The organism is Kribbella sp. NPDC051137, from assembly GCF_040682535.1.
Classification (GTDB): Bacteria; Actinomycetota; Actinomycetes; order Propionibacteriales; family Kribbellaceae; genus Kribbella; species Kribbella karoonensis.
Genome location: NZ_JBFBBI010000005.1, coordinates 1 through 56,368, shown reverse-complemented (window position 1 = coordinate 56,368; position 56,368 = coordinate 1). Strand labels below are relative to the sequence as shown.

The 56,368-nt window shown below is 69.2% G+C and carries 50 protein-coding genes, 1 tRNA gene and 1 pseudogene (1 of these 52 cut by a window edge); 19 read left to right on the top strand and 33 right to left on the bottom strand.

Annotation, left to right across the window (positions count from 1 at the left end; translation table 11 throughout):
- The 5 genes from AB0M51_RS26245 to AB0M51_RS26225 all read right to left on the bottom strand — a co-directional run.
- Positions 1–2,021, bottom strand: partial view of a heavy metal translocating P-type ATPase gene (locus tag AB0M51_RS26245; RefSeq protein WP_363750892.1) — the 5' portion only. The gene continues 193 nt to the left of window position 1, outside the view; 2,021 of the gene's 2,214 nt are visible here — the first part of the coding sequence; its start codon is at positions 2,019–2,021; the stop codon falls past the left edge of the window.
- A complete protein-coding gene (locus tag AB0M51_RS26240) occupies positions 2,005–2,997 on the bottom strand; it encodes a hypothetical protein (protein WP_363750890.1) in 993 nt (330 codons plus the stop codon). Before AB0M51_RS26240 ends, AB0M51_RS26245 begins: the two co-directional genes overlap by 17 nt.
- Positions 2,994–3,215 carry a heavy-metal-associated domain-containing protein gene (locus tag AB0M51_RS26235; protein ID WP_344200027.1) on the bottom strand — a complete coding sequence of 74 codons (222 nt, stop codon included), beginning with the start codon at positions 3,213–3,215 and terminating at the stop codon, positions 2,994–2,996. Before AB0M51_RS26235 ends, AB0M51_RS26240 begins: the two co-directional genes overlap by 4 nt.
- A 55-nt stretch (positions 3,216–3,270) precedes the next feature.
- The gene (locus AB0M51_RS26230; RefSeq protein ID WP_344200717.1) at positions 3,271–3,552 is read right to left on the bottom strand and encodes a metal-sensitive transcriptional regulator; all 282 of its coding nucleotides are present in this window, start codon (positions 3,550–3,552) and stop codon (positions 3,271–3,273) included.
- 974 nt (positions 3,553–4,526) lie between these two features.
- Positions 4,527–6,932 (bottom strand): YfhO family protein, encoded by a 2,406-nt coding sequence (locus AB0M51_RS26225; protein ID WP_363750888.1) that lies wholly within the window; start codon positions 6,930–6,932, stop codon positions 4,527–4,529.
- Positions 6,933–7,118: 186 nt separating this feature from the next.
- On the opposite strand from AB0M51_RS26225, the gene AB0M51_RS26220 reads away from it, so the two are divergent.
- Entirely contained in the window at positions 7,119–8,069 is a 951-nt protein-coding gene (locus tag AB0M51_RS26220) for a glycosyltransferase family 2 protein (RefSeq protein ID WP_344200022.1), read from the top strand.
- A 59-nt stretch (positions 8,070–8,128) separates the two neighbouring features.
- On the opposite strand, the gene ugpC is transcribed toward AB0M51_RS26220, so the two are convergent.
- The gene (gene ugpC, locus AB0M51_RS26215) at positions 8,129–9,208 is read right to left on the bottom strand and encodes a sn-glycerol-3-phosphate ABC transporter ATP-binding protein UgpC (protein WP_363750885.1); all 1,080 of its coding nucleotides are present in this window, start codon (positions 9,206–9,208) and stop codon (positions 8,129–8,131) included.
- A 220-nt stretch (positions 9,209–9,428) separates the two neighbouring features.
- Here ugpC and AB0M51_RS26210 point away from each other — a divergent pair, with 220 nt between their 5' ends.
- The gene (locus AB0M51_RS26210) at positions 9,429–10,448 is read left to right on the top strand and encodes a LacI family DNA-binding transcriptional regulator (RefSeq protein WP_363750884.1); all 1,020 of its coding nucleotides are present in this window, start codon (positions 9,429–9,431) and stop codon (positions 10,446–10,448) included.
- Here the strand turns inward: AB0M51_RS26210 and AB0M51_RS26205 are convergent.
- The 3 genes from AB0M51_RS26205 to soxR form a co-directional block, all read right to left on the bottom strand.
- Positions 10,445–10,963, bottom strand: a complete 519-nt coding sequence (locus AB0M51_RS26205) for a hypothetical protein (protein WP_363750882.1) — start codon at positions 10,961–10,963, stop codon at positions 10,445–10,447. The two genes, AB0M51_RS26210 and AB0M51_RS26205, sit on opposite strands and share 4 nt — an antisense overlap.
- A 72-nt stretch (positions 10,964–11,035) precedes the next feature.
- Entirely contained in the window at positions 11,036–11,707 is a 672-nt protein-coding gene (snpA, locus tag AB0M51_RS26200) for a snapalysin (RefSeq protein ID WP_363750880.1), read from the bottom strand.
- A gap of 867 nt (positions 11,708–12,574) precedes the next feature.
- Entirely contained in the window at positions 12,575–13,051 is a 477-nt protein-coding gene (soxR, locus tag AB0M51_RS26195) for a redox-sensitive transcriptional activator SoxR (protein ID WP_344200006.1), read from the bottom strand.
- A 341-nt stretch (positions 13,052–13,392) separates the two neighbouring features.
- Here soxR and AB0M51_RS26190 point away from each other — a divergent pair, with 341 nt between their 5' ends.
- On the top strand, positions 13,393–15,504 hold the full coding sequence (locus tag AB0M51_RS26190; RefSeq protein WP_363750877.1) for a DEAD/DEAH box helicase: 2,112 nt from the start codon (positions 13,393–13,395) through the stop codon (positions 15,502–15,504).
- Between the two features lie 77 nt (positions 15,505–15,581).
- Here AB0M51_RS26190 and AB0M51_RS26185 read toward each other — a convergent pair whose 3' ends face one another.
- Positions 15,582–16,670 (bottom strand): aminotransferase class V-fold PLP-dependent enzyme, encoded by a 1,089-nt coding sequence (locus AB0M51_RS26185; protein ID WP_363750875.1) that lies wholly within the window; start codon positions 16,668–16,670, stop codon positions 15,582–15,584.
- Positions 16,671–16,786: 116 nt separating this feature from the next.
- Here AB0M51_RS26185 and AB0M51_RS26180 point away from each other — a divergent pair, with 116 nt between their 5' ends.
- Genes AB0M51_RS26180 through AB0M51_RS26165 form a run of 4 tightly spaced genes read left to right on the top strand, consistent with a single transcriptional unit; the run spans position 16,787 to position 23,083 of the window.
- Positions 16,787–19,939, top strand: coding sequence for a penicillin acylase family protein (locus AB0M51_RS26180; protein WP_363750873.1), 3,153 nt, complete (start codon positions 16,787–16,789; stop codon positions 19,937–19,939).
- A 15-nt stretch (positions 19,940–19,954) separates the two neighbouring features.
- Entirely contained in the window at positions 19,955–20,524 is a 570-nt protein-coding gene (locus tag AB0M51_RS26175; RefSeq protein ID WP_363750871.1) for a heavy metal-binding domain-containing protein, read from the top strand.
- Positions 20,514–21,863, top strand: coding sequence for a GH1 family beta-glucosidase (locus AB0M51_RS26170; protein ID WP_363750869.1), 1,350 nt, complete (start codon positions 20,514–20,516; stop codon positions 21,861–21,863). The genes AB0M51_RS26175 and AB0M51_RS26170 overlap by 11 nt, the downstream gene beginning before the upstream one ends.
- Complete coding sequence (locus AB0M51_RS26165; protein ID WP_344199993.1) at positions 21,860–23,083, top strand: MFS transporter; 1,224 nt, start codon at positions 21,860–21,862, stop codon at positions 23,081–23,083. The genes AB0M51_RS26170 and AB0M51_RS26165 overlap by 4 nt, the downstream gene beginning before the upstream one ends.
- On the opposite strand, the gene AB0M51_RS26160 is transcribed toward AB0M51_RS26165, so the two are convergent.
- Genes AB0M51_RS26160 through AB0M51_RS26135 form a run of 6 tightly spaced genes read right to left on the bottom strand, consistent with a single transcriptional unit; the run spans position 23,058 to position 27,334 of the window.
- The gene (locus tag AB0M51_RS26160) at positions 23,058–24,341 is read right to left on the bottom strand and encodes a crosslink repair DNA glycosylase YcaQ family protein (RefSeq protein ID WP_344199991.1); all 1,284 of its coding nucleotides are present in this window, start codon (positions 24,339–24,341) and stop codon (positions 23,058–23,060) included. The genes AB0M51_RS26165 and AB0M51_RS26160 overlap by 26 nt on opposite strands.
- Before the next feature lie 27 nt (positions 24,342–24,368).
- Positions 24,369–25,037, bottom strand: coding sequence for a dihydrofolate reductase family protein (locus tag AB0M51_RS26155; RefSeq protein WP_344199989.1), 669 nt, complete (start codon positions 25,035–25,037; stop codon positions 24,369–24,371).
- Positions 25,037–25,516: an SRPBCC family protein gene (locus tag AB0M51_RS26150; RefSeq protein ID WP_344199986.1), complete on the bottom strand. Its 480-nt coding sequence runs from the start codon at positions 25,514–25,516 to the stop codon at positions 25,037–25,039. Before AB0M51_RS26150 ends, AB0M51_RS26155 begins: the two co-directional genes overlap by 1 nt.
- On the bottom strand, positions 25,509–25,862 hold the full coding sequence (locus AB0M51_RS26145) for a metalloregulator ArsR/SmtB family transcription factor (protein ID WP_344199983.1): 354 nt from the start codon (positions 25,860–25,862) through the stop codon (positions 25,509–25,511). The genes AB0M51_RS26150 and AB0M51_RS26145 overlap by 8 nt, the downstream gene beginning before the upstream one ends.
- A 7-nt stretch (positions 25,863–25,869) precedes the next feature.
- A complete protein-coding gene (locus tag AB0M51_RS26140; protein WP_344199981.1) occupies positions 25,870–26,802 on the bottom strand; it encodes a hypothetical protein in 933 nt (310 codons plus the stop codon).
- Positions 26,792–27,334: a VC0807 family protein gene (locus AB0M51_RS26135; RefSeq protein ID WP_344199979.1), complete on the bottom strand. Its 543-nt coding sequence runs from the start codon at positions 27,332–27,334 to the stop codon at positions 26,792–26,794. Before AB0M51_RS26135 ends, AB0M51_RS26140 begins: the two co-directional genes overlap by 11 nt.
- 89 nt (positions 27,335–27,423) lie before the next feature.
- Between AB0M51_RS26135 and AB0M51_RS26130 the strand changes: the two genes are divergently transcribed.
- A complete protein-coding gene (locus AB0M51_RS26130) occupies positions 27,424–28,008 on the top strand; it encodes a TetR/AcrR family transcriptional regulator (RefSeq protein ID WP_344199976.1) in 585 nt (194 codons plus the stop codon).
- Here the strand turns inward: AB0M51_RS26130 and AB0M51_RS26125 are convergent.
- The 4 genes from AB0M51_RS26125 to AB0M51_RS26110 are packed head-to-tail and all read right to left on the bottom strand — an operon-like array spanning position 27,983 to position 31,452.
- Positions 27,983–28,426: a hypothetical protein gene (locus AB0M51_RS26125; protein WP_344199974.1), complete on the bottom strand. Its 444-nt coding sequence runs from the start codon at positions 28,424–28,426 to the stop codon at positions 27,983–27,985. The genes AB0M51_RS26130 and AB0M51_RS26125 overlap by 26 nt on opposite strands.
- 10 nt (positions 28,427–28,436) lie before the next feature.
- Positions 28,437–29,945 (bottom strand): tripartite tricarboxylate transporter permease, encoded by a 1,509-nt coding sequence (locus tag AB0M51_RS26120; protein WP_344199971.1) that lies wholly within the window; start codon positions 29,943–29,945, stop codon positions 28,437–28,439.
- Positions 29,945–30,457, bottom strand: a complete 513-nt coding sequence (locus tag AB0M51_RS26115) for a tripartite tricarboxylate transporter TctB family protein (RefSeq protein ID WP_344199968.1) — start codon at positions 30,455–30,457, stop codon at positions 29,945–29,947. The genes AB0M51_RS26120 and AB0M51_RS26115 overlap by 1 nt, the downstream gene beginning before the upstream one ends.
- The gene (locus AB0M51_RS26110) at positions 30,454–31,452 is read right to left on the bottom strand and encodes a tripartite tricarboxylate transporter substrate binding protein (RefSeq protein ID WP_344199965.1); all 999 of its coding nucleotides are present in this window, start codon (positions 31,450–31,452) and stop codon (positions 30,454–30,456) included. The genes AB0M51_RS26115 and AB0M51_RS26110 overlap by 4 nt, the downstream gene beginning before the upstream one ends.
- A gap of 181 nt (positions 31,453–31,633) precedes the next feature.
- On the opposite strand from AB0M51_RS26110, the gene AB0M51_RS26105 reads away from it, so the two are divergent.
- From AB0M51_RS26105 to AB0M51_RS26095, 3 genes and pseudogenes are all read left to right on the top strand, one after another.
- Entirely contained in the window at positions 31,634–33,286 is a 1,653-nt protein-coding gene (locus tag AB0M51_RS26105; protein ID WP_344199962.1) for an ATP-binding protein, read from the top strand.
- Entirely contained in the window at positions 33,283–33,948 is a 666-nt protein-coding gene (locus tag AB0M51_RS26100) for a response regulator (RefSeq protein WP_363750861.1), read from the top strand. Before AB0M51_RS26105 ends, AB0M51_RS26100 begins: the two co-directional genes overlap by 4 nt.
- Before the next feature lie 11 nt (positions 33,949–33,959).
- Positions 33,960–34,556: pseudogene (locus AB0M51_RS26095) on the top strand (pentapeptide repeat-containing protein); the annotation flags it as partial.
- 153 nt (positions 34,557–34,709) lie between these two features.
- Here AB0M51_RS26095 and AB0M51_RS26090 read toward each other — a convergent pair.
- The 3 genes from AB0M51_RS26090 to AB0M51_RS26080 are packed head-to-tail and all read right to left on the bottom strand — an operon-like array spanning position 34,710 to position 36,223.
- Positions 34,710–35,267, bottom strand: a complete 558-nt coding sequence (locus tag AB0M51_RS26090) for a DinB family protein (RefSeq protein WP_344199954.1) — start codon at positions 35,265–35,267, stop codon at positions 34,710–34,712.
- Positions 35,264–35,788: a gamma carbonic anhydrase family protein gene (locus tag AB0M51_RS26085; RefSeq protein ID WP_344199951.1), complete on the bottom strand. Its 525-nt coding sequence runs from the start codon at positions 35,786–35,788 to the stop codon at positions 35,264–35,266. Before AB0M51_RS26085 ends, AB0M51_RS26090 begins: the two co-directional genes overlap by 4 nt.
- A 9-nt stretch (positions 35,789–35,797) precedes the next feature.
- Positions 35,798–36,223: a T6SS immunity protein Tdi1 domain-containing protein gene (locus AB0M51_RS26080; RefSeq protein ID WP_344199949.1), complete on the bottom strand. Its 426-nt coding sequence runs from the start codon at positions 36,221–36,223 to the stop codon at positions 35,798–35,800.
- An 80-nt stretch (positions 36,224–36,303) separates the two neighbouring features.
- Here AB0M51_RS26080 and AB0M51_RS26075 point away from each other — a divergent pair, with 80 nt between their 5' ends.
- Entirely contained in the window at positions 36,304–36,666 is a 363-nt protein-coding gene (locus AB0M51_RS26075) for a cupin domain-containing protein (RefSeq protein WP_344199947.1), read from the top strand.
- Here the strand turns inward: AB0M51_RS26075 and AB0M51_RS26070 are convergent, their stop codons facing one another.
- Positions 36,667–37,254, bottom strand: coding sequence for a TetR/AcrR family transcriptional regulator (locus AB0M51_RS26070; protein WP_344199945.1), 588 nt, complete (start codon positions 37,252–37,254; stop codon positions 36,667–36,669). It lies immediately after the preceding gene.
- A gap of 106 nt (positions 37,255–37,360) precedes the next feature.
- Here AB0M51_RS26070 and AB0M51_RS26065 point away from each other — a divergent pair, with 106 nt between their 5' ends.
- Together AB0M51_RS26065 and AB0M51_RS26060 are read left to right on the top strand one after the other, a co-directional pair.
- Positions 37,361–38,740, top strand: a complete 1,380-nt coding sequence (locus AB0M51_RS26065) for an MFS transporter (RefSeq protein WP_344199943.1) — start codon at positions 37,361–37,363, stop codon at positions 38,738–38,740.
- A complete protein-coding gene (locus AB0M51_RS26060; protein ID WP_344199941.1) occupies positions 38,730–39,197 on the top strand; it encodes a GNAT family N-acetyltransferase in 468 nt (155 codons plus the stop codon). The genes AB0M51_RS26065 and AB0M51_RS26060 overlap by 11 nt, the downstream gene beginning before the upstream one ends.
- Here AB0M51_RS26060 and AB0M51_RS26055 read toward each other — a convergent pair.
- From AB0M51_RS26055 to AB0M51_RS26045, 3 genes are all read right to left on the bottom strand, one after another.
- Positions 39,182–39,991, bottom strand: a complete 810-nt coding sequence (locus AB0M51_RS26055) for an endonuclease/exonuclease/phosphatase family protein (protein ID WP_344199938.1) — start codon at positions 39,989–39,991, stop codon at positions 39,182–39,184. The genes AB0M51_RS26060 and AB0M51_RS26055 overlap by 16 nt on opposite strands.
- A 30-nt stretch (positions 39,992–40,021) precedes the next feature.
- Positions 40,022–41,341, bottom strand: coding sequence for an FAD-binding oxidoreductase (locus AB0M51_RS26050; RefSeq protein ID WP_344199935.1), 1,320 nt, complete (start codon positions 41,339–41,341; stop codon positions 40,022–40,024).
- A gap of 94 nt (positions 41,342–41,435) precedes the next feature.
- Complete coding sequence (locus AB0M51_RS26045; RefSeq protein WP_344199931.1) at positions 41,436–41,810, bottom strand: nuclear transport factor 2 family protein; 375 nt, start codon at positions 41,808–41,810, stop codon at positions 41,436–41,438.
- 31 nt (positions 41,811–41,841) lie between these two features.
- Here AB0M51_RS26045 and AB0M51_RS26040 point away from each other — a divergent pair, with 31 nt between their 5' ends.
- Positions 41,842–42,681 carry an MBL fold metallo-hydrolase gene (locus tag AB0M51_RS26040; RefSeq protein WP_344199928.1) on the top strand — a complete coding sequence of 280 codons (840 nt, stop codon included), beginning with the start codon at positions 41,842–41,844 and terminating at the stop codon, positions 42,679–42,681.
- Here AB0M51_RS26040 and AB0M51_RS26035 read toward each other — a convergent pair.
- From AB0M51_RS26035 to AB0M51_RS26020, 4 genes are all read right to left on the bottom strand, one after another.
- Positions 42,659–43,789 carry a serine hydrolase domain-containing protein gene (locus tag AB0M51_RS26035; protein WP_344199925.1) on the bottom strand — a complete coding sequence of 377 codons (1,131 nt, stop codon included), beginning with the start codon at positions 43,787–43,789 and terminating at the stop codon, positions 42,659–42,661. The genes AB0M51_RS26040 and AB0M51_RS26035 overlap by 23 nt on opposite strands.
- A gap of 42 nt (positions 43,790–43,831) precedes the next feature.
- On the bottom strand, positions 43,832–46,843 hold the full coding sequence (locus AB0M51_RS26030; protein WP_344199922.1) for a PQQ-dependent sugar dehydrogenase: 3,012 nt from the start codon (positions 46,841–46,843) through the stop codon (positions 43,832–43,834).
- A gap of 145 nt (positions 46,844–46,988) precedes the next feature.
- On the bottom strand, positions 46,989–47,810 hold the full coding sequence (locus tag AB0M51_RS26025; RefSeq protein ID WP_344199920.1) for a class I SAM-dependent methyltransferase: 822 nt from the start codon (positions 47,808–47,810) through the stop codon (positions 46,989–46,991).
- A gap of 51 nt (positions 47,811–47,861) precedes the next feature.
- Positions 47,862–50,714 (bottom strand): BTAD domain-containing putative transcriptional regulator, encoded by a 2,853-nt coding sequence (locus AB0M51_RS26020; RefSeq protein WP_344199918.1) that lies wholly within the window; start codon positions 50,712–50,714, stop codon positions 47,862–47,864.
- Between the two features lie 24 nt (positions 50,715–50,738).
- Between AB0M51_RS26020 and AB0M51_RS26015 the strand changes: the two genes are divergently transcribed.
- A complete protein-coding gene (locus AB0M51_RS26015) occupies positions 50,739–51,629 on the top strand; it encodes a GIY-YIG nuclease family protein (protein ID WP_344199916.1) in 891 nt (296 codons plus the stop codon).
- A 25-nt stretch (positions 51,630–51,654) separates the two neighbouring features.
- Entirely contained in the window at positions 51,655–52,383 is a 729-nt protein-coding gene (locus AB0M51_RS26010; RefSeq protein WP_344199913.1) for a hypothetical protein, read from the top strand.
- On the opposite strand, the gene AB0M51_RS26005 is transcribed toward AB0M51_RS26010, so the two are convergent.
- Positions 52,373–53,113 (bottom strand): RNA methyltransferase, encoded by a 741-nt coding sequence (locus AB0M51_RS26005; RefSeq protein ID WP_344199911.1) that lies wholly within the window; start codon positions 53,111–53,113, stop codon positions 52,373–52,375. The genes AB0M51_RS26010 and AB0M51_RS26005 overlap by 11 nt on opposite strands.
- Before the next feature lie 94 nt (positions 53,114–53,207).
- Between AB0M51_RS26005 and AB0M51_RS26000 the strand changes: the two genes are divergently transcribed.
- The gene (locus tag AB0M51_RS26000) at positions 53,208–54,470 is read left to right on the top strand and encodes an MFS transporter (protein ID WP_344199909.1); all 1,263 of its coding nucleotides are present in this window, start codon (positions 53,208–53,210) and stop codon (positions 54,468–54,470) included.
- On the opposite strand, the gene AB0M51_RS25995 is transcribed toward AB0M51_RS26000, so the two are convergent.
- Positions 54,400–55,599 carry an MFS transporter gene (locus AB0M51_RS25995; RefSeq protein WP_344199907.1) on the bottom strand — a complete coding sequence of 400 codons (1,200 nt, stop codon included), beginning with the start codon at positions 55,597–55,599 and terminating at the stop codon, positions 54,400–54,402. The two genes, AB0M51_RS26000 and AB0M51_RS25995, sit on opposite strands and share 71 nt — an antisense overlap.
- Before the next feature lie 36 nt (positions 55,600–55,635).
- Between AB0M51_RS25995 and AB0M51_RS25990 the strand changes: the two genes are divergently transcribed.
- A tRNA-Thr gene (locus AB0M51_RS25990) sits at positions 55,636–55,708 on the top strand.
- Positions 55,709–56,368 lie beyond the last annotated feature (660 nt).

Genomic DNA, 56,368 nt, shown 5'->3' with positions numbered 1-56,368 from the left:
ATGGCGTCCGCGGCCGCCCGCAGATCACCGCGGACCAGCGTCAGGTCGCTCGCCTCGATCGCGACGTCCGTCCCGGTGCCCATGCTGAGACCGAGGTCCGCCTGGGCCAGGGCGGCCGCGTCGTTGACGCCGTCACCGACCATCGCGACCACCCGCCCCTCGTCCTGCAGCTTCTTCACCGCGTCAACCTTGTCGGCCGGCAGTACCTCGGCGATCACGTCGTCGATCCCGACCTCGGCAGCCACCTTCGTCGCGACGGCCTCGTTGTCGCCGGTCAGCAGCACCGGCCGCAGTCCCAACGACTTGAGTTGGCGGATCGCCTCCACGGACGTCGGCTTCACGGTGTCCGCGACGACCAGCACAGCGCGTGCCGCCCCGTCCCATCCGACCGCGACCGCCGTACTGCCCTCGGCCTCGGCGTGTTCCTTCGCGTGCGCCAGTTCGGACGGCAGGTGCTGGCTCCACTCCTCCAGCAACCGCGTCCGTCCGACCAGTACGGCGTGCCCGTCGACAATTCCTTGCACACCGAGGCCCTCGACGTTCCCGAAATCCTCGACCTCGGGCAGCTTCCCTTCAAGAGCCGCCGCCCGGGCGACGGCCTGCGCGATCGGGTGCTCGCTGGAGTGCTCCAGCGCCCCGGCCAACCGCAGTACCTCGGACCGCTCCTGACCGGGAGCCAGCAGTACGTCGACCAGTTCCATCCGGCCCGTGGTGACGGTGCCCGTCTTGTCGAGTACGACGGTGTCGACCCGGCGGGTGGACTCCAGCACCTCCGGACCCTTGATCAGAATGCCCAGCTGCGCGCCCCGGCCCGTACCGACCATCAACGCGGTCGGCGTGGCCAGGCCCAACGCACACGGGCAGGCGATGATCAGTACGGCGACCGCGGCCGTGAACGCGACCTCCACCGGCGAACCGTTGCCCAGCCAGAACCCGAGGGTCGCCAGCGCGAGCCCGATCACGATCGGCACGAAGATCCCGGACACCTTGTCCGCGAGCCGTTGTACGGCGGCTTTCCCGTTCTGCGCGTCCTCGACCAGGCGGGCCATCTGGGCCAGCTGCGTATCCGCGCCGACCCGGGTCGCCCGCACCACCAACCGGCCGCCGGCATTGACGGTCGCGCCGACGACCGAGTCACCCTCGCCGACCTCGACCGGTACGGACTCGCCGGTCAGCATCGACGCGTCGATCGCACTGCTGCCGGTGACGATCACGCCGTCGGTCGCGACCTTCTCCCCGGGACGAACGACGAACTCGTCACCCACGACGAGCTGATCCGCCGGGATCCGGGTCTCGGCACCGTTCCGCAGTACGGCGACGTCCTTCGCGCCCAGCTCGAGCAGTGCCTTGAGCGCGGCGCCCGAGCGGCGCTTGGCCCGCGCCTCGAAGTACCGCCCGGCGAGGATGAACGTGGTCACGCCCGCCGCGACCTCGAGGTAGATCTCCTCGGCGCCGCCGCCCCGGGACGGGATCAGCGTGAACGGCATCTTCATCCCGGGTGCGCCGGCCGAGCCGAGGAACAGCGCGTACAGCGACCACAGGAACGCGCTCACCACCCCGAGCGAGATCAGCGTGTCCATCGTCGCGGCGCCGTGCCGCAGGTTCGTCCAGGCGGCCTTGTGGAACGGCCAGGCCGCCCAGGTCACCACCGGGAACGCCAGCGTCAGCGACGCCCACTGCCACGAGTCGAACTGCAGCGCCGGGATCATCCCGAACGCGATCACCGGAACCGCGAGCACGATGCTCGCGATCAGCCGATCCCGCAGGGGCTTCAGTTCGTCCGGTGCCTCGGCGGAGGGCTCGACGGCCGGCGACGGCAACGCCGCCGTGTACCCGGTCTGCTCGACCGTGGCGACCAGGTCGTCGGTGGAGATGTCCTCCGCGAAGGTCACCTTGGCCTTCTCGGTGGCGTAGTTCACCGTGGCGGTGACACCGTCCATCCGGTTCAGCTTCTTCTCGACCCGGGCGGCGCAGGAGGCGCACGTCATCCCGCCGATGATCAGCTCAACGGACTGGCTCATGCTCGTGTGCCTCCTCTTCTCCAGTGTGCGTCGGCGTCGGTAGAGCGGCCGGGGGAGCGATCGTCGTACCGGTCGAGTCCACCTTCACCGTGAACTCCGCGGTGTGAACGGCGCCTCCGTGCTGGAAGTCCAGAAACAGGCTGTATGTCCCCGCGGTCGGGAAGGTAGTCGCGAACCTGATCTCCGGACCACCCTTCGCACCCGGCTCGGCGTGCTCCGCCGGATGGTTGTGCAGGTAAGCCAGGTCACCCCCGCGCAACGACACCAGGTGCCCGAAGGCGCCCAGGTACGGCTGCAGGTCGTTCACCGGCTTGCCGTCCTTGCTGACCTTGAACGTCAGCTCGGACTCCTTGCCCGCGACGGGCGTGCCCGCCAGCGTCACGTCGTACCCGTCGAAGCTGTCCACGCTCGCCGGTTCGGCGACCGGGACCGGGACGTACATCCCGGTGACGTTGACGTCCGTACCGAGCGTGATCGTGCCGTCGTGCCCGGCCGGCTGGAAGTCGGCGTACAGCCGCCAGGTCCCGCCCGCGGTGAACGTGAACGGAATGCTCCACGTCCCGTCCGCGGCCATCGTCGGATGCACGTGATGGAACCCGGACAGGTCCCGCCGGACGACGATCAGGTGCAGGTCCTTCTCGTGGGTCTTCGTGTACTTCGTGACCGGCTTGCCGTCCGGTCCTTGGATCGTGAAGCGCAACTCCGTCTGCTGCTGCCCGGTGAACAACGTCTTCACCGGCGCGAACGTGTACCCCTGGTCGGACACCGCCAGCCCGGGCACCTGCCCGCCGGCGTCGTGCCCGCCATGTGAGCCTTGCTCCATTCCACCCATCTCCTCTCCGTGCGCGGGGGCCGCGGAGGTGTCGTCGGCCGCCGCGATCGGGCCGACCGCGGACCCGATGCCGAACGCCGCCCCGAAGGCGAGCGCGAGCGCACCGGCGAACGCGCCGAGCCGGAGCGCGGCGGCCCGGTTCACGACGCCGCCAGTTCGTAGCCCGCCTCGTCGACGGCTTCCCGTACGGCGGACTCGTCGAGCGCGGCCTCACTCGTCACGTGCACCGCGGAGGTACCACCCGCGACGAGATCGATCCGCACCTCCTGAACCCCGACGAGCTTGCTGATCTCCTCGGTCACCGCGGCAGTGCAGTGCCCACAGGTCATACCGGACACGGAGTAGGTGGTCGTGGTGCTCATATCAATGCTCCTTGCTCGAAACGGGTTGTGTAACAGGTGGAGGTTTGAGGTGGGTTCAACTGCGGACGAGCCGGGCGATGGCGTCGGAAGCTTCGCGAACCTTCTCGTCAGCCTCCGGCCCACCCCTCTGCGCGGCCTCGACCACACAGTGCGACAGGTGCTCGTCCAGCAACTCCAGCGAGAACGACTGCAACGCCTTCGTCGCCGCCGATACCTGAGTCAGGATGTCGATGCAGTACTTGTCTTCCTCGACCATCCGCTGCAGCCCGCGAACCTGCCCTTCGATCCGCCGCAACCGCTTCAGATGACGGTCCTTCTCACTGCTGTACCCGTGCACGTGCTCGTCGCTCATCTCCGGCCCTTCCTGCCCTCATCTACCCCTCGGGGGTATCTCCACGCCCACGAAGTTACCCCCTATGGGTATGGAAAGCAAGCTCTCTGAGTATACGGGTTGGGGGTATGTCGGCGGGGTGAGTGAAATGGCGCGTGACTGCGCGGAGGTGGTTCATCCCCCGCGTGCTCCGCGCGCTCCCACCCGCCCACCCGCTGGCGCCGGTTTTGTTGCCCGCTGCCGCGGGCGATTTGCGAGCTACCGCTCGCGGGTGACTGCTTGGGGGAGGTGGTGCGTGAGGCCGCACGCGGCGAGTGGTGGATGCGACGGGCCGCGGAGGCGGTGAGCAACGGACTGCTGGCGGGACGGGATGAGTGAGAGCCCGCGAGCGGCCGCGGTGAGTATGGAGGGAATGCGGACGGCCGCCCTGTGCCGCGCAGATGGACGCATCGTGAAGGCGACCTACGCCGCCGCCAGTTCTGGTCGGCAGGTCGCCTCTCACGCCGAGGCTTGATCATCATGCGACATCCCCTGGGGACCGTGAACACGTCATATCTTGTCGCCAGTCACCACGAGGTGTGCACAACCACGGCCGACATCCCCCTCACCAGCCGCGGACGGTTGCCAATGGCCTTGCTTGGCAGGCGCAGGAGACTTGTGGAGCGGCTTGCTGGCGACGGCGAGGCGGGCCTCCAACGTTCGACCCCTGGTGTACGGCGTGCCCTGAGGTGCAGCGCGTCGGACCGTTCAGCTACTCGCGAGCCAACAGGTCATCGTCGGCGAATTGAAGGACAAGAGTCCAGCCTGGCGGCGCACCCCTCCGCGAGGAGCGTTCACCCGCGAGCGGCAGCTCGCAAATCGCCCGCGGCAGCGGGCAACTGCCGGCGCCAGCCGGTGGGTGGGCGGGAGCGCGCGGAGTGGGTGCGGGAGGGAGCGGAGCGACCGGAGCGCCTGCGGAGCACGCGGGGGGCTGACTCACCTCAGCTGCTGCGTCGTCGGCGGCGTACGGCTCCGATTCCGGCGATTCCGAGGGTGAGTACGACGGCGGCCGCGGCGATGGCGAGGCCGCGGTGCAGGCCGGGTGGGGTGAAGGTGCACGCGACCTGGGTGGCGCCGTTCACGAGCGGTACCGCCATCAGGCCGCCGAAGTTGCTCGGGGTCTGTTCCTTCCCCCCGGCTTTGCAGGACCAGCCGTCGATCTTGGGTGCGCCGATGACCGCCCAGCCCTTGCTCCCCGCGGGCAGCGTCGCACGCAGCGAATGCCCGCCGACTTGCACGTCCGTCGCCCCGGTCGTGCGCAGTCTTCTCACGGCCTTGGCCAGTGCCGCCGAGTTGAAGCAGCCGATGGCGTTGCGCGGCGGGATCCCCTGCGGGTCCTCGCCGAAGTTGACCTCGACCAGCACGACCCCGGACTTCGGCACGGTACCCAGCTCGATCATCGCGCTGCTGGTGTTGATCCCAGGCCGCCGTGTGGAGCTCAGCTCGTGCCAATCCCCGCCGGCCAGCCGCGCCCGGCCGCCGACCCGCGGCATGAACAGGTACGCCGTACTCGTAGGAGCGCAAGCCGCGACCAACTTCACGTCACCGGTCGCGAAGCGTGTGCCCTTGTACTCCGGGACCTCGTACACCGTCGACCCGAGCAGCCGCTCCTGTGCGCCGTAGGCGTTCGGCGCGTCCGTGTCGGACGGCACGGCCGGATCGAGCCGCCGCCGTACCGTGACCAGCGGCGGCACCGCCGCCTTGGTGATGTGCGGGTCGCCGTCGATCAGCCGCATCCGGGCACCGACCGAGAAGATCGCGTCGGTGACCGGGTTGTCGAGCGTGTGCGTCGCCCGTCCGTACCCGGACCAGCCGAACCCGAGGCCGGTCAGCATCTGGCTCACCGAGGACGGCAGCAGACTGCTGTACAGGCCCGCGCCCTGACCGCCGAGCAGCATCGGGTCGTTCGGCGTCACCGCCGTCCCGGGCTCGGTCCGGTACTTCGGCCAGTCGCCGGCCTTGCGAAGTGCGTCGTACCGGGCTGTCTGCTTCTCGTTCCACGGGTCGGCCGACGAGGTGAGCAGCTTGGCCCGGTACTCGTCGGTGACGACGGCGCTCCAGGTCGCCTCGAGCGTCACGACCGCGAGCAGTACGGCGAACGCTGCCGCCACCGGCAGCCGTCGTGGGCCGGGCTTCCGGCGCAGCAGCCAAATGGTGCCGAACGCAACCAATGTGACTGCTCCGGAAACGCTCAGCGCCGTCAGCCAGTGCTCCTTCAGCAACGGGCTGCCGTCGGCCAGTACGGCGATCAGCGCAAGCAGCGCACCGCCGCCGAGCAGCGCGAGCGGCCCGGGCAGCCTGTGTGCGACCGAGATCCACGCGACCGCGACGAGCAGGCCGCAGAGCACGAACGCCTCCCGGTACTGGCTGCCGTTCGGGGTGTCGAACGCGTGCCAGAACTCCTGCGTCGGCGCCCACCGGAACGTCAACGCGACGCCGACGATCGTGATCACCCAGACGATCTTCGACCGCCACGGCACGAACTTGTTGAACGGCATCGTCAACGCCAGCAGCAGGGCGAGCGTGCCGACGTACAGGCTCGCCGTCTTGCCGACGCCCTCGGTCAGCGGCAGCAGCCGGGACAGGAACACGTCGACGGCCGACGGATGGAAGATCCCGGACGGGGACGGCGTTGCGGCGCGGTTGGTGAGGATGATCGGTAGCAGGATGGGCGCCACCAGAGCCATGCCGAGCGCGAACGACACGCCGTGCCGGACCAGCGACCGGAGCCGCAGCGACCAGCTGAGGTCGCTGCTCAGCAGCCGGGCGAGCAGGTAGATCCCACCCGCGAACGTTGCCATGTAGGCGGTGTAGAAGTTGGACAGCCAGAAGACGCCGACCACCAGCACGCTGAGCACCCGGTTCGTCCGGCGCAGTGACCATTCCGCGACCAGGAAGAACATCGGCAGGGCGATCAGGCCGTCCAGCCACATCGGGACGTAGGATCCGTCGTCGAGCGCCCAGCCGCAGACGCCGTACGAGATGCCCAGCATCGCGGCGACCCACCGGGGGCCGGGCCGCATCCTGAGCAGCGCGGCGGTCATCGCGGCGGCGGCGAGGCTGAGCTTGAGAGTGGTGATGACGAAGACGGCGAGATCGACCCGGTCTCGCGGGAACACGCCCGCCAGCAGGGACAATGGGCTGCCGAGATCGACGCCGAGGTCGGCCCAGAAGCCGACGCCGAACGCGCTCTGCCAGTTGAACAGCAGGTCGCCCTGGGCCTGGCCGTGCAGGACGTCCCAGAGGTGCGTGAAGAAGGGGACGTACTGCGTGCCAAGATCGTTGGTACTGCGGGACAGCGAACCGAAGGGATAGGTACCGCGGATGATTCCGGAGGCGACGAACACCGCCGCCACCCCGACAGCGGCGACGCCGGCAGGGAGTAATGCCGAACGCCCCCGTGGGGCCTGTTGTTCGACAGCGTCCTCGGAAACCACTGGCCGCCCCTTCGATCCGTTCGTTCGGCCGCCAAAGCTAGCGGGTAGTACTGGTCTGGACAGGAATCGCACCACGGCCGACGGGCAGGCACGACGATGCGCTTGAGTCTGGTGGTGCCGTGTTACAACGAGGTCGAGGTGATCTCCCGGTTCCATCAGGCACTGAGCCGGGAGCTCGCCGGGACCGGCCGTCCCTACGAGATCGTCTACGTCGACGACGGTAGTGCTGATGGGACGCTCGACGCCCTGGTCGGGTTGGCAGCCACCGACGAGTCGGTGAGATACCTCTCGTTCAGCCGGAACTTCGGCAAGGAGGCCGCGATGCTGGCCGGTCTCCGGTACGCGACCGGTGACGCCGTGGTGATCATGGACGCCGACCTGCAGCACCCGCCGGAGCTGATCGGCCGGATGCTCGAGGAGTACGGGCGCGGGTTCGACCAGGTGATCGCGCGCCGCAACCGGACCGGCGACCCGGCGACCCGGACGCTGTTCTCGCGGGCCTACTACTGGCTGATCAACAAGTGGGCCGACGTCGAGCTGATGGACGGTGTCGGCGACTTCCGGCTGCTGTCCCGGCGCGCGGTCGACGGGCTGCTCGAGCTGAACGAGTACAACCGGTTCTCGAAGGGCCTGTTCGCCTGGATCGGGTTCGAGTCGATCCTGTTCGAGTACGACAACGTGCAGCCGCCGGCGGACCGGAAGAGCCGGTGGACGTTCCGGCGGCTGCTCGAGTACGGCCTGGACGGGTTGCTCTCGTTCAACAACAAGCCGTTGCGGGCCGCGATCTACGTCGGCCTGCTGCTCACCGCGGTCGCCGCCGGGTACGCCGTGTGGGTACTGGTGGCGGCGATCCTGCACGGCGTCGACATGCCCGGGTACGTCACGCTGATCGCGGCGATCACCGGCCTCGGCGGGCTGCAGATGGTGATGCTCGGACTGATCGGCGAGTACATCGGCCGGATCTACTACGAGACCAAGAAGCGCCCGCACTACCTGCTCAAGCAGACCAACATGGACCCCGCGGAGCGCTTGGAACGGAGCAATTGAAACTGGCACCGGCCCCGGATGGACGAGCCACCCGAGGCCGGTAGGAGTACTGCTGAGGATCAGGCGGTGAGCCGCTCCTCGGTGGAGGTGGAGAACAGGTGCAGCTTCTCCGGCACCGCCGCCAGGCGGACCGTCGAGCCCTTCTCGACCTGCATGCGGGCGTCGATGCGGGCGACGATCTGCTGCGTCTCGCCGTCGTGCTCCGACGTGCCGTACAGGTACGCGTCGGCGCCGAGCTCCTCGACCACCGCGACCTTCACCGGCAGACCCTCGTCGGCGACCTTGAAGGCCTCCGGACGAACGCCGACGGTCAGGGTCTTGTCGCTCCCGGCCTTGGCGAGCACGTCGCGGGCGACCGGGATCGTGTAGTCACCGACCTGGGCGCCACCCTCGGCGATGTTGGCGGTGATCAGGTTCATCGCCGGCGAGCCGATGAAGCCCGCGACGAACTTGTTCTTCGGGTTGTCGTACAGGTTCAGCGGGGTGTCGACCTGCTGGAGCAGACCGTCCTTGAGGACCGCGACCCGGTCACCCATCGTCATGGCCTCGACCTGGTCGTGCGTGACGTACACGGTCGTGACACCGAGGCGCTGCTGCAGTTCGGCGATCTGCGTACGGGTCTGCACCCGCAGCTTGGCGTCGAGGTTCGACAGCGGCTCGTCCATCAGGAAGACCTGCGGGTTACGCACGATCGCGCGGCCCATGGCGACACGCTGACGCTGACCACCGGAGAGCGCCTTCGGCTTGCGGTCGAGGTACTCCTCCAGGCCGAGCAGCTTGGCGGCCTCGCCGACGCGCTTCGCCCGGTCCTCCTTGGAGACACCCTGCATCTTCAGCGCGAAGCCCATGTTGTCCGCGACCGACATGTGCGGGTAGAGCGCGTAGTTCTGGAACACCATCGCGATGTCCCGCTCCTTCGGCGGACGGTGCGTGACGTCGCGGTCGCCGATGTAGATGGAGCCCTCGTTGACCTCTTCGAGGCCGGCGAGCATCCGGAGCGAGGTGGACTTACCGCAACCCGACGGGCCGACGAGCACCATGAACTCGCCGTCCTCGATCTCGAGGTTGAGCTTGTCGACGGCGGGGGTGTCCGAACCGGGGTAGACCCGGGTTGCCGCCTTGAACGACACAGTAGCCATGACTGTACTTCCCTTCACCGGCAGGAACGTGCCGGACGATCCGAGTAAAGGTTCCCCCGGGCGGGGGAGTCCGCCTATCCTCGCCCGGCGCCACTCGTCCTGACAAGGTTTGTGCGGTGTGATGTGTCCATTCTGTTCACGGAGTGGACACCGGCACGCAGTCTGCAAGTTCTTGCAGGATCTTGCTGAAATGTCAGCCTCGCCTCTGTACAGTGCCCGCGTGAGCAGCAGAGCGCGGCTGGCGGACATCGCAGCCAAGGCGGGGGTCAGTGAGGCGACGGTGTCCCGGGTGCTGAACGGGAAGCCGGGGGTCGCGGAGGACACGAAACAGTCCGTGCTGACCGCACTCGACGTCCTCGGCTTCGAACGGCCGGCGCGGCTGCGGCGGCGGTCGGCAGGGCTGATCGGGCTGGTGATGCCGGAGCTGATGAACCCGATCTTCCCGGCGTTCGCGCAGGTGATCGAGTCGGCGCTGTCGCAGCGCGGGTACACCCCGGTGCTGTGCACGCAGTCCCCGTCCGGCGCGACCGAGGAGGAGTACGTCGAGATGCTGCTCGAGCGCGGCGTCTCCGGGATCATCTTCGTCTCCGGCCTGCACGCGGACACCGGCGCCGACCACGAGCGGTACCAGGCGCTGGTCGAGCGCCGGCTCCCGGTCGTCTTCGTGAACGGCTGGCTGCCGTCGGTGGAGGCGCCGTTCGTCTCGTCCGACGAGTACGCCGCGATGGAGCTGGCCGTCTCCCATCTCGTTGCCCTCGGCCACCGCCGGATCGGGTTCGCGTCCGGGCCGGAACGGTTCCTCGTCGTACAGCGGAAACTGGCCGGGTACCGTACGTCGATGAAGGCCCAGTTGGGGTTGTCCGACGAGGACCTCGGCCCGATGGTTGCCCTGAGCATGTTCGGCGTCGAGGGCGGCGAGGCGGCCGCCCGGCAGCTGCTCGACGGCGGCGTCACCGCGGTCGTCTGCGGCTCCGACATGATGGCCCTCGGCGCCATCCGGGCCGTCCGCCAGCGCGGCCTGTCCGTCCCCGGCGACATCTCGGTGGTCGGCTACGACGACGCCCCGATGATGGAGTTCACCGACCCCCCGATGACCACCATCCGCCAACCGGTCCAGGCAATGGGCCTGGCAGCCGTCCAATCGTTGCTGGAAGAGGTCCGCGGCCACGCGACCCCGCACACCGAATTCCTCTTCCGCCCCGAACTCGTGGTCCGCGGCTCCACCGGCCCGGCCCGCTAGAACTGCCAGTCGTCACACGCCTTCTGCTTGAAGTCGTCGACCGACTCGGTCCAGTTGTCCTCAGAAGCCAGGTCCTTCGACGGCACGAGGACCGTGCCGGGGTGGAGTTGCTTCAGGTCGCGTTCGCTGAACTCCAGATGCATGGCCGACCAACTGCTGTCTCGAGACCACCCGTAGATCGTGTACCGGGTCCCCGGTGCCCGGCCGACGAGCTCACCCGACACCGCCCAGCCGTTGCCGCCCGAGTCCAACGAGAACTGGGAGAACCCGGTCACCGGCCCGGACGCTTCCCAGCGCCCCATCGTCCGGTCCTGAGGCGGCTGCCGGTCGGCATCGGGATCCGGCAGGTAGAGCGTCGCGCCGTCGATGTGACCTTCACACATCTGTACGACGATCTGCGGGGCGCCGGTGGCGTCGACCGTCACGCCGATCACCCCGCCGGCGGGAACCCCGCAACCTGTCAGTTCCAGAGCGCCGGCAACTGCCGCCGCCGTGGCCCCCACCCATCTGCGCATGGTTCAGGGTAGGGGGCTCCGGCCCGGGGCCGTCCCCTGCCGGGCGGCTCCCGGGCCGGAGGTTCTCGGGGGTTACTTCGCGATGTGGAACGGGCTGATTGTGCTGGTGAAGCCGTTGGCCCAGAGGGAGTTGACCTTGGAGCGTTCGGTGGAGTCGGGGTACGGGTTGGTGCAGGACGGGCCCGGGCCGCCGCCGGACATCAGTTCGGAGCACGGGCCGGAGTAGTGGTCGGGGAGGCCGAGGACGTGGCCGGTCTCGTGGGCGACGATGCGGGTCTTGTCGTACTGCTCGGCCTGGGTGTAGTCGATGAATACGTATCCACTGCCGTGGCCGTCGGTCGACGCGTACGAGCCGCGCGAGTCGTTGCCCTCGGTGTAGTAGAAGTCGTAGTTGCTGCCCTCGGCGAGCTTCACGTTGCTCACCGACGAGTTCCAGATCTGCGTACTGGAGGCGATCTGCGAAGCGAACGTCGGTGCGTCGACGGCGTACGTGACCGTCACCGCGGTCACCTTCTGGCCCTTGGCGGCCTGCTTGGCCATCTTGGCGCGGGCGGATTTCATCACGGCGTCGTAGAACGCCTTGGTGGCGGCCTCGTCCTGGGGCGAGCCGACGTACGCCGCACGGGAGGCGGCGGTGGACACGTTCGTAGGCGCGGCAGTCGAGGGGGACGCTGCGAGCGCGGGGACGGCCAGCGCGGCGGCGGCGAGCCCCGCGAGACCGGACAGGATACGGCGATACGACATGGAGGCCTCACTCCGAAATCGGTGGCGGATAGCGACGGGCGGATTACCGATCGCCACATTCGGATGCTGCCAAGAACTCCGCCCGTCGCGCACCGCTTCGCACGAAACCCTGGGGATAACCCGCGATTCCCGCGGACCGTTCTATGCCGGACATAACACCCGGACTATGAGCCCGGTCCAGGCCCAACACCGTCCGCTCCACGAGCACAGGCTGATCTCCGAGGCGCTCGGGCTCTCCCTGGGGGCGAGCTTGTCGGGCAGCGACCCGGATCCGATCCGCACCGGCCCGCCCCCGCCCTAACGCCACCCCCCAGATGAACGGTTATCCCCTCAACTGAAGGGTTGCCCCCTGAAAATCCCAGCCGCCAACCCCCCACTTCAAGGGGCAACCCCCACCCCTAAGGCCCGGGCGCCCGTGCCCGGGCTTGCCGTCCCCGGGCCTGCCGTACCCGGGCTGCCGTACCCGGGGCTGCTGTCCCTGGGGTTTGCGTAACCGGGCTGCCGTCCCTGGGGTTGCTGTCCGCGGGGGCTGCCGTCCCTGGGATTGCCGTGCCCGGGGTTGCCGTACTCCGGGGCGCCGTACTCGGGCTCGTCGTACCCCGGGGCTGCCGTACCTGGGGTTGCTGTCCCGGGGTTGCCGTGTCGGGGTGGACTGTCATCCCTGGGGCCGCCGTCGCGGGTGAGCTGCCGGCCGCCCTGACCCGCGCGGCCGCGCTGGACGACAGGCGGGGCGTGGGACACCCAATTGTGGCTGAAGACAGGCAATAACAGGTCCCGAGCCACCACTACCTGTGCCAGCCCACCACTACCTGTGCCAGGCCACGCCAGCCTGGCGACGCCAGTGCTTGGCCGAACGGCGCTGGGGTCTCAGGCCTCGCCGGGGATGCCGACGTTGAGTAGGCGGGCGCCGGGGCCGCGGGTGGAGAGGCGGTCCTCCTTGTTGTACAGGTTGCAGCGTTGGAGGCTCAGGCAGCCGCAGCCGATGCAGGTGTCGAGGTCGTCGCGGAGGCGCTCGAGTTCGGCGATCCGGTCGTCGAGACGGCTGCGCCACGACTTCGACAGCTTGCTCCAGTCGGCCCGGGTCGGTGTCCGGTCCTCGGGTAGCGAGTCCAGCGCGTTCTTGATCTCGGCGAGCGCCAGCCCGACCCGCTGCGCGGCCTGTACGAACGCTATCCGGCGCAAGGTACTGCGCTGGTACTGCCGCTGGTTGCCGGCGGTCCGGCGGGACGCGATCAGACCCTGGTCCTCGTAGAACCGCAACGCCGACGCCGCCACTCCGGACCGCTGCGCGATCTCCCCGATCGAGAGCCAGTGCTCCTTGCTCGGGACGTTCTCCTCTCCCATACCGCCACCCTAGGCCGGGGCTCCAAACACTCAAGCATGCTTGAAGTGTGTGAGAGGACCACTGCCGCGGCTGGTCTGCTGGTCGGAGTGGTCGTCACGATCGGTTATACTTTTCTGGTGTCGGTGCGCGCGTCGCGTCACCAGAGATGTTCCCAGGCGCTCCGACCCGTCGGTTCAGCATCCGGCTGAAGCTTTCCGGCGACATGGGTGCAACGCGATAGCACCCGCAGGTCGATGCCCGTCTCCTGCTGAGTACGTAGTCCGGTCATGTTTTCGTGACCGGCGCTCACGTGCGGCTGCGATCCGGCGCCCCTCGTCCGTGAATACGAGAGAGAGTTTGCGTGACCCAGCACCACCAGTTCGACGCCGATTCCGCCGACGGGCGGAACAAGAAGCCCCGGCACAAGAAGCACCAGAACCAGTCGTACGGCGAGCGCCTCGCCGCGCAGCAGCCGTCCTACGAAGCCGGCGCCGACAACCGCGCCGACAACCGGGCCGAGGACCGTACGCCGGTGAAGGGGTACCGCTCCGAGCAGCCCCGCGCCGACCGCGGGCAGCGCAGCGGGCAGTACGACCGCACCGACCGGCCGCAGTACCGCCGCGACGACCGTGCCCAGGACAACCGCTCCCAGGACCGCTCCCGCTACGACCGGGACAACCGTTCGTCGTACAACCGCGACGACCGTTCCTCGTACAACCGGGACAACCGTTCCTCCTACAACCGCGACGACAAGCCGGCGTACAACCGGGACGACCGTTCGTCGTACCGGCGGGACGACCGCGAGCGCACCGACCGGCCGCGCTTCAACCGCGACGACCGGCCGCAGTACAACCGTTCGCAGTACAACCGCGACGAGCGCCCGCAGTACAACCGCGACGAGCGCCCGCGCTTCAACCGCGACGACCGCCCGCAGTACAACCGGGACGAGCGTCCGCGCTTCAACCGCGACGACCGCCCGCAGTACAACCGGGACGAGCGTCCGCGCTTCAACCGGGACGACCGGCCGCAGTACAGCCGCGACACCAACCGCGACGGCGGCCGGGACAACCGGCGGTTCGAGCGGGACGAGAAGCCGCGGTTCGAGAAGAGCTATCGGAAGGATGAGCCGGTGCAGCAGCCGGTCGACCTCGGGACCGTTGCCGAGGACAACCAGTTCGCCGCCCTCGGGCTCGCCCCGCGGCTGGTCCAGCGGCTGGCCCGGGACGGCATCACCGCGCCGTTCCCGATCCAGGCCGCGACCATCCCGGACGCGCTGGCCGGCAAGGACGTGCTCGGCCGCGGCCAGACGGGTTCCGGCAAGACGCTCGGCTTCGGGCTTCCGACGCTGATGCGGCTGGCCGGCGGCCGGACCGAGTCGCGCCGTCCGCGCGGAATGATCCTGGTCCCGACCCGTGAGCTCGCGATGCAGGTGCACGACGCCCTCGAGCCGCTGGCGCACGTGATGAACGTGTCGCTGAAGCTGATCGCCGGCGGCCTGCCGTACCCGAAGCAGATCGACGCGCTCCGGCGCGGTGTCGACCTGCTGATCGCCACCCCGGGCCGGCTGATCGACCTGTGCGAGCAGGGCGCGGCCGACCTCGGCGCGGTCGAGGTCGCGGTCCTCGACGAGGCCGACCACATGTGCGACATGGGCTTCATGCCGGCGGTCACCACGCTGCTCGACATGACCCCGCCCGAGGGCCAGCGGCTGCTGTTCTCCGCGACCCTCGACAACGACGTCGACAAGATCGTGAAGACCTACCTGAAGGACCCGGTGCAGCACTCGACCGAGTCCGGGCAGGCCTCGGTCAGCACGATGGAGCACCACCTGCTGGTGATCGAGCCGGCGCACAAGCAGTCGCTGACCGCGGAGCTGGCCAGCCGGGACGGGCGGACCATCGTGTTCGTCCGCACCAAGCTCGGCGCGGACCGGGTCGCCACCCAGCTGCGTGACCGCGGCGTGATGGCCGCGGCGCTGCACGGCGGCCTCACCCAGGGCGCGCGGAACCGGACGCTCGAGCAGTTCAAGGACGGCTCGGTGCCGGTGCTGGTGGCAACCGATGTCGCGGCTCGCGGTATCCACGTCGACGACGTCGGCCTGGTCGTCCAGGCGGACCCGGCGGCGGACCACAAGGACTACCTGCACCGTGCCGGCCGTACGGCGCGGGCCGGTGGTGAGGGCGCCGTCGTGACCCTCGTCCTGCCGCACCAGCGGCGTGGGATGGTCCGGCTGGCCGAGTCGGCCGGTGTCGACGTCGAGCCGGTCCGGGTGCGTCCGGGCGACGAGGTGATGACCGGGCTGACCGGCGGCAACAAGCCGTCCGGGTACCCGGTGCGGCTGCCGGCCCCGAAGCCGCGCGCCAACAAGGGCGGTCGCCGCTTCGGCAGCACCCGTCCGGGCGGCCGCGGCAACGGCCCGCGCCGCAGCAACGGCGGTCCCCGTCGTACCGACGGAAAGTCCTACCAGCACTGAGTCGTGCGCTGACACAAGTAACGGTGGGTCGGCACAGGAAATAACCTGTGCCGACCCACCGTTTTCTGTTCAAGGCCTCAGGTGAGGACCGCCCAGAGGCGGGCCAGCGCGGCCGCGATCTCCTCGGCGTTCAGCGGGACCAGCTCGAGCATCAGCTCGTCGTCGTCCACCCTGTCGGTCATCACGTAGATCGGCGGCGACCCGGCCTCGAGCTCGGTGGCGATGCGTTTCGCGTCGTCCACCTTCAGCAGCACCCGGGACACCTGCAAGCCGGTCGGGTCTGGCACTGCCGTGACCACGATGCCGGGGATCCGCGACACCGCGGCCACGAACGCGTCCACCTTGGCGCGTTCGTCGGCCTGCCATTTCACCCGGTCGATCGCCTGCCACTCCTCGAGTGCCGCGAGGACGCCGATGATGGCTTCCTTGGTCGGCTTCATCACCCGCCCGATGCCCTTGTCCTGGGCCCGGACCGCCTGCACCAGCGGCCAGCTCCCGGCGACCAGCCCGGCGGTCGGCGAGCCGAGGTACTTCTGCCCGCTGACCAGCACCAGGTCCGCGCCGGTGGCGAGCAGGTCCGCGATCTGCGGGAACTGCGCCGCACCGTCGATGATCGCCGGTACGCCGCGGCGGTGCGCGGCCTTGATCGCCGCCGCCAGGTCGATCGGCTCGCCGCGGGTCAGCCGCGACGACACCAGCATCAGGCACGCGACGTCCGGCCCGTCCAGCTCGGCCTCCAGGTCGGCGAGCGTGCAGGCGTCCTCGTCGCCGGCCAGATCCACCTGGGCGCCGGCCAGCCGGATGCCCTGCAGGTTCGAGTGGCCGTAGTCGACGACGTGGCAGGCCGGCAGTACGACGCGGTTGTGCATGTCGGTCGTGTCCGGCAACGCGGCCGTACGGCGTGGGTCGCCGCCGGTCATCGTGGCCGCGACCGCGAGCGTGATCCCGGCGGCGGTGCAGTGCACGACGGCGCCCGCCTGCGCGCCGGTGATCTGCGCGATCGCCTCGCTCGCCCGGTCGCGCAGCTCGTCCAGCACGAAGAACTCGGGTAGCGCCTCGGCGACGGCTGCCGCGACAGCGTCAGAGCTCCGGGACACCCCGAGCGGGGTGTACGTCCCCCTGGCGTTGATCACCACACTCAATCGATAACGATCGTGGATGCTCATGGTGTTGCTGAGCGTAGTGGTCACGGACCGCAATTGGCGAGAGTCTGTCCGTGCCAACTTCTTGACCTCAACCTACTCGTGAGTCATTCTCACTTTTATCGACCTGAGGAGGGACCGTGCCCCGCCCCGCACTTCGCACCCGCCTTCGCGTGACCGCCGCTGTCGCGGCCGTCGTCGCCGTTCTCGCCGCCCTGCCCGCTCCGACCCAGGCGGCGCCGCAGGCCGTTGCCGGGGATCCCGCGGACTATTGCCTCGGGCAATGTCGTGACATCCTGCCGCCGGGCCAGAACGGCAGCGCGACGTTCACGGATCTCCTTGCTTTCAAGGCGTTGGGGGTCCGCCCGCCGCACTTCAGCGACAGCCTGAAGCCGTACCAGGACCTGGTCTGGAACTCGCAGGGCATCACCGACGACGGCCTCGCGCCGTACTACGACGACTCGTCGTTCGGGGTGAAACCGGACGACGTGGCAAGCACCGTCCACCCGCGCAGTGACGTGACGATCGTCCGGGACAAGTCCCGCGGCATCCCGCACATCACCGGCACCACGCGGCTCGGCACGATGTTCGGTGCCGGGTACGCCGGCGCGCAGGACCGGCTGTTCGTGATGGACGTGTTCCGGCACCTCGGACGCGGGCAGCTGACGCCGTTCGCGGGCGGTGCCGCGGCGAACCGCGAGTTCGAGCAGGAGTTCTGGCGGACCGCGCCGTACACCGAGGCCGATCTGCAGCGGCAGTTCGACGACGCCGCCACGCTGTACGGCGCCGACGGCGTGAAGATGCAGCAGGACATCCAGGCCTGGGTCGACGGCGTCAACCACTACATCGACACGGTCGGCATCGGCTATCCCGGTGAGTACGTCGCGCTCGGTCTGCAGTGGCCGACGCCGCACTGGAAGGTGACCGACGTGGTCGCCACCGCGGCCGTGGTCGCGGGCATCTTCGGCACCGGCGGGGGGTCCGAGGTCACGTCGGCGCTGGCGCTGCTCGAGGCGCAGGCGAAGTACGGCGTTGCCGAGGGCACCAAAGTGTGGGAGTCGTTCCGTTCGCAGAACGACCCCGAGGCGAGTACGACGGTGCACAACGGGACGACGTTCCCGTACGGGACCACCGGCCCGAACCCGCCCGGTCGTGCGCTGCCGGACCGCGGCTCGGTCACCGCCGAACCCGAGGTGATCGACCAGACCGCGAACAAGACGGCGGCCGTGCGGCCCGCGCCGGCGGGATCCGAAGCACTGAAGGGAATCTTCGACCAAGGACTGTTTCCGGAAGGTTTCGGAAAACGTGCGATGTCGAACGCACTCCTGGTTTCCGGCGCGCATACCCAGTCCGGGAACCCGATCGCCGTCTACGGCCCGCAGACCGGGTACTTCGCTCCGCAACTGCTGCTCCGCCAGGAGTTGCAGGGCCCGGGCGTGAGCTCGCGTGGGATCGCCTTCGCCGGCCTGAACTTCTACACCCTGATCGGCCGCGGCCCGGACTACTCGTGGAGCGCGACGTCCGCCGGGCAGGACATCACTGACACGTTCGCCGTACCCCTGTGCGAGCCCGGCGGCGGAACGCCGACGAAAGCCTCGCAGTACTACGTTTTCCGCGGTCAGTGCGTGCCGATCGAGCGGCTGGAGCGGCACAACTCGTGGTACTCCAGCCTCGGGTCCTCCGAGCCGGCCGGGTCGTACACGTTGGTTGCCCTGCGCACCAAGTACGGCATCGTGACACACCGCGGAACAGTGGGCGGAAAGCCTGTTCTGTTCACGAAGAACCGGTCGACGTACGGCAACGAGGCGGGATCGGCGCTCGGGTTCATGCAGTTCAACGACCCCGACAAGATCCACTCGGCCGCCGACTTCCAGAAAGCCGCGGCGAACATCGGGTACACCTTCAACTGGTTCTACACCGACAAGAACTCGATCGCGTACTTCAACTCCGGTGACAACCCGGTGCGCGCGGACGGCGCCGACCCGAACCTGCCGACCTGGAGCTCGTACGAGTGGAAGGGCTGGAACCCCGACACCAACCGCGCCACGTACACGCCGCCGGCGCAGCACCCGCAGGTCGTGAACCAGGACTACCTGACCAGCTGGAACAACAAGCAGGCTCCCGGGTACTCCGCCTCGGACGGGCAATGGGGGTACAACGCGGTCTACCGCAGCCAGCCGCTCGACGACCGGATCAAGGCCGTCATCGACAGCGGGCAGAAGTTCACCCGCGGCAAGCTGGTCGAGGCGATGGAGGACGCCGCCACCGTCGACCTCCGCGGCGACCAGGTGCTGCCGTACCTGCTGCACGTCCTGAAATCGGCACCGATCACCGACCCGGCCGTCGCCGACGCCGTCGCCAAGCTGACGGCCTGGCAACAGTCCGGCGCCCACCGCAAGACCCCCAACGCGTCGTCACGCACCTACGACAACGCCGACGCCATCCGCATCCTCGACGCCTGGTGGCCTCTGCTGGTCCCGGCCGAGTTCAAGGACCTCGGACCGGACCTCTACAGCGCCCTGACCGCGAACCTGAAGATCGACGAGCGCCCGAGCGCGCAGGGATCGTCCTTCCAGAGCGGCTGGTGGGGCTTCGTCCAGCGGGACATGCGCAAGGTGCTGGGCGACCCGGTGAAGACGGCACAGCCGGTGACGTACTGCGGTGCCGGATCGCTGGCCGCCTGTCGGTCCGTGCTGACGGAGACCTTGCTGGCGGCAACCAAGACGCCGGCGTCGACGACGTACCCGGCGACCGCGGACTGTGCGGCGGGCGACCAGTTCTGCGCCGACCAGATCGCACACAACCCGATGGGCGGCATCACCCAGGACCGGATCGCCTGGGTGAACCGGCCGACGTACCAGCAGGTGGTCGAGTTCCCGGCGAGGCGCGGCGACGACGTGACCAACCTGGCGGCCGGGAAGACCGCGACCGCGAGCAGTTACGAGAAGGGCTGGTACAACTCGCCCCCGGCCCAGGCGGTCGACGGGAAGCTCGACACCCGGTGGGCGAGCGACTGGTCGGATCCACAGTGGCTGAAGGTTGACCTCGGCAACGAGCAGCCGGTCGGCCGGGTGGTGCTGCAGTGGGAGGCGGCGTACGCGAAGGGCTACCGGATCGAGGTGTCGCGGGACGGCTCGACCTGGCAACAGGTGCACGCGACGACGGCCGGGAACGGCGGGGAGGACGTGGTCCGGTTCGGCGCCGTACCGGCCCGGTATGTGCGGGTGACCGGCACTCAGCGGGCGACGTCGTACGGCTATTCGCTGTACGAGTTCCAGGTGTTCAGATGGTGATGCCAGGATGAGGACATGACACAGAACTTTCCTCCGAACCAGCCGTATCCGCCGCAGCAGCCGGGCTACCAGCAGGGCCCGCCGCCGGGATACCAGGGCCCGCCCCCGGGTTACCAGCAGGGCCCGCCGCCCGGGTATCAGCAGGGCGGATACCAGCAGCCGGCGCCGTCCAACGTGCCGCACGTCGCGCCGCAGGGTTCGCCGTACCCGGTGCTGGTGTCGACGATGAACGACCTGCCCGGGTACACCGCGGAGAAGGTGTTCGGCGAGGTGTTCGGGCTGACCGTGCGGACCCGCGACTTCGGATCGAACTTCACCGCGAGCTTCCGGTCGCTCGGCGGCGGCGAGGTGCCGGAGTACACCCAGATGCTGGCCGAGTCGCGGCACGTCGCGGTGATGCGGATGTGCCAGATGGCGCAGCAGATGGGCGCGAACGCGATCCTCGCGATGCGGTTCGACTGCAACGAGATCGCGCAGACCATGAGCGAGGTGGCCGCCTACGGTACGGCGGTCGTCGTGCGGAAGGTCGAGCCGCCGCGGGTGCAGGACTCAACCCCTGACGAGGACGATGCCAATGACAGCTGAGCTCACCTTTCCGCCCGGATTCAGGTGGGGTGTTTCCACGTCGGCGTACCAGATCGAGGGTGCCGTGGCCGAGGGCGGCCGCGGCACCTCCACCTGGGACACGTTCTGCGCGCAGCCCGGCAAGATCCTGAACGGCGACACCGGGGCGGTCGCGTGCGACCACTACCACCGGTACGCCGAGGACGTCGCGCTGATGCGGGAGCTCGGGGTGGACACGTACCGGTTCTCGTTCGCCTGGACGCGGATCCAGCCGACCGGCAGCGGACCGGGGAACGCGGCCGGGCTGGACTTCTACGACCGGCTCGTCGACGCGCTGCTCGGCGCCGGGATCCAGCCGGCGCCGACGCTGTACCACTGGGACACGCCGCAACCGCTCGAGGACGCGGGCGGCTGGCTGAACCGGGACATCACCGAGCGGTTCGCGGAGTACGCCGGGATCCTCGGCGCCCGGTTCGCGGATCGGGTGCCGCTGTGGATCACGATCAACGAGCCGATGGTGCTGACGCTGATGGGGTACTCGCTCGGCGCCCACGCGCCCGGCAAGGAACTCCTGTTCGACGCGCTGCCGGTCGCGCATCATCAGCTGCTCGCCCACGGCCGCGCGGTGCAGGCGCTGCGGGCGGCCGGGGCTTCCCAGGTCGGGATCGCCTCCAATCACGCGCCGACCTGGCCGGCCAGTGACAGCGCCGAGGACCAGGAAGCGGCCGCGCTGTACGACAACCTGATCAACTGGCTGTTCGCCGACCCGATCCTGCTCGGCGAGTACCCGTCCGGCATGGGCGATGCGATGCCCGGGCCGGTTGCCGACGACCTCGCGGTCATCTCGACGCCGCTGGACTTCTTCGGCATCAACCACTACTCGCCGGTCTCGGTCGGCGCGGCGACCGGACAGGCCGACACCGCCGCGACCGACGGCGTACTGCTCCCGCCCGGTCTGCCGTTCGAACCGCGCACGCTGACCGGCTACCCGACCACGGACTTCGGCTGGCCGGTGGTGCCGGACGCGTTCGGCGAGATCCTGCGGACCTTCCAGCAGCGGTACGGCGAGAAGCTGCCGCCGATCTACATCACCGAGAACGGCTGCGCGATCAACGACGGGGTGTCCGACCAACGCCGGATCGACTATCTGGAGGGCTACCTTCGCTCGCTGAAGTCGGCGATCGACGACGGGGTCGACGTCCGCGGGTACTTCCAGTGGTCGCTGCTGGACAACTTCGAGTGGGCGGCCGGGTACTCGCAACGGTTCGGCCTGGTGCACGTCGACTTCGAGACCCAGGAGCGCACTCCGAAGGCGTCGTACTACTGGCTCCAGGCTCTGATAGCCCAGCACCGCCGATGAAGGAGGCGTTGGCGGAACCTACCGTGCGGGTCGGCGGTGGGTGGACGGCCGCCGTCGTACTGGCGAACGTGGGCGTGTTCGCGGCCTGGCTGGGGCCTATCCAGGTGCTGCTGGCCAAGCAGTCCGAGGCGGTTGCCCCAGGCAACAAAGAGTTCGTGTTCGGGCTGGTCACCGGGGTCGGGGCGGCGGTGTCGGTGGTGGCCAATCCGGCGTTCGGGGCGATCTCGGACCGTACGGCGTCCCGGTTCGGGCGGCGGGTGCCGTGGGTGATCGCGGGCGCTGTCGGTGGTGCCGTCGGGCTGGGGATCCTGTCCGGCGCGCGGGTGATCGCGTTGATGCTCGTCGGGTGGTGCCTGATGCAGCTCTTCGGCAACGCGCTGCTCGCGGCCGCGACCGCGGTCATCCCGGACCGCGTGCCGGTCACCCAGCGCGGCGTCGTCGGCGGCTGGGTCGCCATCTCGCAGGTCCTCGGCGCACTAGTAGGAACGGCCCTCGCCGCGTCCTTCGACAACTACACCCTTGGGTACGTCGCCTGCGCGGGTTTCCTGCTGTTGTCCGTCGTCCCGTACCTGCTCCGCAGCCACGATCAGCCGCTCACGGAGCGACCGGCGTTCGTCCTCCCCGACTTCCTGAAGAGCTTCTGGATCAGCCCGCGCCGCTACCCGGACTTCGGCTGGGCCTGGCTGACCCGGTTCCTCTTCAATGTCGGCAACGCGCTCGGCACCCTGTACCTCTTCTACTACCTTCAGGACGAGGTCGGGGTCGCTGACCCGGACACCGGCGTACTGATCCTGACCGCGATCTACAGCGTCTGCGTCCTGACCACCGCGATCAGCTTCGGCCGCTGGTCGGACCGCTCCGCCCGCCGCAAGGTCTTCGTCACCGCGTCGGGCTGGGTGATGGCCGTGGCCGGCGTCATCCTTGCCGGGTGGCCGACCTGGCCCGGCGCGATCACCGGTGCGATCGTGCTGGGCGCCGGCTTCGGCGTGTACCTGTCCGTCGACTTCGCGCTGCTCACGCAGGTCCTTCCGAACGCCCGCGACCGCGCCAAGGACCTCGGCGTCATCAACATCGCGAACTCCCTGCCGCAGGTCCTCGCCCCGGTCATCGCCGCCCCGATCGTCAAACACCTGGGCGGCTACCCGGTCCTCTACCTGCTGGCCGCCGCAGTCACCGTCCTGGCCGGCGTGCTGGTCACCCGCGTCCGATCAGTCGCCTGAGTGCCTTACCGGCGCCGGACGATGCGGTGACCTGGATGTTGCCGAGGTCCAGCCACGCAGCCAGCTGCCGCAACTCGCCGGCCAGCTTCTCGACGAAGTCGGGTACGCCGGGTTCAGCGGTGAGCGTGGGGACGACCAACGTCGACGCCGGCCGATCCGACTTCAGATCGACACGAGCCACCAGACGATCGCCGAGCAGGAACGGCAGTACGTAGTACCCGTGGACGCGCTGCGGCGCCGGGGTGTAGATGCTGATCCGGTAGAAGAAGTCGAACAGCCGCTGCGTGCGATCCCGGTTCCAGATCAGCGGGTCGAACGGCGACAGCAGCGCGCAGGCGTCCACCGGACGGTCCTCCGCCTCGTGCCAGCGGTACGCCTGCTGCTTCACCCCCTCGACCCGCACCGGCACCAGCTCACCGGCGTCCACCAGCTCGCCGATCACCTCGCGACCAGTTGCGGCAGGCAACGGAAAGTGCGCCTGCCCGGTCCCGCCGCAGAGCTCACGCAGCGTTCCGATCCCGAGCCCGCGCGCCGCGATCCGGACCAGCTCACGACGTGCCTCGGCCGCGGTCGGCTCCGGCGCCCCGAGTACGTCGGCCGGCAGCACCCGCTCGGTCAGGTCGTAGATCCGCTCGAAGTGCCGCCGCCCCGCGATCGTCACCTGCCCGGTGCAGAACAAGTACTCGATCGCGATCTTCGCGTCCTGCCAGTTCCACATCCTGCCGGTGGTCGGATCCGGGTCCGGGTCGCTGCGCTTGCGCCGTACGCCGTCCGGGCTCGCCTCACCCGCGGTCAGCGGGCCTCGTTCGGTGACCAGTCGCAGCACCTGGTCGACGTACCCCGGCCGCTCCGCGGTCAGCCGGCGCATCCCGGCGACCACCGACCAGGGCGCGGTGACGTCCGGGCTCAGCTCCTCGTCCCACACCTGCCGTTCGGCCGCCCGCATCCGCCAGCGCATCAGCGGATAGTTGCCGAGCGGGATCAGGGCGGCCTTGTGTCCCCAGAAGTACTCGAACAGCTCGCGCTCCGCGCCCCAGCTCAGGTCGTCCAGGCTCGCCCGCGGATAGTTGCCCACCCGGGCGTACACCGGCAGATAGTGCGACCGGCACAGCACGTTCACCGAGTCCAGCTGCAGTACGGCGGCCTGCCGGATCGCCCAGCGCACATCACCCCGCCGATGCGGTTCGCCGAATCCTTGGGCACTCAGCGCGATCCGCCGCGCAACCTCCGTCGAGACCTCGTCGCCCACGACCACCATGACTCGAACGTATAGCGCGACACGGGGTCACCGCTTGGAAACGGCGTACGTCAGATGGGTGACCTGGGACGACGCGTCCGTCCGGGCCTGCTCCAGCGCGATCCGGTCGGCATCCACGTGGTCGAACAGGCGGATGCCGTTGCCCAGCAGCACCGGCGAGAGCGAGATCGAGAACTCGTCGACCAGGCCGGCGTTGAGGTACTGCTGGATCGTCTCGGCACCGCCGGAGATCCGTACGTCGAGGTCGCCGGCCGCCTCGCGGGCCTGGAACAGCGCGCTCTCGATCCCGTCGTTGACGAAGTAGAACGTGGTGCCGCCCGGGCGCTCCCACGGCTCGCGCTCCGTGTGCGTGACGACGTACACCGGGGTGTGGAACGGCGCCTCCTCCGGCCAGGCCAGCTCACCGCCGTCGAACATCCGCTTGCCCATCACGTTCGCGCCGATCCGCTCCATCGTCGCCCGCGAGACCTCGTCGTCGAGCCCTTCCTCGCCGCCCTCGCCGAGCTTCAGGTTCTCCCGGAAGGAACGCTGCGGGAACAACCAGGCCTGCAACTCGCCCCACTTCCGCAGCCAGGTCTGGACCCGCGGATCGTCCTTGCCCTCGGGCGAGAACACCTCCGCGACCGTAACGTCCGCAACTGGCGCGATGAAGCCGTCGAGCGACATCGTCACGCCGAAGAACACCTTTCCAGCCATCAGTCCACGTCCTTTCCGGTGAGTTCGGCGACGTACGTCGCCAGGTTGTGCAGGGTCTGCTCGCCGCCCTCGATCGCGTGGTACTTCTCGACCGCCTCGTCGCGCAGTTCCTTGGTGGGGAACACCGCACGCATGACGATCCGGGTCTGCTCGCCGTCCGGCTCGAAGGTGAGCAGCGAGGCGAAGGCGTTCGGGTCGTCGCGGGATTCGCCGTGCACCATGGAGATCCGGGCCGGTGCGTCGATCTCGGACCAGGTGATCCACTCCTGGTACTCGGTCCCGTCCGGACCGTGCATCACGAAGTCCCAGTCGCCGCCGACGCGGAACTCGAACGACCGTGTCTTGGTGCTGAAGCCCGCCGGTCCCCACCACTGCTCGAGGTGCCGGACCTCGGTGAACGCCTCGAACACCAGCTCCCGTGGGGCGTTGATCAACCGGGAGACCACGATCTCCCGGTCAGCGGTGTCGCCGCTAATCATCCTCTGGTCCCTTTCGCTTCTCCTGCTTGAGCTCCTGCACGTACTCGTCCAGCCGGCCGAACGTCTCGTTCCAGAACTGCTCGAATCCGCCCACCCACTCGTGCACCGGCCGCAGCCCGCGGGCGTCCAGGTCGTACAGCCGCTGCTTGCCCGCTCCGCGGACCCGCACCAGCCCGACCTCCCGCAACACCCGCAGGTGCTTGGACGCCTGCGGCTGACTCATCCCCAGATCCCGGGCCACCTCGGTCACCGGCCGCTCCCCGCCCCGCAACAACACGAGAATGTCCCGCCGCTGCGGCTCCGCAATCGCATTGAACGCATCCGAGGTCGTCGCCGCCCGTGCCATAATGCGATCATATGCCTATATCGGAATACGTCAACTGGATCGCACGAAAGACTTCCTTGGGCTGCCGGTCGGGGAGCCGGACGACGCCGTACGACGCGACGTCCAGGTCGCCGGTGAACCTGTAGCCGGCGTACGTGAACCAGAACACGGTGTCGACGCCCGTTTCCTCGAAGACCTCCATCAGGTCGCGGAAGTACGCCGCCTGCTCGGCCTCGTCGCGGTGACGGTCCCCGGCGATCGTCCAGGTGTCGCGGTCGACGATCATCCAGCCGCGTGCGCCGTACGCCGCGGCGCCGCGGAACGTGCAGCACCCGAACTCGGTCACGACCACGGGCAATCCGAAGCGGTGCAACGCCCGTACCTCCGAGCGGAACGTCTGCGCGTTGAGCGCCGACCGGTACGCGTCGGCGCCGACATAGTCGAACAACGTCCAGTCGACTCGCTCGAACGGCAGCGACGCGTAGGTGACCTTGCCCGCGAAGCGCGGCCGGACGACGTCCATCACCGCGCCCAGGAAGGCGTTCAGCCGAACCGGTACGTCGGCCACGTTCTCCGGCGTCAATGCCGCGATCCGCTCGAACAGGTTCGCGCCGGGCAGGAAGCCCTGCGCGAAGATGCTCAGCTCTCCACCGGTGATCAACGCGGCCGCCGGCAACCGTTCGGCGAGTGACGCGCACTCCGCGAACAACTCCAGCAACTCGGCCCGGGCCAGGTCGCACGGGAACGGCGACAGCCACACCTCGAGCCCCGCCGCCGCAGCCTCCTCGGACGCCACGGCCAGCCGGTCCAGCTCGCTTCCGGCGATGCGTACGGCGTTGCAGTGCAGTTCTTTCGCGATGACGTGCATGTCACGGCGCACCTCGTCCCGGTCGAACGTCTTGCGGGTAAGGCCTTCCGGCATGCGCGTGCCGGTGTCGTAGTGGATGCCTTTACCGCGCATGTGCCAGCCGCCGTTTGCGGAACCAGAGCGCGCAGGCCGCCAGTAGTGCCAATGCGCCGACGTGGAGGATCGGGGAGAGGTTGGCCATCGTGTCGAGCGGGAGGGAGTAGACGAGTACCAGGCGAACGACGGCGTCCAGCAGCAGTACGGCGCCGAAGAGCCAGGTGATCGTTGTGAGGTGCTTGCTCCGAGGGGCCGGGGTGAGTAGGTAGACGAGTGGCCGGCCGAGCAGGCAGGAGCCGACCAGGGCGATCCCGGCTGCGCCTGACAGCACGGACTCCTTGGCCAGCAGGATTCGCGGATCGTCGGTGAGCAATGAGATCGCCAGCAGTACGGGGAACGTGCCGCCGATGATCGCCGCGACGACCTCCAGGCGCCGGTGCAGCAGTGCGACGAACGCGACCCGGAGCAGTGCGACGACGCCCGCGGCGACGAGGGCGGTCTGTACGTCGTAGCCGAGTCCGTGCGCGCCGTAGTACACGACGGCCGGCAAGCCCACGTCCCAGAGCAGACCGATGAGCAGTTTCCGCATGATTCCTCCTCGATAAGATACTGGTAGTAGCTTATGAAGGAGGTTGGCAGCGTGATTAGGCCGAATGTCATGGGATACGCTGGGTATCTATGAACCAGGTCACGCGCCGCCGGGGCGCCGCGCTCGAGGAGGCGATCCTGCGGGCCGCCGTCGAGGAGTTGCAGGAGGTCGGGTACCGCGACCTCACGATGGACGGTGTCGCCGCGCGGGCCGGGACCGCGAAGAACGTCATCTACCGCCGCTGGCCGAGCCGGGCGGCGCTCTGCCTCGCGGCGTACCGGCAGATGCTGCCGACCGGCTCCGACGGTGCGCCCGACACCGGGTCGCTGCGGGGTGACGCGCTGGCCTTGCTGACCCGGGCGAACGACCGGATGGCCTCACCGGTCGGGAAGATCCTCCGCGAACTGCTGGCCGACATCCACACCGATCCCGAGCGGATGGGTGAGCTCCGCGATCAGGTCGCCCGGGCCGGCGTCGCGCACTGGCTCACCGCCCTGGCCCGCGCCGCCGCCCGCGGTGAGGTCGGCGAGGCGGCGCTGACCCCGCGGGTCGCCACAGTCGCGGTCGACCTGCTCCGCAACGAGTACGCGCTGAATGGTGCCAGGTCCGTCGCGCCCGAGGTCCTGGCCGAGATCGTCGACCAGGTGTTCATTCCGTTGACGACGAGGTCATGAAGTCCCTCAGTACGTCGAAGTCCGCAGTCTCCAGGGGGACCAGGCCGCGGCGGAGCTGGTAGCCCCAGTTCGCTCCGCGGGTCAGTTCGAGTTCGACGTCGCGGAGCATCGCCCGGCGGACCGGGAGGAACTCGATCCGCCGGCGCCACGGCTGGATCGTGCCGCGTTCGCCCATCGACATCGGTTCGGCCTGGTACGGCGCGTCGTCGGCGACCACGCCGAGCGCCGTGAACGCCCGCAGCGGCCGCTTCTCGCCGTACAACTCGGTCGGCGAGTAGATCGCGAACCCGTCGCCGCGCCGCAGCCGGGCCACGCCGTACCGCTTGCCGTGATTGAGCTGGATGAAGCCGCCCTGGACGGCCCGCTGGGTGTGGTTCGCGGAGACCACACCCAGCCAGGCCCTGTGCATCTCGTTCATGCACCTACTGTCAGGCAGAAATTACGACATCTTTCGTCATGATTTGCCGGCGGAGTTTCGCGATCAGCGGCCAGCCGATCATCAGCAGGATCACCGCGTAGATCACGTACGCGACCGGCCCGCCGACCAGGCCGGACGCGTCGCCGTTCGAAAGCTGCAACGCCATCCGGGCCTGCCGCTCCGCGATCGGGCCGAGGATGACACCGATGATCAGCGGCAACACCGGAAGCCCGAAGCGGCGCATCCCGAATCCGAGCAGGCCGAGCAGCAGGAGCAGCAGCAGGTCGAGCGGCTGCGCGTTCACGGCGTACGCACCCATCGAGGCGAAGAAGATGATGCCGGCGTACAGGTACGGACGCGGGATCTGCAGGAGCTTCGCCCACGCCGGTGCCAGTGGCAGGTTGAGCAGCAGCAGGAACAGGTTGCCGATGAACAGGCTCGCGATCAGCGCCCACACCAGCTTCGGCTCGCGCTGGAACAGCAACGGCCCGGGCTGGATGCCGTACGACGTGAACGCCGCCAGCATCACCGCCGCCGTCGCGTTCGTGGGGAGGCCCAACGCCAGCATCGGCACCAGGGTCCCGGCCGCCGACGCGTTGTTCGCCGCCTCCGGCCCCGCGACGCCCTCGATCGCGCCGTTCCCGAACTCCTCCGGGTGCTTGGACAGCTTCTTCTCGGTCGCGTACGACAGGAACGTCGGGATCTCCGCGCCGCCGGCCGGCAACGCTCCGATCGGGAAGCCGTACGCCGTACCGCGCAGCCACGGCTTCCACGACCGTCGCCAGTCCGACCTGCCCATCCACGGGCGGCCGACCGGGATCACCGTGCCGGGGTTGCGCCGCAGGTGCGCCGCGACCCAGAGTGCCTCGCCGACCGCGAAGATGCCGACGGCAACCACTACGACGTCGATGCCGTCGGCAAGCTGTGGGATGCCGAGCGTCAGCCGCTGCTGGCCGGTCACCTTGTCGATCCCGACCAGGCCGATGACCAGGCCGAGCAGCAGTGCCGCGAACCCGCGGATTCGCGACGACCCGAGCACCGACGTGGCGCCCGCGAACGCGAGCAGCATGATCGCCAGGTAGTCCGGCGCGCCCAGGCTGATCGCGAACTTCACCACCTGCGGCGCGACCAGCACCAGCAGCATGGTGCCGATCGTGCCCGCGACGAAGGACCCGATCGCGGCCGTTGCGAGCGCCTGCGCGGCCCGCCCGGCGCGGGCCATCTTGTTGCCCTCGATCGCCGTCACCACCGACGACGACTCCCCGGGCGTGTTCAGCAGGATCGACGTGGTGGAGCCGCCGTACATGCCGCCGTAGAAGATGCCGGCGAACATGATGAACGCCTGCACCGGCTCCAGCCCGTACGTGATCGGCAGCAGCAGCGCGACCGTCATCGCCGGGCCGATCCCGGGCAGCACGCCGACCGCCGTACCGACGGTGACGCCGAGCAGCGCGAGCAGCAGGTTGACCGGGGTGAGCACGTCGCCGAACCCGGCCAGCAGGTTCATCAGGTTGTCCATCAGAGAATCCCTTGCAGTACGCCGGCCGGCAGGCCGACCCCGAGCCCGATCGCGAACCCGTAGAACGTGGCCAGCGACAGCGCGACCGCGATGAACAGGTTGCGGATGTGATGCCGGCTGCCGAGCGCGAACGCCGAACCCCAGAACAGCAGGGTCCCGCTGATCACCCAGCCGAGCGGCTCGATGGTCGCCAGGTTGATCACGAACGCGGCGATCAGCAGCAGTACGGTGCGCCAGTCGACCGGGGACGTCACGTCGACGTCCTCACCCTCCTCGGCCGCGCCGGTGCCGCCGCGGGCCACGTCCACGGCGTACAGCGCAGCGACCACCAGCAGGAGTGCGCCGAGCGCGATCGGCACCGGTTTCGGGCCGATCGGATCGTTGCTGGTGGCAATGTGCGGGAGCCGGGCGGCGTCGACGATCACCAGCACGCCGACCACCGCCAGGAACCCGCACACAACGTACTGCGCCGTGTCCCGCCGAGTCTCTTGCCGAGCCTCGGCGGCGCTCACGACGCCAGACCCAGCTTCGTGAGAATGTCCGCGACGGCCTTGTCCTGGTCGGTGAGGAACGTACCGAACTCGTCACCGGTGACGAACGCGTCGGTCCAGCCGTGCTTCTTCTCCTCGGCCTTCCATTCGGCGGAGTCGTGCATCTTGGTCAGCGCGTCGATCCAGACCTTCTTGTCCTCGTCGCTGATCCCGGGCGGTGCCACGATCCCGCGCCAGTTCGTGAACACCAGGTCGATACCGGAGCTCTTCAGCGTCGGAACGTCCTTCAGCGCCTCGATCGGCTGCTCGCTGCTCACCGCGAGGACCCGGACCTGGCCGCTCTCCACCTGGTCGAGGAACTCGCCGAAACCGCTGGTCCCGAACGCGATCTTGCTCCCGAGCAGCGCGGGCAGCAGCTCGCCGCCGCCGTCGTACGAGACGAAGTTGACGTCCTTCGGCTCGATGCCGACCGCCTGCGCGAGCTGCATCGGCAGCAGGTGGTCCGGTCCGCCCGGCGAGGAACCGCCGCCGACCGCCATCCCCTTCGGGTTCGCCTTCCAGGCGGTGACGAGATCCTGGATCGTCTTGTACGGCGAGTTCTTCGGGACCACGATCGCGCCGGCCTCCTCGATCAGCTTCGCGATCGGGGTGGTCTGGGTGAGCGTGGCCTTGGACTTCGACGTGTACGTCGCACCGACGACGCCGAGGCCCATCTGCATCGCGAGCTTGCCGTTGCCCTTCTCGTTCACGATCCGCTGCAGGCCGACCGTCCCGCCCGCGCCGGGCAGGTTGAACACCTGCACGCCGGTGGCGATCTTCGCGTCCTCCATGGTCTTGGCGGCGGTCCGGGCGGTGGTGTCGTACCCGCCACCGGCCGTGTTCGGGACCATCAGCCGCAACCCGGTGGCCGGCTTCCCGCTGTCCTCGTTCGCAGCGTCGGTCTTGTTCGCGGTCGCCCCGCAGGCGGTGACGCCGAGCAGCGCAAGTGCTGCGATCAGCAGTGGCCTGGACCTCATGGTGGCGGTTCCTTTCAGGGGGGTCAGGTGGCGACGATCGTGGACCTCCGAGGTTGTCCGAGTCTGCGTTGTGGCCGCAGCGGTGGTTGAGTTCATTGTGGTCACAGGCCGAATCGCGGTGAACTGTGGCACTCGGGCGCCACAACGGTGATCATGCGGCAGGACCTGTAGGGAGGTGAAGATGGCGGTAGGACTCGGCAGGCGGCCGACGCTGGCCGGGCAGTTGCTGGTGCTGCAGCTGGCGATCGTGGTGGTCGTGCTGGTCGCGGTCGCCGCTGTCTCGCTCGCGCAGTCCGCTGCCACCTTCAACCGGGTCGAGGGCCGCCGGGTCACCTTGCTGGCCGAGCAACTGTCCGGGAGCCCCGCCCTGCGGTTCAACATCCGGAACCCGGCGCCCGCGGAGATGCTCGCGCCCGCGCTGCAGACCAGCCTCGCGCAGTCCGGCGTCACCTCGATCACGGTGGCGAACTCGGCGGGAAGGGTGATCGCGGCAACCAATCCGACGCTGATCGGCACAGATCTCACCTACGGTGATCCGGCCGGCGACAAGCGTCGCGGCTGGTCGGGCGAGCTGCGGGTCGACAGCTCCCGGGAGCTGGTCGCACAGGTTCCCGTGCTCAGCGAGGGCCGGGACAGGTTCGGCCGGCCGGACGGGACCCTCGGCGACCAGATCGGCACCGTGATGGTGGGCGAGCGGTCACCGTCCGTACTGCAGCGGCTGCGCGGCGCGTCGTCGTACCTGGCGATCTACCTCGGGATCGCCTGCGTGCTCGGCCTGCTCGGGTCGTGGCTGCTGGCACGGCGGATCAAGCGGCAGACGCTCGGGCTCGAACCGCGCGAGATCGCCGGATTGGCCGAGCACCGGGAAGCCATGCTGTACGGGCTCGCCGAGGGAGTCGTTGCCCTCGACCCCCAGCTCCGGGTGACGCTGGTGAACGATGTCGGCCGCCGTTTGCTCGACCTGCCGGAAAACGCTGTCGGAAAGTTCCTGCGGGAGCTCGGGATCGAGGGCCGCCTGTGCGAAGTGCTGTCCGGCGACGACGAGGCGCGCGACGCGGTCGTCGTACGCCGCGGCCGGGTGCTGGTGATGAACCGGATGAGCGTGGTCAAGGACGGGAGGTCGCTGGGCTCCGTCACCACGCTGCGCGACCGCACCGAGCTGGCGCAGCTCGAGCGGGAGCTCGGGTCGTTCCGCTCGTCCGCGGAGCTGCTGCGGGCGCAGACGCACGAGTTCGCGAACCAGCTGCACACGATTTCCGGGCTGATCCAGATCGGGGAGTACGACGAGGTGGTCACGTACGTCGGCGCACTCAACCGCTACCGTGAATCGCTCGACCTGACCGTGACCCGGCGGGTCCACGACACCACGGTCGCCGCCCTGCTGATGGCGAAGTCCTCGCTCGCGGCCGAACGCCGCGTCGAGCTCCGGGTGTCCGAGCGGACCACCCTGCTCCGCCTCGACCCGGCGCTGTCCGCGGACATCGCGACCGTACTCGGCAACCTCGTCGACAACGCGGTCGACGCCGCCGCGCAGTCCGGTACGCCGCTGTCGCCCGCCTGGGTCGAGGTCGAACTCCGGCAGGACGCGATCTCGGTGGAGATCGTGGTCCGGGACTCCGGACCCGGCGTCGCGCCGGAGCTGGCGCAGGAGGTGTTCGCGCACGGGTTCACCACCAAGGCCGCCGCCGAGGGCGAACGCGGCATCGGGCTGGCGATGACCCGGATGATCTGCCGGCGCCGCGGCGGCGAGGTCGCCGTCACCAACCTGACCGAGGGCGGCGCCGCGTTCATCGCGCGGATGTCCACCCAACGCACACCGGAAGGAGCCCGATGATCACGGTCCTGGTCGTCGACGACGACTTCATGGTGGCCCGCATCCACCGCGGCTTCGTCGACCGCGTGGACGGCTTCGAGGTCGTCGGTACGGCGAACTCCGGCGACGCCGCCGTCTCCGCGCTGGAGTCGCTGACGCCGGACCTGGTGCTGCTGGACCTGTACCTGCCCGACGTCTTCGGGCTGGACCTGATCGCCCGGCTCCGCGCCGTACAGCCGTCCGTCGACATCCTTGTCATCACCGCCGCCCGCGAGGCCGAGGCCGTCCGGGGCGCCGTCCGCCAAGGGGTCGTGAACTACCTGCTGAAACCGTTCGGTTTTGAGGATCTGCGGGCGCGGCTGCAGGAGTACGCCCGCCGGCGCGCCAGCATCCCGTCCCAGGTCACCTCACAGGCGGACGTCGACCGCGTCCTCGACCCCGCCCGCCCACTCGTCAACCGCCTCCCCAAAGGCCTCTCCCAGGAAACCACCGACCTCGTCACGACCGCCCTCCGCAACACCCCCGAAAACCTCTCCGCCGCCGAGTGCGCCGAACTCATCGGCATCTCCCGCGTGAGCGCCCGCCGCTACCTCGAGTTCCTCACCACCCAGGGCCAGGCCGAAGTAACCCTCCGCTACGGCACCACCGGCCGCCCCGAACGCCGCTACACCTGGAAAATCTAGAAGCCGACCGGATGTGTGAAGGGGATGCGGTCATCCCCCGCACACAGACCAGGTGCTCCGCTCGCTCCCGCCCCTGCTCTGTGCGCTCCACCCACCCGGTCCCGCCCCCGCTCTGCGCTCCACCCACCCGCCGGCTTGGCGCCGGGCTTCTGCCCGCTGCCGCCGGGCGAGTTGCGAGCTGCTGCTCGCGGGTGACTGCGAGGCGAACGCACTCCGCGAAGCCGCAGGTGGTGGGTGGCGCGGGTTGTGAGCGCGTCGAGGTGGTGAGTGGGAGGTCGAGGTCGCGCCGGACAGGTGTGCCGTGGGTGACCGGTCCGGGCCGGCCGGTGCTCTCTGCGGGGACCGTGCATACCTCCTGGTGTCGGGCGACAAGCTATGGCTTGTTCCGCGACCCCACAGCTTGTTCACCGGCCCCAGCACCTGTCGCAGGATCGGCGACCCGCCCAGAGCCGGGCTCGGACTCGCCGCCACGTGCGCATCCCGGCACACCGCACGCTGTACAACGCCGACGTGCCCCGGACGTTCGCCCACAACGCGACGCGGACCTGCAGGACGTGGACCTGCACGGCGTGGACCTGCACGGCGTGGACCTGCACGGGGTGGACCTGCACGGGGTGGACGCGGTCGTCCGCCTCAGCACGTCCCAGCGCCGCCCTGGCAGTCGGCTGCGCAGCACGCCAGGACGGGCCACGCGCTCCGTTCAACGCACCCGCCCGTCCCAACATCTCCAGCCACCACTCACCACACGAAGCCGCAGGCACCTAGTGTTTGGCGGCGCGGGCTGCAGCCTCGATCTGTGCCCGGTGGGCCGGCCAATCAACCGAAGGATCGGCGGCCGTCGCGCCGTCCAGTTGTTCGCGGAGGATGTCGGCGTGGCCGGCGTGGCGGTTGGTTTCGGTGAGGACGTGGACCAGGACGTTGAACAGCATCACGTCGGGGCGCGGCCACCAGGGGACCGTTGCGCGGGTGTCGATCGGGAGTGCCTCGATCGTGCTGTCGGCGTGCGCGCAGGCCCGCGCGTAGTTGGTGAGGATCTGCGCGCGCGTCTCGTGTTCCGGCACCCACAGGTGATGCCGGTTCGCATACCCCGCGTCGGTGAAGTTCGGGAGCGCCACCGGATACGGCCGGTCGAAGACGGAGCCGAAGTACCGGGCCTCGGTCAGCGTGAGGTGTTTGATCAGCCCGAGCACGTTGGTTCCGGTGTGCGTGAGCGGCCGGCGTACGTCGTACTCCGACAACCCCTCGACCTTGCCCACCAGCGACTCGCGGACGAAGCGGAGCGCGTCGTGCAGGTACGCCTTCGCGAAGTCGTCGATCACGGCTCGACCTGCTCGACGGTAGCGGCGTGGCGTTCGGCCAGGGCGTGGTAGACGGCGGCGTTGTGGTCGACGAAGAGCTTGGCGGTACCGTCCAGCGGGACGATCTTCTTGGCGGGGCTGCCCATGGCGACCGATTCCGGCGGTATGACGGTGCCAGGCGTGACGGTGGAGCCGGCGGCGACCAGGGAGCGTTCGCCGACGACGGCTCCGTCCAGCACGATGGCGCCGTTGCCGACGAGGGCTTGTTCGCCGATGGCGCAGTCGTGGACGAGGCACTGGTGGCCGACAGTCGCGTTCGGGCCGATCTCGCAGCCGTTGTGGCCGACGTGGATGACCGTGTTGTCCTGGATGTTCGCGCCCTCGCGGATGGTGATCGTGCCCAGGTCGGCGCGGATCACCGCGCCGTACCAGATGGAGACCCCGGCCTCGACGACCACGTCGCCGACGAGCGTCGCGGTGGGCGCGATCCAGGCGTCGGGGTGCACGGTCGGACGTTTACCTTCGAACGAGTACAACGGCATGCCGACACCTTAGGGTGCGTCGCGGAGTTGGGTGTGGATCTGGCCGAGGATGTTCAGTGACACGACGAAGTCCAGTACTTCGAGGTTGTCGAGGGCGATCTCGCCGCCGAGTTGCGGCGGGTGGGCGAACGAGTACACCTGGTCCCCGGACGGTACGACGCCCTCGTCGGCGGCGCCGAACACGAGCCCGGCCAGCAGGTACTGGTCCTGCCCCTCCTCCGTGTTCAGCTCCCGCTCCAGCTCCTGCGCGCTCGACCAGCGGTGGGTGAGCGTGCCCTCCAGCGTGTCCAGCCACCAGAACCCGTCCGCCGCCTGGAAGAACACGTCACCGAACGGCGACGTGAACAGCGGAACCTTCCCTTCGAGGTCGAGGAAGATCCACGACTCGAGAGCGTGCGCGTACTGCGTGTCGGTGAACGTCCGGGTCAGGTCCATGCGCCAATCCTGCATCAGGGTGAAACCCGATGTGCGGGAGCCGGAGCGCGGTTACGGTGGGCAGGACCGAGGAGGGTGGCATGACCGAGATTGCGAAGTCGGGGGCCGCGGTGATCAACCGGGCCGACGGGCGCGCCGACGGCGAGGAATGGACCGAGAACTACACCGAGTTGCCGGGTGGAGCCGGCGTCTCACTGATCCTGGAGTCGACGACCAAGGAAGGGACGGGGCCGCGGCTGCACAAGCATCCGTACGCCGAGACCTTCATCATCCGGCGTGGTTCGGCGACGTTCACCGTCGACGGTGAGGAGATCGTCGGTACGGCGGGGCAGATCCTCGTGGTGCCGGCGGACACGCCGCACAAGTTCCGCACCGGGCCGGGCGGCTACGAGGCCGTCCACATCCACGCGAACCCGACGTTCGAAACGATCTGGCTCGAGTAGTCAGACCAGGACACGCTCGCCTGGCGGTGTGTACGCCGCCAGGAGCGTCGCGGTGATGTACGGCGCTGCCTCGGCCGAGGTGATCCGCCCGGCCTGGATCTCGTTCGCGGCGCCGTGCATCACGTTGTGCATGATGCTGACCAGCCACGTCGTCGGCAGGTCGGTCCGGAACGCGCCCTCGGCACGTCCGCGTTCCAGCAGCCGCTCCACTCTGGCCATCGGGTCGGCGTGCAGTTCCCGTACGCGCGCGGGCGGCAGCACCTCCTGAGCCGCGACGAGCAGCGTCCGGAACCCGTCGACCAGCTGCCAGCTCGTCTCGATCAGCCGGATCAGCGCGGCGCGCGGATCGCCGGTCAGGTCGACCTGCCCGAGCGACTCCTCGCCGGTCGCGATCGCCCGGACGAACACCGCGTCGAGCAACTCGGCGCGGGACGGGAAGTGCCCGTACAGCGTCACCCGGCCGACGCCGGCCGCCTTCGCGATCTCCGACGTACTGGCCGCCGGGTTGCGGCTCAGGCACTCCGCGGCGGCGGCGAGGATCGCGTCGATGTTGCGCTGGGCGTCCGCGCGCTTGGTGCTGCCTGCCATCCGGCCTCCTTGATCTCGAACACCATTGTACGACTTCCTCTTGTCGAACAAGTCTGTACGAGTTACCTTCAACTCGTACAGACCTGTTCAACTTAAGGACGAGATCATGAATCAACCCGACCCTCGGCGGTGGCGGCTGCTGGGGTTGCTCGCCGTCGCGCAGTTCATGCTGATCCTCGACGTGACGGTGGTCGCGATCGCGCTGCCGAACATCGAGACCGACCTGCACCTGCAACGCGAGACGCTCACCTGGGTGGTCAGTGCGTACACGTTGATGTTCGGCGGCCTGATGCTGCTCGGCGGCCGCGCCGCCGACCTGTTCGGCTCCCGCCGCGTCGTGCTGACCGGCATCGCCGTGTTCACGCTCTCCTCGCTGGTCACCGGCCTGGCGAACGGTCCCGAAGTACTGCTGGGAGGTCGCGTCGGGCAGGGGATCGGCGCCGCGATGCTGTCCCCGGCAGCGCTTTCCGTGGTCACGAAAACGTTTTCTGGCGAGGAACGGAACAAGGCGCTCGGCATCTGGTCCGCGATGGGCGGCGGCGGATCCGCGATCGGCGTCCTCCTCGGCGGCCTGCTGACCGCGGGTCCCGGCTGGCAGTGGGTGTTCTACATCAACCTGCCGATCGGCCTGGTCGTGTTCGCGCTGCTGCTGCGGATGCTTCCCGCCGACAAGCCCGCCGAGCGGCAGGGCCGCCTCGACGTACCGGGCGCACTGCTGGTGACGGCCGGCACCGGTACGGCGATCTACGCGCTGATCAATGCCGGCGACCGCGGCTGGTTGTCGCTCGCGACGCTCGGCACGTTGGCCGGCGCCCTCGTCCTGTACGGCGTGTTCGCCTGGGTGCAGCGCACCGTCCGGTCACCGCTGATGGACCTCCGGATCCTCGCCCGCCGATCCGTTGCCGCCGGCACCTTGATGTTGCTGATCGCGACCGCGCTGATGATCTCGATGTTCTTCCTCGGCTCGTTCTACCTCCAGCACTTCAAGCAGTACGGCGCTTTCCGAACGGGATTCCTGTTCTTGCCGGTAGCGGTCGCCGCGATCGTGGGCGCGCATCTGGCCGGCCGGCTCGTCGGCAAGGTCGGTGCGCGGCCGGTCGCGATCGCCGGGTTCCTGCTCACCGCGATCGGTGTCGCGGCTCCGGCGCTGTGGGAGGGCGCGGCGGTGGTCGTGAGCGGGATGGCGGTCGGGACGATCGGGCTCGGTGCGTCGTTCGTGGCGTCGTCGACCACGACGTTCGCGCAGGTGGATCACCACGAGGCCGGGCTGGCGTCGGGCATTCTGAGTACGTTCCACGAGTTCGGCGCGTCGCTCGGGATCGCGGTGGTGTCGAGTGTCGCGGCGGCGAGCCTCGCCGGTACCGTGACGACCGGGTTCACCCGGGGTTTCACGTTCGCCGCGGTCACGGCGGCGGTGGCTGCCGCGCTGACGTTGATCGTCGTACCGTCGTTCAAGCCTGCAGGGGAGATCGCTCATGTCCATTGAGATCCGGCGTGCGGAGACCGCGGACGCGGAGACGGTGCTGACGATGCTGGGGGAGTTGGCCGCGTACCAGGACCAGCGCGCGTACGTGACGGCGGAGGTGGCGGACTGGGAGGAGTTCCTGGACCGCCCGGATGTGATCGTGCTGATCGCGTCGGTGGACGGTGCGGTCGCAGGCTACGTGTCCGCACTGCGACGCCCGTACCTGTGGGTCGGCGGCGACCAACTGGCCCTCGACGATCTCTATGTCCGCAAGCCGTTCCGGGACGTCGGCGTCGGGCGTCAGTTGATGCTGGCGCTGGCCCGGATCGCCCTCCCGGAACGCCTCCCGATCGGCTGGGGTCTCCGCCTGGAGAACACCGCCGGCTACCGCTTCTACGAACGCCTCGGCGCTCGGCTCGTCACGAAAACCGCGGCCTCCTGGTCGGCCGACGCGTACGAGCGTCAGCTGAGCGAGTAGGTGGCCGCGACCGGATAGTGGTCGGACGCGAACTGCAGCGGGACCGACACGGCGGTCGCTACCAGCTGCGGATTGTGCAACTGGTAGTCGATCCGCTTGGTCGGCAGCGGAACCGGGTTGGTGAGCCCGAGTCCGAACCCCTTCTCCCGCCAGGTGTCGGTCCACTGCGCAGTCAGCGTCTTGACCTCGGTCGACGTCGGCACGGCGTTCAGGTCGCCGACCAGCAAGGTCGCCTCGGGAGCGTCCTTCAGCAGGCCGATGACCGCGTTCACCTGCTCGAGACGCTCGCCGTCATTGATCGTGGTGAGGTGCGTGTCGGCGAACCGCAACGGCGTTCCGTCCACGTCGATCAGGGTCTCGAGCAGACCGCGCTGCTCGCTGCCGGCGTGCAGCGGCAGCAAGGTGTTGCGTGAGTCGACGATGGGGTACTTCGACAGCACGAGCGTCCCGTACTGCCGGCGCGGTTTGCCCGGCTCCGCGGGGTCCCAGTCCAGGTTGGCGGCGAAGACGTAGTTCATCTTCAACCGTGCCGCCAACCAGGACGGCTGGTCCACCCAGTTGCTGCGCGCATCGAAGTACTTGTCGACCTCCTGCAGGCCGACCACGTCCGCACCGGACGACTCGATCGCCTTCGCCACCCGCTCGAGATCCAGCTTGCCGTCCACCCCCGCGCCGTGGTGGATGTTGAAGGTCAAGGTCCGCACGGTTGCCGTCGTCTTCGCGGTCGCCGTCAGCGGCGACACGGCAAGCAGAACGCAACCAGCCAGCGCAGCAAACATCCCCGATCGACGCATACCCCGTAGTGTTCCAGGTCGACGGGGCAGTCATGCGGGCCGAACGTTGTGGTTGCCGGCGAAAACGTTGTCGGAATCGTATTTCCGCTTGATTTCCGCCAGCCGTTCGTACGTCGCCGCCGGGTACACGTCGGTCACGTCGTCGTCGGACAGGAAGTTCGCGTACGCGCCGTTCACGTGCGGGCGCAGCGTTTCCCACAGCTGCTCACGGGCCGGCCGGGTCGCCTCGATCACCGGCGGCGGGCCGATCGTCGTCGTGGCGAACATCAGTTCCGCCTGCCGGTGCGCGTACGCCGTCGCGTCGTCCGCGACCCGCGCGACCGCGCCGCCGAGGCTGCGAACCGCGATGATCGGCGCGCCCTGCGACGTACCCGCCGCGGCGAGGATCCGGAGTACCTCCGGCACGGATTCCGTGTCGACAAAGGCACTTCGGGTCAGCAGCTGGATCCCCGGCGGCGGTACGGCGCCGTCCACGAGCACCTCGGCGTACGGCGTCAGCGCGACGTCGTCGGTGAGCAGCGTGCCGAGATCGCGGATCGGGTCGATCGCCTGCGCGGCGAGCTCCGGGTCGTCGCCGTCGTACGCGACCTCGATCTGCAGCGGCGCCTCGGGGCCGCCGAGGAACGGGTTCGCGAACGAGGCGATCGAGGTCAGCTCGACGGGCGCGGTCCGCTGGTACTCCGCCCACCGGGGTAGCACGTCGGCGATCTCGTTCGCCGGAAACACCAGTTTCCCGAAGTGGACGTCGGTCGTCGGATGCGCCGCGAACTCGAACGCGGTCACGATCCCGAAGTTCCCGCCGCCACCGCGAACCGCCCAGAACAGGTCGGCGTTCTCGTCCGCCGACGCGCGGACGACCTCGCCCGCGGCGGTCACGAGTTCGACCGCGACCAGGCTGTCCAGCGCGAGACCGTACTTGCGGACCTTCCACCCCATGCCGCCGCTCAGCGTCAGCCCGCCGACGCCGACGCTCCTCGTGTCACCGGACGAGATCGCCAGGTTGTGCGGTGCCAGCGCGGTCGCGACCTGCCCCCAGGTGGCGCCGCCGCCGATCCGCACCACGTGCTTGTCCTTGTCGACGACTTCGATCCCGGCCAGACCGGACAGGTCGATCACCACGCCGCCGTCGTTCGTCCCGAATCCCGGGAACGAGTGCCCGCCGCCTCGCACCGCGAGCGGCAGCCCGCTGTCCACGGCGTACCGGACAGCCTTGCGTACGTCGTCGACGCTCGCCGGCCGGAGTACGCACGCCGGACTGCCGGCGACCAGTACGGTTCGGCTCGCCGCCTCGTACCCCTCGTCCTGCGGCCCGACGACCTGCCCACCAAATCCTTCGACCACTGCAGTCATGACGTTCCTTCGCGTTTGCCCTCATCGAACAAACACCTGACGTCCGCCGCTCGGCAGATGTGACGTGAACAACCCCACATCACAAACCACGGCGCTATTTCGTCTGAGCGTCGGACTTCTGCGCGAAGGCGCACTTCCAGCCGGCCGGAGTGTTGACCCAGATCTGGCTGATCCACTCGTCCGCGGAATACGGCGTACCCTCCCAGGCGCCGGTGCTCGTCTTGCGTGCCGTCACGACCACCGCGTCACCGGCGCGGGCCACCCGCTCACCACCGACGACCTGCATGCTGTGGTGCGCGAGTCGGTCGTCCGCGATCCAGCCGGTGATGTCGGCCTTCGTTGCCGCCCCGGTCGAGCTCACGTAGACCCAGTCGTCAGTCATGAACGAGCCGACCTGCTCCGGGTCGTTGCCGACCACGATCCGATCCCACTCGGCCGCCGTCGCACGCACCTGCTCCTCGATCGTCACCCAGCAATCGTGACACCTGCGAGAGGTCGCCGTGGATACTGAAGCGATGTTCTTCCGGTTCGCGGTCGGGGCGCTCGAGTGCGTGGTGGTCAGCGACGGGCAGCCCGAGCCGCCGTGGGAGCCTGCGCGGGCGGACTTCTTCCCCGATGCGCCGCCGGATCCGGAGCGCTCGACGCTGACGTGTGGGTACAACTGCCTCTTCGTGAGTACGCCGGACGGGATGGCCGTGGTCGACACCGGGCTGGGCGCGAGCTTCCTCGGGTACGGCGAGTACATCGAGCCGCTCGTCGGCCAACTGGACGCCGGGATGAACGCGTCCGGGCTGTCCCGCAGCGAGCTGGCGGCCGTCGTGTTCACGCACCTGCACCAGGACCATTCCCGCGGTGCGATCTGGTCGGGCGAGCTCACGTTCCCGGCGGCGACAGCGTTCGCACACGTTTCGGAAATCGCGTTCTGGTCGGGATCGGTCGAGCTGCCCTCGGCGCAGCCGCACCTGGAGGCGGCCCGGGAGACGATCCGCTTGTACGGCTCGAAGCTGAAGCCGTTCGAGTACGACGCCGAGCTCCTGCCCGGCGTACGGGCGTTGGAAGCTGCGGGGCATACGCCGGGTCACTCCGCGATCCTGCTGCAGTCCCGCGGCGAACGGCTGCTGTGCGTGGGGGACACGTTCTACGATCCGGTTCAGCTAGCCGATCCGAGCGTGTCGACGCCGTGGGACCTGGATGTCCCGGCATCCGTCGCCTCGCGGCGCGCTCTCCTGGAACGCGCCGCCGACGAGCGGTTGCTCGTCCACGCCTACCACTTACCGTTCCCCGGCCTGGGGCACGTACAGCGCCAGGGGAACGGTTTCAGCTGGCAGTCACTGACTTGAGCGCTTCGACCAGGCGGCTCGCGCGTGGGTCGCCGTGGCCGATCATGCGGTTGGCCGTGTACGCGAACGCGATGCCGTGCTCGTCGTCCGCGAAGGCGAACTGGCCGCCGGCGCCGTCGTTCGCGAGGCTGCGCGGCCCGAGCGTCGGACGGAACGAGGAGTCGAGCAGGAACCCGGAGCCCCACCGGGCGCCGCCGTCGAAGCCCAGGAACCCGGCACCGGCGGACAACTCACGCAGGGCATCGTCGACAGTCGCGGTCGAGAGCAGCGGCGGGGCACCGTCGAGTCCGGTGATCGCCGCCGCGTACACGCCTGCCAGGCCGGTCGCCGACGCAACCGCACCGGCCCCGGGCAGCTCCATTCCCAGCAGCACCGGATCGTTCCAGCCGTGCGGTACGTCGAGACCGGGAAACTCGAGCGCCCCGTTCATCGTGACGATCCGCATCAGCAGGTGCTCCGGGTCCAGGCCCGCCGGCCGGCTCTCGGCCTCCGCGAGTCGCGCCAGCGTAGGAAGCTCCGACGTCGGCAGCCCGATCCACGCCCGCAACCCGAGCGGGTCACCGATCACGGCGCGGAAGTATGCCCCAGGCAGCTGTCCGGTGATTCGCCGGACCACCTCGCCGAGGACGAACCCGAACACGTGCCCGTGGTACTCGTAGGTCGTCCCCGGCGCCCACAACGGCTTCTGTGCCTCGATCGCGGCGATCACCGGATCCCAGGCAGCGATTTCCTCGAACGTCGGAGACTGGTCCAGGACCGGGATTCCCGCCCGGTGCCCGAGGATCATCCGGGACGTGATCGCCTCTTTGCCCTCAGCAACGAACTCCGGCCAGTAGTCGCCGACTGGCGCGTCCAGGTCCAGCCGGCCCTCCTGGGCCAGCAGGTGTACGACGATGCTCACGAGGCCCTTCGCGCACGAGAACACGGGTACCACGGTCTCCGCCGACCACGCCCGCCCCGGAGCCGCCTCGCCGTCCCAGAGTTCGGCCACCTTGCGGCCACCGGCGTACACGGTGACCGCCGCCCCGAGCTCCGGGAACAACGAGAAGTTCTCCGCGAACGTGTCCGCGACCGCGCCGAACCCGTCGTCCACCCATCCTTGGCCCATGCGCCGAACGATAGGCGGACACACCGCGTCAGGACGATCGAATTACGGCAGCGCCCAGCGTTGGTTCAGCCCGTTGTTACACGTGTAGACGATCAGCTTCGTACCGTTCGCCGAAGATGCCCCGGTCGCGTCCAGGCACATCCCGGACGCGGCGTTCACCAACGCGCCGTTGGCCTGCGGTATCCACCGCTGGCCGGACGACCCGTCGCAGGTCCACAGCACGGCAGGCGTACGCAACGTCGTGCCGCGGGCCGCCAGGCACTTGCCCATCGTGCGGATCGTCCCGTCGTCGGTGGCCGGCGTCCACTGCTGGTTCACGGAGCCCTTGCACGTGTAGAGCGTCGTCGGCGTACCGTCCGCCGTCAGCGCGCGGTACACGTCGATGCATTGCCCCGCGATGCCGACCGCGGACCCGGTGTCCTGGTAGACCCCGAACTCCCAGAACGAGTAGTAGCTCCCGGCAACGGCCCGCTTCGTCATCACGATCCGCACGTACCGCGCATAGTTCGGCGAGAACGTCACGTTGTCCGTCCCGCCGTCCCCGGAAACAGTTCCCGAAACCGTCTTCCACGAGCGTCCGCTGCCGGACACCTGGATTTGGTACGCCTTCGCGTACGCCGTCGACAGCCAGTTCATCAGGACCCGGTTCACCACCTGCACCGATCCGAGGTCGACCTGGTACCACTGCGGATCGGCCCGCGCGCTCGACCACGCCGTACTCATCGAGCCGTCGATCGCCTTCGACGGCTCCCGCCCGGCCAGATAGATGCTGGAGGCCGCAGCAGTGCGGACGAGGTTCCGCTTCGCGCCGTACTGCGCCGTGAACGTCGTCGCGGTCGCCGGCGCGACCAGGTTGTGGTCCCGCGCGCCGCCGTCCGACCACAGGCCGAACCGGTAGATCCTGTTCGCCACGGTGCGCAGCGGATCCGCCGCCACCGACACGCTCGACCCGACGATCGTCGTGCCGCCGAGCGGACTCGTTCCGCTCTTGTCGAGGAACGTCACCGGCAAGCCGGCCGGCGAGGTCTTCAACGTCGTCGTGACCGTCTTCGGGTCCAGCCGCACGCTCTTCGTATCGGTCAGCCCTTCCGCGTCCGTCGCCGTCAGCCTCAGCTCCAGGTACGACGGGTACTCGTGGTCCGGCGCCACGAACGAACTCTGCGCCCCGGTGAACGACGTGATCGTATGCGTGTGGCAGTCGCTCGGGCAGTGATGCATGATCAACGTCCAGGTCAGCGCCGACGCCGGCAGCGTGCCCTGCTCGGGATCCGTCGCGGACCCCGAGAATTTGATGGTGTCACCAACCTTCCAGGTGGTCGCCGGGCCAGGGGACGTGATCGTCGCGGTCGGCGCCGTATTCGCCACGTCGATCTGCGTCGACGTGGTGGTCGACGTCTTCCCGTCCGACACCCGCAGCCGCGCGGTCACCGTCCCGGCGGTCGTGTACGTGTGCTGCACGGTCGCCGCCGTCGAGTCGTCGTACACGCCGTCGCCGTTCAGATCCCACGCGTACGTGAGCGGATCGCCGTCGGCGTCGTCGGACGCGGTCCCGTCGAAGGTCACGGTGAGCGGCGTCGGCCCGCTCGCCGGGGTGGCGTGGATGATCGCAGTCGGCGGGTTGTTGGTCCCGTTGTACACATACCGCAGGATCCGGCCGTTGTCGTAGTCCACCGCGAACAGGTCGCCTCCCGGTCCGGTCTGCAGCCGCGTCGCGCCGTACCCCGACGCGAAGAGCTGGATCTTCGCGGGATCGGGGAGGCCGTTGCTGCCCGGCATCATCGCCCACGTGCACTTGCGGCTGTAGTCGGTGAAGAACAGCGCGCCATCGTACTGCGCGGGGTAGTTTCCGCCTTTGTAGAAGGACATTCCGGAGATTGACGAGCTTCCGGTCGAGCAGGTTCCGCCGACCTGGTCGCTGTGTTTGTACGCGTAGTACGGCGCGGCGACCGCGGACGAGCCGGCGGCGTACAGGTTCTGGCAGATGTTGAGGTTCGCCCCGGCGTACCCGGGTTGCTGCCCGGGACCCTCGTAGCACGGCCAGCCGAAGTTGGTGACGCCTGCCGTCGGGTCGGTGATGCGGTCGATCTCCTCCCAGGTCGAGTAGCCGACGTCGCCGATCCACAGCTCGTTCGTCCCGGGGCGGAACGTGAACCGCATCGGGTTCCGCAGACCCTCGGCCACGATCCGGCGCGCGTTCAGGTCGGCGCTGCTGGTCAACGGGTTGCCCGGCGCGGCCTGCCCGGTGTCCGGGTCGATGCGGATGATCGAACCGTCCAGCGTGGTCGGGTCGTTCGGCGTCCGGAGGTCCTGCGCCCGTAACGCACCGCCCTCGGCGGTCGGCGGCGTCAGCGTCGCACCCACCGGCGCCGGTCCGTCACCGCACGGGTTGTCCGGCGTGGCGTCGGACGCCGGGTAGCCGTCCTGCCCGTAGTCGATGTAGTTGAAGCTCCCGCCGTCGCCGCCACCGGCGTACAGCATGCCGTCCGGGCCGAACTCGATCGAGCCGATCGAGTGGCTCGGGAACACCTGGCACCAGTTCTCGACGAGGACCTGCTCCGCGCCGTTCGCGTTCAGTACCGAAAGCCGCGCGCTCGCCTGGCAGCCGTCGGCGGTCGGCCCCGGCGGCGTCGGGCACGGGTCCGCGTCGGTGTCCGGCGTACCCCATTTCGGTGTCGGGCCGCCGATCAGCCCGTCGTGCGTGTACAGCACGTAAATGCGTGGATCCGCTGGGAAGTCGGGATGCAGCGCGATCCCGAGCAGCCCGCGGTCCCAGTAGTTGTAGACCTCCGTGCGCAGGTCGGCGTACACCTTCGGGGTCGGGTCGTCGAGCGAGTCGAAGACCTTGATCAGCCCGCTCTTCTCGGCCACGAACACGCGGCCGTCCGGCGAGAACGCGACGTTCGTCGGACTGGACAGTCCGCTGAACACGACCTGCTCACTGAATCCGGACGGCGTGACCGCAGCGCGTGCGGGCGCGATCACAGCAAGCGGCAGCAGCAGTACGACACACAAAGTGGGCAGCGCACAGCGCAGCCACCGGGCAGATTTCCTCACGAAGCCCCCAGGCCCGAACTCCGGTGCCTGTCCCCTCAGCCCCCTGCAAGCACTCGGATCGCCCGTCAGGATGACCCCTCGCACAAGGCCGCGCAAGACCCGGCAGCCATTCGTGGCCAACCTGCCGTCGTGGTTCTACACGGCGTCAGAGCGCCTTCGCTCTCCGTACCACAGGCCGGCGTCCAGCCCCGCAGACGAACGTGTAGAACCACGCCCGGAACCGCGGATCCAGCATCAGGTCGCCGTACCGGTCGAGGTCGGCGCGGGTCAGCTCGGACTTCGCGATCAGCCGGTCCTCGAGTTGCTGGACGTAGTTCCGGTTCAGCAGGCAGGCGACCTCGCCGCCGGTCGCGGTGAACGAGAACTCCGTGCCCCGTACGTCGATCAGCCCGGCCCCGGTGAGGCTCTCGTCGATCTCATCCGCCCACGTGTACGAGATCGGGTACTCGCGTGCGACGTACGCGTGCGCGATCTCCTGGACACGCAGGTACAGCTGCTGATCGGCCGCGCTCGGAGCCGCGAGGACCCGTTGCCGCGGACCGGTGAAATCCCCGACCACGACCGCGCCGCCCGGTGCGAGCGCGGTGACGAGACGTCGCAGTACGTCGCGGCGGTGCTCGAGATGCATCAGCACCAGCCGGACGTGGATCAGGTCGAACCGGCCCTCGACAGGCAGTCCGGTGTTGATGTCGTGCCGGTACACCTCGACGCCGGGGTAGTCGTCCAGCCCCGTCATCCAGTTCGTGTCGAGGTCGACGGCAACGACGCTGCCGTCCGGGGCCACCTGGTCGGCGATCCAGCGGGTGATCGAGCCGCCGCCGGCGCCGACGTCCAGGCAGCGCATCCCGGGCTGCAGACCGACCTCCTCCAGGCAGCGCTTGGTACGCGCATCCAGCAGGGCCTCCAGGTAGTCCAGCTGCCGGCGGCCGAGATCCGTCGCCGAGCTCAGCGCGTATTCGCGGTCCATCTCGTCTCCTCCCCCTTCGTGCGGTAGAGGAGATGCTGCCGGGCGCGGCTTTCACGGACCTTTCGCGAGCCTGTCCTCCAGTACGCCGGCATCCGCGCATCCGAGGCGCCGGAAGACGGCGAGCGCCTGCCGCCAGTACGCCGACCCGTCGCCGCCGAGCTCCTGCCGGACGTCGCCGATCCCCTGCAGCGCAACGGCTTCGTCGTACGGCGAACTGCTGGCGAGCGCGATGTCGAGGGCGGTCCGGTGGTGACCGAGCGCCTGCTCGAGGTCGCCGTCCAGCCGGTACAGCTCGCCGGCGGAGTTGTGGACGGTCATGCCGACCAGCCGCTCGTTCGCGCGGGTGGCGACGGCGAGGCTGTGCTCGATGCAGGCGAACGCGGCGTCGCGGCGCCCGAGCCGCCAGTACGCGACGGCCAGCGGCGCGATGAATGCCTGGATGAGCTTGTTCCCGGTCTGGAACGCGATCGTCCGCGCCTCTTCGAGGTGTTCCTGCGCCTGCCGGTGGTCGCCGGCGCGTTCGTACGTGACTCCGAGCAACATCTCGGCGTCGATCCGGTCCCGCGGCCGCGCGGGGTCGGCGTACTCGAGCGCCGCGCGGAAGTGGTCGACCGCCGTCGGGCAGTCGCCGAGGAGCCCGTTCAGCCAGCCGAGATACGTGAGCGCTCCGAGTCGGCCCAGACGTGTGCCGTCGGGTACGTCGAGTGCGTCCTGCAGGTGCCGGCGGCCGTCGGCGTACTGGCCGAGCCAGATCTCGACGGTGCCGAGATTCACCAGCTGCAGCTGCCGAGAACTCGCCGAACCCAGTCGCTCGTAGCAGGTCAGCGCCTGTCGCATCCGATCCTTTGCCTGATGCAACTGCCCGAAGCGCCGGTGGACGGAGCCGATGTAGCGGTACGCGTCGCCCTCCGCCTGGAGATCGCCGAGCTCGCGAGCGGCGGTCAGACTGCTGCGGAACACCGCGAGCGCGTCGTCGTGGTACCCGCCGAGGCTGAAGTACCGGCGCAGCGCCGTCGCCAGCTGGATCGTGGCGGTCGGCATTCCGTGGTGGTGCGCGTGTTCCGCGATCGTGACGAGGTTCGCGCGCTCGGTGTCGAGGTCTTCGGCGATCGCCGCGACCTCGAGGTAGTGGCGGTACAGCCGCACCCTGGCGGCCGTACGCGTCGTCGCCGAGTCAGTGCTCGCGGCCAGTTCCGCGGCGTACGCGCGCAGCAGATCGTGGGCGCGGTACCGCCCCGGCGCGATCTCGTCGAGCAGGTGGGCGCGGCGCAGCGCGGTGACCGCCGTACGGGCGTCGGCGTCGAGCAGCGCGGTCATCGCGTTCAGGTCCGCGTCGTGCCCCGGATGCAGACCGAGCCGCCGGAACAGGCGCGCCGCCTCGGGCGGCAACTTGTGGTACGACCACGAGAAGACCGCGCGTACGGCGGTGTGCGGGTCGCCGCCCGCGTCGAGAACGTCGAGCGCCCGTTGGGTGTCGGCGAGCTCCTCGGCGAGCGGGGCGAGACTGCCGGGGAGACGCTCGTTGACGAGTTCGGCGACGATCCGCAGGGCGAGCGGGAGACGGGCGCAGCGTTCGACCAGTGCCCGGGTCGCCGCCGGGTCGTCGATCCGGTCGCCGGCCAAGGTGCGGAGCAGGCTCGTGGAGTCCGGCTCGCTGAGCCGGTCGAGGAGGATGCGGTGCGCGCCGTCGCGGGCGACCAGGCCGGCGAGGGCGTCCCGGCTGGTGACCAGCACCTGCGCGGACGGTCCGCCCGGGAGCAACGGCCGTACCTGTTCCGTCGTACGGGCGTTGTCCAGGACGACGAGGATGCGACGGCCGGCGAGCAGCGAGCGGAACCGGGCGGCGCGTTCGGCCGGGTCGGTCGGGATGTCCGTGCCGTCGACGCCCAGTGCGCGGAGGAAGCCGCCGAGGACGTCCTCGGGGGACATCGGCGGATCGGGGCCGTAGCCGCACAGGTCGACGTACAACTGGCCGTCCGGGAAGCGGTCGCGGACGCGGTGCGCCCAGTGGACCGCGAGGGCGGTCTTCCCGACGCCGCCGGTACCGGAGATCAGCACCGGGCGGGTGATGCCGTCGAGCTCGGACAGCTCGGACAGCTCGGACAGCTCGGTCAGCTCGGCTTCGCGGCCGGTGAAGCCGCTCACGTCGTGCGGCAACTGCGCAGGCAGGACGTCCGGTGCGGGTTCGCCGGTGAGGAGGTGGTGGTGGACCTCGCTGAGGTAGGGCCCGGGTTCCTGGCCGAGCTCGTCGACGAGGGCACGGCGGGTGTCGCGGTACACCTCGAGCGCCCGATCCTGCCGGCCGGCGCGGTACAGAGCGAGCATCAGCAGGCCCTGCAGGCGTTCCCGCAGCGGGTGCGCCCGGGCGTGTTCGGCCAGCTCGCCGACGATCGCGGTATGCCGGCCGCACGCCAGCTCGGCGGCGTACAGCTCTTCCATGCCGGCCAGCCCGAGATCGGTGAGCCGCTGCGTCTCGCCTTCCAGCGCAGGCGAATCCGCGTCGCTGAACGGGACCCCGCGCCAGAGTTCACGCGCAGCTCGCAGCAGCTGCGCCGCGTGCTCCGGATCGTTGCCGACGGCATTGACCCCGGCGTCCACCAGCTGCTCGAATCGCTGCGCGTCCAGTTCCCCGGGCTCCACGTGAAGCCGATATCCTCCGGCCTCCGAGACCAGCCGCCCGGGGTCGCCGAGCGCCCGCCGCAGCCGATGCACCTGGATGTAGAGCTTGCTGACGCCGCGCTCGCCCCAGAGCGCCTCGGTCAGCACGTCCGCAGGCACTGCCTGGTTGGCGCGGGTCAGCAGGACCGCCAGGAGCACGCGCTGCAGGCGACCCGGCAACGGAACGTCGTCCGTACCCCGGGCCTGGACCGGCCCGAGAATCCCGAACTCCATCTTGGGTGGCATCCATCGGCAGCGTAGCGTGAGCGGGTGTCAGACCTCGGGGTGCGCGCGTTGCCGACGGGACCGGGCGTGTACCGGTTCCGGGACGAGGCGGGCAAGGTGCTGTACATCGGGCGGGCGTGGAACCTGCGCCGTCGGGTGCAGTCGTACTGGACGCACCTCGGCGACCGCCCGCACCTCGCGCGGATGGTGCGGCGGATCGCCCGGCTGGAAGGGGTTTGGTGCGATTCGGAGCATGAGGCGGCCTGGCTCGAGCGCAATCTGCTGGAGCATTCCAAGCCGCGGTGGAACCGGACCGAGGGCGGGGCCGAGGTGGTCGGGTACATCCGGCTCGGTGACGGCGCCCGGCCGGGGTTGCGGTTCGAGCACACAGTGAGCGGTACGGCGGCGCACTTCGGGCCGTACCTCGGCGGGTTGCGGATCCGGCAGGCGATCTCCGGGCTGCATCGCGTGTTGCCGTTGCAGTACACCGTGGAGGGGGACGGGTCGGCCGAGGAGTTCGGGCGGCTGTTCGGGATCGGGCCGGGGGACCGGGAGGCCTTGGCCCGTACGGCGGTCGCCGTACTGGAGCGGGATCCGGCGGCCGTGGACGCGTTGCGTGGCGAGCTGGTTCGCCGGCGGGACCGGGCGGCGGGGGAGTTGCGGTACGAGTTCGCGGCCAAGGTGCAGGGGGAGATCGAGGCGCTCGACTGGATCGTTGCCGAGCAGAAGGTGGCGTGGCTGGAGCCGCGGGACGCGGACGTGTACGGGTGGGCCGACGGGGTGCTGGTGCGGTTCGAGTTGCGGGCCGGGCGGATGTGTACGTGGACGTCGCGGGCGTGCGGTGAGGCGGCTGCGCGGGAGCGGGTGGCGGCTACGCCGGAGCTGTGGCGGACGTTCGCGCAGCGCAACGCCGAGCTCGCGGCTCGGCTGCACTGACATCCCGGTTACTTAGCATGTCGGTATGACGCAGCCCCCGGGACCGCCCAACGAGCCGCCGTACCAGCCCGGCCCGCCGCAGGGACAGCCGTACCCGCCGGGCCAGCCGTATCCGTCGGGGCAGCCGCCGTACCAGCCCTTCCAGCCGGGGCCGATGCCGGGGCCGGGCTATCAAGGCCCACCGCCGAACCGGTCTCGTGGGCCGCTGATCATCATCGGCGCTCTCGTGCTGTTGCTGGTTGTGATCGTCGGCCTCGGTGCGTTCCTGCTGGTGAGCCGTAGCGACGACGACAAGCCGGCCGCCACGAAAGAGTCCCCGGCCGTCAACACCAAACCGTCCGACCCCAAGGCCGTCGAGTTCCGCCGCGTACTCGCCAGCAAGCCCGGCACCTGCCCGACCCCGGCCCGGGAGGGTACGGCGTGTGACGACAAAGGCATCGTCTACACGGTCGGCAAGGTCGAGCTGGACGGCAGCAACGTGTCCGACGTGAAGGCCGGGTCCGACAACCGTGGCGGCACGTTGTACTGGTACGTGAGCCTGGACCTCGACCCCGAGGGCACCAAGCTCTTCGGTCAGCTGACCGCGAGCCTCGCCAAGCAGGCCCCGCCGGCGAACCAGCTCGCGATCCTCGTCCACGGCGAGGTCGTCACCGCGCCGAGCGTCCAGTCCGCGATCCCCGGCGGCAAGGTCCAGATCTCCGGCACCTACACGCGGGCGACCGCCGAGGCGCTCGCCAAGAAGATCACCGGTTAGTCACCTCGAAGGCGACGATCGCCGCGGCGACGGCGACGTTGAGGGACTCGACGCCGGCGTGCAGCGGGATCTGCAGGTCGGAATCGGTGGAAACCGTGATCCCGTTCGTTTCCCCGCCGAGCACGTAGACCGCGCGCGGCGCGAGCTCGGCCTTGAACAGCGAGTCTCGCGACCGGGCCGACAGCCCGTACACGTGGTACCCGGCCGTCCGCAGCAGGTCGACCGCGGCCTTGGCGCTCGACGTGTTCACGATCGGCGCCTGGAACGCGACACCGGCCGACGCCTTGATCACCAGCGGTCCGACGTGCGGCGTACCGGCCCGGGGCAGGATCACCCCGTCGAACCCGGCGCCGGTCGCGGTCCGCAGGATCATCCCGACGTTCCCCGGGTTGGTCACGCCGTCGAGCAGGAAAACGTTGGTCGGACGTTTCCCGCGGGCCCGGACGAACTCCTCCAGCGGCGTCATCCGCGGTGCGTTCACGTCCGCGACGACACCCTGGTCATGCTTGCCGTTGCCGGCCAGCCACTTCACCCGGCTGGCCGTGGCCCGCTCGACCGGCGTCCCGTACTTCTCCGCGGCCCGCAGGATCTCCTGCATCGAGCCGCCGGTCGCGTTGTCCGCGAGCACGACCTTCGCCACCGACAGCTTCGGATCGTGCAGCGCCTCCAGCACCGGCTTGCGGCCGTAGACGGTGATCCACTTGTCGCGCGGCGATTTCTTCGAATCCACCCGCCTACCGTAGCGCCGGGTTGCTTGCCTTCCCATCGGTATCCCGCCGTCCTCGTGCGGAGGCAAAGTGAAGGGACTGGACTACAGTTCGCCCATGCAGATCCGGAGTCGGTGGTCGGCGATCGTCGGCTACTCCCTGGTCGGCGCCGCGACCCAGCTGGTCTGGCTGAACTTCGCCGGCGTCACGACGGTCGCCGCCGCACGGTACGGCGTGTCCGAGAGCGCGATCGGCTGGCTCGCCCAGGTCTTCCCGCTGCTGTACGTCGTACTCGCGATCCCGTGCGGCCTGGTCCTGGACCGCTGGTTCCGCGCCGGGCTGGTCGCGGGCGCCGTACTGACCGCTCTCGGTGCCTTGGTCCGGCTGATCGGCGACAACTTCGGCTGGCTGCTCGCGGGCCAGATCCTGGCCTCGATCGCCCAACCGCTCGTCCTGAACGCCGTCACCGGCATCACCGGCCGCTACCTCCGCGAGAAGGACCGCCCCACCGGTATCGCGATCGGCACCGCGAGCATCTTCGCCGGCATGGTGATCGCCTTCCTGCTCTCCGCCCTTTTCACCACCGCCGCCGCTCTCCCCACCATGCTCGTGACCACGGCAGCCTTCTGCGTCCTGGCAGCTGTGGTCCTGGTCCTCGCCCTCTACCGCTATCCCGAACTCCAACCCGAGCCCGCCACCCAACCGGAGCGCGACGAGCCGGCTCCTTCGCTCGAGGACGGCGTACGGCCGGGGACCGGCGCACCGCTCGCGGTCGGCGCTCGTCACGACCGGGGCGCCCTCGCAGCCGCCTGGGGCGATCCGCTCATCCGCCGCCTGTGCATCCTCGCGATCTTCCCGTTCGGCGTATTCGTTGCCATGAGCACCTTCGCCCAAGCCCTCCTCGAACCCGCCGGCGTCACCGGCGGTACCGCGAGCACGATCCTGCTCCTCCAGGTGATAGCCGGCGTCATCGGCAGCGCCACCATCCCGATCCTCGTCGTACGCCGCCGAGCCGAATCCGTCCTGCTGATGATCAGTCTGTCGGCGACCGCGGCGGCCTGCGTGCTGCTCGCGCTCGCGCCGGGCGCTTTCACCGGGTTCGTGGCCATCACCCTGATCGGACTGCTCCTGCTGCCTGCGCTGCCGATCGTCCTCGAGCTGGTGGAACGCCGTACCGGAGAGGCCGAAGGCACCGCGGCCGGCCTGATCTGGATGGCCGGCAACCTCGGTGGACTGGTCGTGGCGGTGGTCGTCGGGCTGCTCGTCCACCACCCGGCGGCCGCGTTCCTCGTGATGGCGGCGATCGCGGTCATCGCCGTACCCGGGGCTCGCTCTCTTCGTCGCCCGATCGCCGCCATGCGATCGCAGTCGCAGCTGTAGCGATCAGACCGCCCACGCCCGCGGCGACGAACGTCGTACGGGCGTTCGTATGCTCGAGGAGCAGACCGCCGCCGAGGTACGAGAGCCCGGCCGCCAGCCCGATGGCGCCGTACAGATTGCCGAACACCCGGCTGCGAAGGTGCGCCGGTACCACGCGTTGCAAGTGCGTGTTGACGCCGACGTCGATGCCCGCGATCCCGAGCCCGCGGATCACCTGGAACGCGAGCGCCGCCCAGATCGCCCACGCCAGACCGGTGACGAGATTGCCCAGGCTGCTGACGGCGAACCCGACGAGCAGAAGCACGGGCATCCGCAGACGGCCCGCGTACCGCGCCAGGATCGCGAATCCGACGATCAGTCCGATGCCCACACCGGCGTACAGCATCGACGATGCCGAGTCGCTGCCGTGCAGCTCGTCCTTCGCGAGGAACACCATCGCGACGTCGTCCACGCCGTTGAACGCGACCACAGCGAAGAACCCGATCCCGATCACGCGGATCGGGGCCGATGTGAGGATGTACCCCAGCCCGTCACGCGCGTCCTTGAGCACGCTGTGCCCCGAAGGCTGCGACGGCGGGATCCTCGGCAGCCTGCTGAGCAGCCCGGCCGAGACGAAGAACGTTGCCGCGTCGATCAGCAGGATCCCGCGTACGTCAGTGATCAGGAACAGCCCCGCGGCGATGATCGGGCCGATCGCCTCCAGTCCGTTCGTCCCCGCCCCGAGCGCGGAGTTGGCAGCCTCGAGCTGATCGTCGCGGACCAGCGCCGGCATCGCACTCCGCGAACTGGCCTGGAACACCTGCGCCGTCACGCTCCGCACCGCCACCAGGACCAGGAGCACGGTCAGCGGCGGCAGCGTGGCAGCCATCACAACGGTGAGTGCACCCTGCACAAGGTCGCACGCCACCATCACCTTCCTGAGGTCGAACCGATCGCCCACCACCCCCGCGAACGCCCCGAACAACCCCGGCACGAAGTCCCCCGCCAACAGCAACAACGCCACCGCCAACGCGGCCCCCGTCCGGTGCTGCACGTAGAGCAACAGCGCGACAAGCCCCAGCGAGTCCCCCAGGAACGACACTGCCCGCGCAGCCCACAGCCCGCGAAACGCCCCCGACCCCCGCAACACCCCCCACACAATCCTCTACTATGTACCAACACACCGGCCGGTGTGGCGCAACTGGCAGCGCACCGCTCTTGTAAAGCGGGGGTTAGGGGTTCAAGTCCCCTCACCGGCTCTCTGACCTGGGAATATAACCCTGGAGTGATGATCTCCAGGGCCTCAACTCATCGTTTACTCATCACTTTGCCGTTGCGAGCGCTTGAGATGGCCGCTGGATCTCATGAGTTCTCGACGCCTCGCGATCCTGCTTGTGAATGGACCGAAGCGCAGTTGCCACGCACTTGACGCTTCGGGTTCTGGCGCGTGGGCCGACGCCGCGAGGGCAGCGTGGATGTCTGCACGTGGCGAGCTAGGCAGGCCTATCGCGGCGCGACTGAGCCGGGTTGCGCAGGCGAGTGTGGCCCTCCAATCGTCGCCCGTTGCAGGTGCTCGGCATTTCGTCGGAGGCCAAACAAACTCACCTACTGCTCCGGCAACGTCAACGTCAGGCGGGAGCCGGGCCCGCGTCCTATTCATTCATGAGGCCGATCATCAGCCCGGCTGGCTGCTCGCCACGCGCATGAGACTGGGGATCGGATCGGCCCACCTGCGCCAGCCTGGTGCCGACAAACGCGCCGGCAGGATCTCGTGAACACGTCCGCGTAGCCCCGCATACGAGGTTTCCAGCCCGGTGACGACCTTGAATCGCCCCGGGTGTGGTGGAGGCTCTCAATCCATGGAGGATGAGAGTTATGGCGGCACCGAGGAAGTAGGCGACGAGCTGCGTGAGTGGGCG

Excerpts from the sequence above, each read along its gene's own strand:
- AB0M51_RS26205 (WP_363750882.1), bottom strand. The coding sequence starts at position 10,963 with ATGCGCAGATGGGTGGGGGCCACGGCGGCGGCAGTTGCCGGCGCTCTG.
- AB0M51_RS26125 (WP_344199974.1), bottom strand. The coding sequence starts at position 28,426 with ATGAACGAGATGCACAGGGCCTGGCTGGGTGTGGTCTCCGCGAACCAC.
- AB0M51_RS26060 (WP_344199941.1), top strand. The coding sequence starts at position 38,730 with ATGTCCATTGAGATCCGGCGTGCGGAGACCGCGGACGCGGAGACGGTG.
- AB0M51_RS26185 (WP_363750875.1), bottom strand. The coding sequence starts at position 16,670 with ATGAGCATCCACGATCGTTATCGATTGAGTGTGGTGATCAACGCCAGG.
- snpA (WP_363750880.1), bottom strand. The coding sequence starts at position 11,707 with ATGTCGTATCGCCGTATCCTGTCCGGTCTCGCGGGGCTCGCCGCCGCC.
- AB0M51_RS26175 (WP_363750871.1), top strand. The coding sequence starts at position 19,955 with ATGACACAGAACTTTCCTCCGAACCAGCCGTATCCGCCGCAGCAGCCG.
- AB0M51_RS26080 (WP_344199949.1), bottom strand. The coding sequence starts at position 36,223 with ATGGACCTGACCCGGACGTTCACCGACACGCAGTACGCGCACGCTCTC.
- AB0M51_RS26140 (WP_344199981.1), bottom strand. The coding sequence starts at position 26,802 with ATGCGCGGTAAAGGCATCCACTACGACACCGGCACGCGCATGCCGGAA.
- AB0M51_RS26035 (WP_344199925.1), bottom strand. The coding sequence starts at position 43,789 with ATGGGCCAAGGATGGGTGGACGACGGGTTCGGCGCGGTCGCGGACACG.
- ugpC (WP_363750885.1), bottom strand. The coding sequence starts at position 9,208 with ATGGCTACTGTGTCGTTCAAGGCGGCAACCCGGGTCTACCCCGGTTCG.
- AB0M51_RS26235 (WP_344200027.1), bottom strand. The coding sequence starts at position 3,215 with ATGAGCACCACGACCACCTACTCCGTGTCCGGTATGACCTGTGGGCAC.
- AB0M51_RS26070 (WP_344199945.1), bottom strand. The coding sequence starts at position 37,254 with ATGGCAGGCAGCACCAAGCGCGCGGACGCCCAGCGCAACATCGACGCG.
- AB0M51_RS26220 (WP_344200022.1), top strand. The coding sequence starts at position 7,119 with ATGCGCTTGAGTCTGGTGGTGCCGTGTTACAACGAGGTCGAGGTGATC.
- AB0M51_RS26050 (WP_344199935.1), bottom strand. The coding sequence starts at position 41,341 with ATGACTGCAGTGGTCGAAGGATTTGGTGGGCAGGTCGTCGGGCCGCAG.
- soxR (WP_344200006.1), bottom strand. The coding sequence starts at position 13,051 with ATGGGAGAGGAGAACGTCCCGAGCAAGGAGCACTGGCTCTCGATCGGG.
- AB0M51_RS26065 (WP_344199943.1), top strand. The coding sequence starts at position 37,361 with ATGAATCAACCCGACCCTCGGCGGTGGCGGCTGCTGGGGTTGCTCGCC.
- AB0M51_RS26085 (WP_344199951.1), bottom strand. The coding sequence starts at position 35,788 with ATGCCGTTGTACTCGTTCGAAGGTAAACGTCCGACCGTGCACCCCGAC.
- AB0M51_RS26025 (WP_344199920.1), bottom strand. The coding sequence starts at position 47,810 with ATGGACCGCGAATACGCGCTGAGCTCGGCGACGGATCTCGGCCGCCGG.
- AB0M51_RS26170 (WP_363750869.1), top strand. The coding sequence starts at position 20,514 with ATGACAGCTGAGCTCACCTTTCCGCCCGGATTCAGGTGGGGTGTTTCC.
- AB0M51_RS26075 (WP_344199947.1), top strand. The coding sequence starts at position 36,304 with ATGACCGAGATTGCGAAGTCGGGGGCCGCGGTGATCAACCGGGCCGAC.
- AB0M51_RS26010 (WP_344199913.1), top strand. The coding sequence starts at position 51,655 with ATGACGCAGCCCCCGGGACCGCCCAACGAGCCGCCGTACCAGCCCGGC.
- AB0M51_RS26150 (WP_344199986.1), bottom strand. The coding sequence starts at position 25,516 with ATGATTAGCGGCGACACCGCTGACCGGGAGATCGTGGTCTCCCGGTTG.
- AB0M51_RS26000 (WP_344199909.1), top strand. The coding sequence starts at position 53,208 with ATGCAGATCCGGAGTCGGTGGTCGGCGATCGTCGGCTACTCCCTGGTC.
- AB0M51_RS26105 (WP_344199962.1), top strand. The coding sequence starts at position 31,634 with ATGGCGGTAGGACTCGGCAGGCGGCCGACGCTGGCCGGGCAGTTGCTG.
- AB0M51_RS26155 (WP_344199989.1), bottom strand. The coding sequence starts at position 25,037 with ATGGCTGGAAAGGTGTTCTTCGGCGTGACGATGTCGCTCGACGGCTTC.
- AB0M51_RS26120 (WP_344199971.1), bottom strand. The coding sequence starts at position 29,945 with ATGGACAACCTGATGAACCTGCTGGCCGGGTTCGGCGACGTGCTCACC.
- AB0M51_RS26100 (WP_363750861.1), top strand. The coding sequence starts at position 33,283 with ATGATCACGGTCCTGGTCGTCGACGACGACTTCATGGTGGCCCGCATC.
- AB0M51_RS26055 (WP_344199938.1), bottom strand. The coding sequence starts at position 39,991 with ATGCGTCGATCGGGGATGTTTGCTGCGCTGGCTGGTTGCGTTCTGCTT.
- AB0M51_RS26160 (WP_344199991.1), bottom strand. The coding sequence starts at position 24,341 with ATGGTGGTCGTGGGCGACGAGGTCTCGACGGAGGTTGCGCGGCGGATC.
- AB0M51_RS26135 (WP_344199979.1), bottom strand. The coding sequence starts at position 27,334 with ATGCGGAAACTGCTCATCGGTCTGCTCTGGGACGTGGGCTTGCCGGCC.
- AB0M51_RS26145 (WP_344199983.1), bottom strand. The coding sequence starts at position 25,862 with ATGGCACGGGCGGCGACGACCTCGGATGCGTTCAATGCGATTGCGGAG.
- AB0M51_RS26130 (WP_344199976.1), top strand. The coding sequence starts at position 27,424 with ATGAACCAGGTCACGCGCCGCCGGGGCGCCGCGCTCGAGGAGGCGATC.
- AB0M51_RS26165 (WP_344199993.1), top strand. The coding sequence starts at position 21,860 with ATGAAGGAGGCGTTGGCGGAACCTACCGTGCGGGTCGGCGGTGGGTGG.
- AB0M51_RS26110 (WP_344199965.1), bottom strand. The coding sequence starts at position 31,452 with ATGAGGTCCAGGCCACTGCTGATCGCAGCACTTGCGCTGCTCGGCGTC.
- AB0M51_RS26020 (WP_344199918.1), bottom strand. The coding sequence starts at position 50,714 with ATGCCACCCAAGATGGAGTTCGGGATTCTCGGGCCGGTCCAGGCCCGG.